This is a genomic window from Rothia sp. L_38 (genome assembly GCF_050689125.1).
Lineage (GTDB): Bacteria > Actinomycetota > Actinomycetes > Actinomycetales > Micrococcaceae > Rothia.
In genome coordinates this window covers 1-57,671 of sequence record NZ_JBOEQD010000004.1, presented here as the reverse complement: position 1 = coordinate 57,671, position 57,671 = coordinate 1, and the positions used below count along the sequence as shown (strand labels likewise).

Annotated in this window: 48 protein-coding genes and 1 tRNA gene (1 of these 49 running past the window's edge); 17 read left to right on the top strand and 32 right to left on the bottom strand. The window is 60.7% G+C overall.

From position 1 onward, the window contains the following. The 6 genes from rho to ACRCJM_RS03900 all read right to left on the bottom strand — a co-directional run. Positions 1-1,269 carry the 5' portion of a transcription termination factor Rho gene (gene rho, locus ACRCJM_RS03925; RefSeq protein ID WP_431463884.1) on the bottom strand. It extends 828 nt beyond the left edge of the window, so 1,269 of the gene's 2,097 nt are visible here — the first part of the coding sequence; the start codon lies at positions 1,267-1,269; the stop codon falls past the left edge of the window. A 319-nt stretch (positions 1,270-1,588) separates the two neighbouring features. After that, positions 1,589-2,605: a homoserine kinase gene (thrB, locus tag ACRCJM_RS03920; RefSeq protein ID WP_431463883.1), complete on the bottom strand. Its 1,017-nt coding sequence runs from the start codon at positions 2,603-2,605 to the stop codon at positions 1,589-1,591. Positions 2,606-2,617: 12 nt separating this feature from the next. Further along, a complete protein-coding gene (locus ACRCJM_RS03915; RefSeq protein WP_431463882.1) occupies positions 2,618-3,904 on the bottom strand; it encodes a homoserine dehydrogenase in 1,287 nt (428 codons plus the stop codon). A gap of 185 nt (positions 3,905-4,089) precedes the next feature. Then, positions 4,090-5,574: a diaminopimelate decarboxylase gene (gene lysA, locus ACRCJM_RS03910; protein ID WP_431463881.1), complete on the bottom strand. Its 1,485-nt coding sequence runs from the start codon at positions 5,572-5,574 to the stop codon at positions 4,090-4,092. After that, positions 5,575-7,236, bottom strand: coding sequence for an arginine--tRNA ligase (gene argS / locus ACRCJM_RS03905; RefSeq protein WP_431463880.1), 1,662 nt, complete (start codon positions 7,234-7,236; stop codon positions 5,575-5,577). Between the two features lie 10 nt (positions 7,237-7,246). After that, positions 7,247-8,161, bottom strand: a complete 915-nt coding sequence (locus ACRCJM_RS03900) for an alpha/beta hydrolase fold domain-containing protein (protein WP_431463879.1) — start codon at positions 8,159-8,161, stop codon at positions 7,247-7,249. A gap of 121 nt (positions 8,162-8,282) precedes the next feature. On the opposite strand from ACRCJM_RS03900, the gene ACRCJM_RS03895 reads away from it, so the two are divergent. After that, positions 8,283-8,355 (top strand) — tRNA-Arg (locus ACRCJM_RS03895). A gap of 229 nt (positions 8,356-8,584) precedes the next feature. On the opposite strand, the gene ACRCJM_RS03890 is transcribed toward ACRCJM_RS03895, so the two are convergent. Both ACRCJM_RS03890 and ACRCJM_RS03885 read right to left on the bottom strand, forming a co-directional pair. After that, on the bottom strand, positions 8,585-9,574 hold the full coding sequence (locus ACRCJM_RS03890; RefSeq protein WP_431463878.1) for a GNAT family N-acetyltransferase: 990 nt from the start codon (positions 9,572-9,574) through the stop codon (positions 8,585-8,587). 4 nt (positions 9,575-9,578) lie between these two features. Further along, positions 9,579-9,974: a hypothetical protein gene (locus ACRCJM_RS03885; RefSeq protein WP_431463877.1), complete on the bottom strand. Its 396-nt coding sequence runs from the start codon at positions 9,972-9,974 to the stop codon at positions 9,579-9,581. A 119-nt stretch (positions 9,975-10,093) separates the two neighbouring features. Between ACRCJM_RS03885 and deoD the strand changes: the two genes are divergently transcribed. Together deoD and hrpA are read left to right on the top strand one after the other, a co-directional pair. After that, the gene (deoD, locus tag ACRCJM_RS03880) at positions 10,094-10,816 is read left to right on the top strand and encodes a purine-nucleoside phosphorylase (RefSeq protein ID WP_431463876.1); all 723 of its coding nucleotides are present in this window, start codon (positions 10,094-10,096) and stop codon (positions 10,814-10,816) included. 208 nt (positions 10,817-11,024) lie between these two features. Then, on the top strand, positions 11,025-15,458 hold the full coding sequence (gene hrpA / locus ACRCJM_RS03875; RefSeq protein WP_431463875.1) for an ATP-dependent RNA helicase HrpA: 4,434 nt from the start codon (positions 11,025-11,027) through the stop codon (positions 15,456-15,458). 90 nt (positions 15,459-15,548) lie between these two features. Here the strand turns inward: hrpA and ACRCJM_RS03870 are convergent, their stop codons facing one another. From ACRCJM_RS03870 to ACRCJM_RS03855, 4 genes are all read right to left on the bottom strand, one after another. Further along, complete coding sequence (locus ACRCJM_RS03870; RefSeq protein WP_237206337.1) at positions 15,549-15,755, bottom strand: helix-turn-helix transcriptional regulator; 207 nt, start codon at positions 15,753-15,755, stop codon at positions 15,549-15,551. 3 nt (positions 15,756-15,758) lie between these two features. After that, complete coding sequence (locus ACRCJM_RS03865) at positions 15,759-16,220, bottom strand: hypothetical protein (protein WP_431463874.1); 462 nt, start codon at positions 16,218-16,220, stop codon at positions 15,759-15,761. 215 nt (positions 16,221-16,435) lie between these two features. Beyond that, positions 16,436-16,861 carry an HIT family protein gene (locus ACRCJM_RS03860; protein WP_431463873.1) on the bottom strand — a complete coding sequence of 142 codons (426 nt, stop codon included), beginning with the start codon at positions 16,859-16,861 and terminating at the stop codon, positions 16,436-16,438. An 11-nt stretch (positions 16,862-16,872) separates the two neighbouring features. Further along, complete coding sequence (locus tag ACRCJM_RS03855) at positions 16,873-17,523, bottom strand: MBL fold metallo-hydrolase (protein WP_237194361.1); 651 nt, start codon at positions 17,521-17,523, stop codon at positions 16,873-16,875. Positions 17,524-17,708: 185 nt separating this feature from the next. Between ACRCJM_RS03855 and ACRCJM_RS03850 the strand changes: the two genes are divergently transcribed. After that, positions 17,709-18,143 (top strand): Fur family transcriptional regulator, encoded by a 435-nt coding sequence (locus tag ACRCJM_RS03850; RefSeq protein ID WP_237194362.1) that lies wholly within the window; start codon positions 17,709-17,711, stop codon positions 18,141-18,143. Here the strand turns inward: ACRCJM_RS03850 and ACRCJM_RS03845 are convergent. The 5 genes from ACRCJM_RS03845 to ACRCJM_RS03825 all read right to left on the bottom strand — a co-directional run bounded on the left by ACRCJM_RS03845 (position 18,115) and on the right by ACRCJM_RS03825 (position 23,484). Continuing rightward, positions 18,115-19,029: a metal ABC transporter permease gene (locus ACRCJM_RS03845; protein ID WP_431463872.1), complete on the bottom strand. Its 915-nt coding sequence runs from the start codon at positions 19,027-19,029 to the stop codon at positions 18,115-18,117. The two genes, ACRCJM_RS03850 and ACRCJM_RS03845, sit on opposite strands and share 29 nt — an antisense overlap. Then, on the bottom strand, positions 19,026-19,883 hold the full coding sequence (locus ACRCJM_RS03840) for a metal ABC transporter ATP-binding protein (protein WP_237204543.1): 858 nt from the start codon (positions 19,881-19,883) through the stop codon (positions 19,026-19,028). The genes ACRCJM_RS03845 and ACRCJM_RS03840 overlap by 4 nt, the downstream gene beginning before the upstream one ends. A 5-nt stretch (positions 19,884-19,888) precedes the next feature. Beyond that, positions 19,889-20,848, bottom strand: coding sequence for a metal ABC transporter solute-binding protein, Zn/Mn family (locus tag ACRCJM_RS03835; protein WP_431463871.1), 960 nt, complete (start codon positions 20,846-20,848; stop codon positions 19,889-19,891). Positions 20,849-21,058: 210 nt separating this feature from the next. After that, positions 21,059-22,144 (bottom strand): hemolysin family protein, encoded by a 1,086-nt coding sequence (locus tag ACRCJM_RS03830; RefSeq protein ID WP_431463870.1) that lies wholly within the window; start codon positions 22,142-22,144, stop codon positions 21,059-21,061. Next, entirely contained in the window at positions 22,141-23,484 is a 1,344-nt protein-coding gene (locus tag ACRCJM_RS03825) for a hemolysin family protein (RefSeq protein WP_431463869.1), read from the bottom strand. The genes ACRCJM_RS03830 and ACRCJM_RS03825 overlap by 4 nt, the downstream gene beginning before the upstream one ends. A gap of 404 nt (positions 23,485-23,888) precedes the next feature. Here ACRCJM_RS03825 and ACRCJM_RS03820 point away from each other — a divergent pair, with 404 nt between their 5' ends. The 3 genes from ACRCJM_RS03820 to ACRCJM_RS03810 all read left to right on the top strand — a co-directional run bounded on the left by ACRCJM_RS03820 (position 23,889) and on the right by ACRCJM_RS03810 (position 28,642). Then, the gene (locus tag ACRCJM_RS03820; RefSeq protein ID WP_431463868.1) at positions 23,889-27,635 is read left to right on the top strand and encodes a multifunctional oxoglutarate decarboxylase/oxoglutarate dehydrogenase thiamine pyrophosphate-binding subunit/dihydrolipoyllysine-residue succinyltransferase subunit; all 3,747 of its coding nucleotides are present in this window, start codon (positions 23,889-23,891) and stop codon (positions 27,633-27,635) included. 174 nt (positions 27,636-27,809) lie between these two features. After that, positions 27,810-28,409, top strand: coding sequence for a GDSL-type esterase/lipase family protein (locus ACRCJM_RS03815; RefSeq protein WP_135011505.1), 600 nt, complete (start codon positions 27,810-27,812; stop codon positions 28,407-28,409). A gap of 158 nt (positions 28,410-28,567) precedes the next feature. Then, the gene (locus tag ACRCJM_RS03810) at positions 28,568-28,642 is read left to right on the top strand and encodes a 50S ribosomal protein bL37 (RefSeq protein ID WP_377129465.1); all 75 of its coding nucleotides are present in this window, start codon (positions 28,568-28,570) and stop codon (positions 28,640-28,642) included. Between the two features lie 55 nt (positions 28,643-28,697). Here ACRCJM_RS03810 and rsrA read toward each other — a convergent pair whose 3' ends face one another. Further along, complete coding sequence (gene rsrA, locus ACRCJM_RS03805; protein ID WP_431463867.1) at positions 28,698-28,976, bottom strand: mycothiol system anti-sigma-R factor; 279 nt, start codon at positions 28,974-28,976, stop codon at positions 28,698-28,700. Positions 28,977-28,990: 14 nt separating this feature from the next. Then, a complete protein-coding gene (locus ACRCJM_RS03800; RefSeq protein WP_431463866.1) occupies positions 28,991-29,689 on the bottom strand; it encodes a sigma-70 family RNA polymerase sigma factor in 699 nt (232 codons plus the stop codon). Between the two features lie 372 nt (positions 29,690-30,061). On the opposite strand from ACRCJM_RS03800, the gene ACRCJM_RS03795 reads away from it, so the two are divergent. From ACRCJM_RS03795 to hisN, 4 genes are all read left to right on the top strand, one after another. Continuing rightward, a complete protein-coding gene (locus ACRCJM_RS03795) occupies positions 30,062-30,592 on the top strand; it encodes a DoxX family protein (RefSeq protein ID WP_431463865.1) in 531 nt (176 codons plus the stop codon). Between the two features lie 145 nt (positions 30,593-30,737). Further along, positions 30,738-32,105 (top strand): 3-phosphoshikimate 1-carboxyvinyltransferase, encoded by a 1,368-nt coding sequence (gene aroA, locus ACRCJM_RS03790; RefSeq protein ID WP_431463864.1) that lies wholly within the window; start codon positions 30,738-30,740, stop codon positions 32,103-32,105. Further along, positions 32,105-33,193, top strand: a complete 1,089-nt coding sequence (rsgA, locus tag ACRCJM_RS03785; RefSeq protein ID WP_431463863.1) for a ribosome small subunit-dependent GTPase A — start codon at positions 32,105-32,107, stop codon at positions 33,191-33,193. The genes aroA and rsgA overlap by 1 nt, the downstream gene beginning before the upstream one ends. A gap of 22 nt (positions 33,194-33,215) precedes the next feature. Next, on the top strand, positions 33,216-34,010 hold the full coding sequence (gene hisN / locus ACRCJM_RS03780; protein WP_431463862.1) for a histidinol-phosphatase: 795 nt from the start codon (positions 33,216-33,218) through the stop codon (positions 34,008-34,010). A 107-nt stretch (positions 34,011-34,117) separates the two neighbouring features. Here hisN and secA read toward each other — a convergent pair whose 3' ends face one another. The 10 genes from secA to ACRCJM_RS03730 form a co-directional block, all read right to left on the bottom strand. Further along, a complete protein-coding gene (secA, locus tag ACRCJM_RS03775) occupies positions 34,118-36,769 on the bottom strand; it encodes a preprotein translocase subunit SecA (protein ID WP_431463861.1) in 2,652 nt (883 codons plus the stop codon). 246 nt (positions 36,770-37,015) lie between these two features. Next, positions 37,016-37,663, bottom strand: a complete 648-nt coding sequence (gene hpf, locus ACRCJM_RS03770) for a ribosome hibernation-promoting factor, HPF/YfiA family (RefSeq protein WP_431463860.1) — start codon at positions 37,661-37,663, stop codon at positions 37,016-37,018. 172 nt (positions 37,664-37,835) lie between these two features. Continuing rightward, on the bottom strand, positions 37,836-38,651 hold the full coding sequence (locus ACRCJM_RS03765; protein ID WP_431463859.1) for a ComF family protein: 816 nt from the start codon (positions 38,649-38,651) through the stop codon (positions 37,836-37,838). A gap of 67 nt (positions 38,652-38,718) precedes the next feature. Then, positions 38,719-40,413 (bottom strand): GerMN domain-containing protein, encoded by a 1,695-nt coding sequence (locus ACRCJM_RS03760; protein ID WP_431463858.1) that lies wholly within the window; start codon positions 40,411-40,413, stop codon positions 38,719-38,721. After that, positions 40,403-42,106 carry an MtrAB system histidine kinase MtrB gene (gene mtrB / locus ACRCJM_RS03755; RefSeq protein WP_431463857.1) on the bottom strand — a complete coding sequence of 568 codons (1,704 nt, stop codon included), beginning with the start codon at positions 42,104-42,106 and terminating at the stop codon, positions 40,403-40,405. Before mtrB ends, ACRCJM_RS03760 begins: the two co-directional genes overlap by 11 nt. Positions 42,107-42,109: 3 nt before the next feature. Continuing rightward, positions 42,110-42,793 (bottom strand): MtrAB system response regulator MtrA, encoded by a 684-nt coding sequence (mtrA, locus tag ACRCJM_RS03750; RefSeq protein WP_237209843.1) that lies wholly within the window; start codon positions 42,791-42,793, stop codon positions 42,110-42,112. A 68-nt stretch (positions 42,794-42,861) separates the two neighbouring features. Further along, a complete protein-coding gene (locus ACRCJM_RS03745) occupies positions 42,862-43,968 on the bottom strand; it encodes a hypothetical protein (protein WP_431463856.1) in 1,107 nt (368 codons plus the stop codon). Between the two features lie 58 nt (positions 43,969-44,026). Further along, positions 44,027-44,407, bottom strand: coding sequence for a chorismate mutase (locus ACRCJM_RS03740; protein ID WP_135011492.1), 381 nt, complete (start codon positions 44,405-44,407; stop codon positions 44,027-44,029). A gap of 125 nt (positions 44,408-44,532) precedes the next feature. Further along, positions 44,533-45,726 (bottom strand): tRNA 2-thiouridine(34) synthase MnmA, encoded by a 1,194-nt coding sequence (mnmA, locus tag ACRCJM_RS03735; protein WP_377128605.1) that lies wholly within the window; start codon positions 45,724-45,726, stop codon positions 44,533-44,535. A 260-nt stretch (positions 45,727-45,986) separates the two neighbouring features. Next, entirely contained in the window at positions 45,987-47,219 is a 1,233-nt protein-coding gene (locus tag ACRCJM_RS03730) for a cysteine desulfurase family protein (RefSeq protein WP_431463855.1), read from the bottom strand. A gap of 146 nt (positions 47,220-47,365) precedes the next feature. Here ACRCJM_RS03730 and ACRCJM_RS03725 point away from each other — a divergent pair, with 146 nt between their 5' ends. After that, positions 47,366-47,833: a tRNA (cytidine(34)-2'-O)-methyltransferase gene (locus ACRCJM_RS03725; RefSeq protein ID WP_431463854.1), complete on the top strand. Its 468-nt coding sequence runs from the start codon at positions 47,366-47,368 to the stop codon at positions 47,831-47,833. Between the two features lie 141 nt (positions 47,834-47,974). Here the strand turns inward: ACRCJM_RS03725 and ACRCJM_RS03720 are convergent, their stop codons facing one another. After that, entirely contained in the window at positions 47,975-49,429 is a 1,455-nt protein-coding gene (locus ACRCJM_RS03720; RefSeq protein WP_431463853.1) for a S1C family serine protease, read from the bottom strand. Between the two features lie 251 nt (positions 49,430-49,680). Here ACRCJM_RS03720 and ACRCJM_RS03715 point away from each other — a divergent pair, with 251 nt between their 5' ends. Together ACRCJM_RS03715 and ACRCJM_RS03710 are read left to right on the top strand one after the other, a co-directional pair. Then, positions 49,681-51,702, top strand: a complete 2,022-nt coding sequence (locus tag ACRCJM_RS03715) for a TPM domain-containing protein (protein ID WP_431463852.1) — start codon at positions 49,681-49,683, stop codon at positions 51,700-51,702. Positions 51,703-51,892: 190 nt separating this feature from the next. Then, a complete protein-coding gene (locus ACRCJM_RS03710; protein WP_237185818.1) occupies positions 51,893-52,609 on the top strand; it encodes a PspA/IM30 family protein in 717 nt (238 codons plus the stop codon). A gap of 151 nt (positions 52,610-52,760) precedes the next feature. Here ACRCJM_RS03710 and udk read toward each other — a convergent pair whose 3' ends face one another. Continuing rightward, entirely contained in the window at positions 52,761-53,387 is a 627-nt protein-coding gene (gene udk, locus ACRCJM_RS03705; protein WP_431463851.1) for a uridine kinase, read from the bottom strand. Positions 53,388-53,715: 328 nt separating this feature from the next. Between udk and ACRCJM_RS03700 the strand changes: the two genes are divergently transcribed. After that, entirely contained in the window at positions 53,716-54,138 is a 423-nt protein-coding gene (locus tag ACRCJM_RS03700; RefSeq protein WP_431463850.1) for a hypothetical protein, read from the top strand. A gap of 459 nt (positions 54,139-54,597) precedes the next feature. Continuing rightward, the gene (locus tag ACRCJM_RS03695) at positions 54,598-55,371 is read left to right on the top strand and encodes a hypothetical protein (RefSeq protein WP_431463849.1); all 774 of its coding nucleotides are present in this window, start codon (positions 54,598-54,600) and stop codon (positions 55,369-55,371) included. 160 nt (positions 55,372-55,531) lie between these two features. Here the strand turns inward: ACRCJM_RS03695 and ACRCJM_RS03690 are convergent, their stop codons facing one another. Beyond that, entirely contained in the window at positions 55,532-56,911 is a 1,380-nt protein-coding gene (locus ACRCJM_RS03690; RefSeq protein WP_431463848.1) for a lipase family protein, read from the bottom strand. Positions 56,912-57,359: 448 nt separating this feature from the next. On the opposite strand from ACRCJM_RS03690, the gene ACRCJM_RS03685 reads away from it, so the two are divergent. Beyond that, positions 57,360-57,509, top strand: a complete 150-nt coding sequence (locus ACRCJM_RS03685) for a hypothetical protein (RefSeq protein ID WP_237223138.1) — start codon at positions 57,360-57,362, stop codon at positions 57,507-57,509. Positions 57,510-57,671 lie beyond the last annotated feature (162 nt).

Genomic DNA, 57,671 nt, shown 5'->3' with positions numbered 1-57,671 from the left:
CAGACGCAGGCGCTCCTTGGGGTAGAGCGGGGTGAGCTTGTTGAACTCGCGGCGGCCCTTGGACTCTTCGGGGGTCAGGCCGTTGATGGAGGTCAGCTGTACCAGGGCGTTGAACTTCTGGCGGTTGTTGTTATCGCCTTCGCGGGGGGCACGGATGGTACCGACCACAGCGTCGCCCTTGCGCAGGCCGTAACGCTTGACCTGGGCCAGGGAAACGTAAACGTCGTTGGTGCCGGGCAGGTAGCCGGAGGTACGCACGAAAGCGTAGTTATCGAGGACGTCGAGCACACCGGCGACGGGAATCAGCACGTCGTCTTCGCTAATCTCGGGCTCGTAGTCGTCGCGGCGGTTGTTACGGCGTTCGCGGCGCTCTGCCTGACGGTCGCGGCGGTTCTTGCGGTTGTTACGGCGGTCTTCGTCGGGGCCGTTGTTGTTCTGGCGGTCGTTCTTGCCGCCGCGGTCGCGGTTCTCGCGATCCTGCTTATCGCCGCGGTCCTGACGGTTATCGCGGTCGTTGCGGTCACGACGGTTCTTGCGCTCAAAACGCTCGTTCTTCTCGCCGTTCTCAGCGGTAGTGTCGTTCTGCTCGGCAGAATCGACGTTCTCGCCCTCGTTCTTGCGACGATGGTCGGTACGGGTGCGGGTACGGGTGCGCTTGGCACCCTCTTCGCCCTCGTTCTGCTCATTGCGGGCAGCCTTCTGAGACTCCAGACCGTCAAGGGCAGCTTCAACCGCCTCAAGGGCAGAGGTATCGGGCTTGGTTTCCTTCTGGGATTCAGCAGCTACGGTTGAGCTGGTGGCGCGGCGGTTACCGCGACGCTTAGTAGCGGGCTTCTCAGAAGTAGCTTCAGCAGGTGCGTCAGCGGCTTCGGCGGCGTCCTGCCCCTTGGGCTGCTCTGCTTCGGCAGCCTTTTCAGCTGCGGTCTTGCGGGTGCGGGTGCGCTTGGGCTTCTCTGCCTCAGGCTGAGCCTCGGCGGGAGCTTCTGCTTCGGCAGCCTTCTCGGCTGCGGTCTTGCGGGTACGGGTGCGCTTAGGCTTCTCTGCCTGATCTGCGGTTTCAGCAGGACGGTCGGCTACAGCTGAGCCACGCTGGTGGGCTGAAATAGCCTCAACCAGGTCTGATTTACGCATGCGGCGGGCGCCGGTAATACCTAGCTGGGAAGCCAGGGACTGGAGCTGAGCGAGTTTGAGGGTGCTCAGACTGGGGGACTTCTGCTCAGCCGCTGCTGCGGCCTCCGTACCTGCGGTCAGGTCGGTGTTTTCTGCCACGAAGATTCCTTCTCTCGAAATGTCGTTGATTTCGCGGGTTGTTCTGGCGCAACAGATGCGCCATGCCCAGAGCGGGCGAGTGATAGTTTCAGGGGTCAGGTGACGCTGTCGCTGGGAAAGCGAGAGTATCAGGTGACCCGGGTTCGGGCGCCCGGCTGCACCAAACGGTAGCTGACGGGATACCGGCAAGGGAACGCCCCCACTAGTTCAGTGAAAGACGTAAATGAACGGTTGAACCTGCTGAGGCTTCTACAGACCTGCCAAACCGTGGGATGAGGCCAACACAGGCGAGCCCGGGCACAAATAGTGCTGGAGCGCGCTAGGCGGTTTCCTCATAAGTAAGCATAACACCTTTAGTGTCGATATCGATATCGAGCACCCGCCAGCTTACAGCCCGACTCTCGTGCTGATTAGGCTCGCTTTCGGTGGCGAAGGCCTCAATGGCTTCGCGAACTCGGGCGCGTTCGTCCGCCCCGTTGGCCAGGGCCATGACGGTGGGGCCTGCCCCCGAGATCACCGCGGCAAAACCCTTGCCGCGCAGGTACTTGACCAAGGCTGCCGAGGGCTTCATGGCAACGGCGCGGTAGGACTGGTGCAGCAGGTCGCTGGTTGCGGGCAGCAGGTAGTCGGGGTAGGACGCCAGTGCCTGGGTCAGCAGGGCCGCACGACCGGAGTTGGCGGCGGCTTCCCGGTGGGGAACGGTCTCGGGGATGAGGCCGCGGGCTACCTTGGTCGGCACCTCGTAGTCAGGAATTGCGATGACCGGCAGTACGTTCTCGTGGGCCGGTACGGGCAGGGAGTGCCAGCCCGAGTCGTCCCCGTAGGAGATCACAACGTGGCCATAGAGGGAGGGGGCCACGTTATCGGGGTGGCCTTCCATGCCCGAACAAATCTGTAGTACGGCCTCGTCATCAAGCTGGAGCTCGGCGGGGAGCAGGCCGTTCGCTGCGGTCACGCCGGCCACGATGGCTGAAGCGGATGACCCCATACCGCGAGAATGCGGGATGCGGTTATGGGCCTGAACGTGCAGGGAGGGTAGCTCAAAAAGCCCCACCGCCTTCCAGGCAGTCACCATGGCCTTGATAACCAGGTGGCTGGCGTCCTGCGGAACCTCGCTCGCCCCCTCACCGGTGAGATCGAAGGTCAACTCCCCCACCCCGGGCACGCGGGTGACCGTCAGGTCATCATAGTGGGCCAGGGCCAGACCGAGAGAGTCATAGCCGGGGCCGAGATTGGCTGAAGAGGCCGGGACCTTGACGGTCACGCGCGCGCCAACGGGGATTACATCGGGCTGGACGAAGGGCTCGTCTGAGCCGTCGATCATGGGAAGTGACATAAGAATCGGTATTTAGCCTTCTACACGGATAACGGAGGTGATGTCGCGGACGGTATCGAGGGCGTCCACCACGGCCATGGTCTTGCGCAGGTTAGCGTCGGTGGCGCGGTGGGTGACGATACGGATGGAGGCGCTGGTGCCGTCGCCGGTGCCCTTAGCCTGGCGCATGGTCTCGATAGAGACTCCGTGCTCGGCAAAGATACGGGCGATGTTGGCCAGAACACCCAGCTTGTCTTCCACAACGATACCCACAGAGTAGCGGGAGACAACGTCGTTCATGGGGGTTGCCACCAGGTTAGCGTGGGAGGACTCGGGGATGCCGGGGCCACCGAGCACCAGGCGGCGAGAGAGGGAAACGAAGTCACCCAGTACCGCGGAGGCAGTGGGAGCGCCACCTGCGCCGGGGCCGTAGAACATAAGCTCACCGGCGTTTTCAGCCTGCACGAAGACAGCGTTGAAAGCACCGTGGACGGACGCCAGCGGGTGGGTGCGGGGCACCAGGGTGGGGTTCACGCGGATGTTGACGCCCTCGCCGTCCTTTTCGCAGACCGCCAGGAGCTTGATGACGTAGCCGTCGGCAGCGGCTGCCGCCACGTCGTCGGCGGTGATGGAGGTAATGCCCTCGCAGTGAACGTCGTCGATGGTGAAGTCAGAGTGGAAGGCCAGGGAGGCAACGATTGCGGCCTTCGAGGCGGCGTCGTGACCCTCGATATCGGCAGTGGGGTCAGCTTCGGCGTAGCCCAGGCGCTGGGCCTCGGCCAGGGCGTCGGTGAACTGGGCGCCGGTGGTGTCCATCTGGTCCAGGATGTAGTTGGTGGTGCCGTTCATGATACCCAGCACGCGGGTGATCTGGTCACCGGCCAGAGAGTCGCGCAGGGGGCGCAGGATGGGGATAGCACCGGCAACCGCAGCCTCGTAGGAGAGCTGGGCCCCGCTCTTAGCTGCGGCAGCAGCCAGTTCTACACCGTGCTTAGCCAGCAGGGCCTTGTTACCCGATACCACCGACTTGCCGGCGGTCAGGGCGCGCAGGATGCGGGTTCGGGCAGGCTCGATACCGCCGGTCAGTTCAATCACCACATCGGCGGCGTCAATCAGTGCCTCAGCATCGGTGGTGTAGAGCTCGGGTGCAGCCTCATAGTGGCGCTTGGCTGAGGTATCGCGCACGGCAATACCAATCAGCTCAACCGGTGCACCAATGCGGTCTTGCAATGACTCAGCGTCTTCGGTCAGCATGCGGGCTACCTGTGAGCCGACGTTACCGGCGCCCAGTAGCGCTACTTTGATGGTGGTGTTGCCCAAGAGCGTCTCCTGACGTAGATGGGAAATGTAGGTTCAGGGGTACGCTCACCATGCTAGCGGTTGAGAGAGCACAACTCAGACTATGAACCTACATTTCTCACGGAGTGGTTTATGACAGGACGCCACCGCCCCACTCCCCTGCCCTTTAACAGCCAAGGTGCGGGGCGGCGTCCTGATGACAAAGCCTAGACCAGGCCCAGGTCCCGGGCTAGCATGTCTTCTTCGGTTTCGCGGCGGATGATGGCGCGGGGTTCCTTATCTGCTGCCGTTGCGATCACCGGCGGGCGGGTCAGGTAGTTGTAGTTGGAAGCCATGACGTGGTTGTAGGCGCCGGTGGCCGGAACAGCCAGGATATCGCCCGCTGCCAGGTCAGCTGGCAGGTAGCAGTAACGAATCACGATATCGCCAGATTCGCAGTGCTTACCCACCACACGAGACAGAATCTGTTCCCCTTCCGGGGCCCGGTTGGCCAAGGTCACGGCGTAATCGGACTCGTAGAGTACCGGGCGGGGATTATCGCTCATGCCGCCATCGACCGAGACGTAGCGGCGCACGCGGGTGTCCCCGTTCTCGTCCTCAATCGCCACGTCCTTGATGGTACCGACCGTGTAGAGGGTAATACCCGAAGGGCCCGAGATGGAACGCCCCGGCTCAAAGGAGAGGTGAGGTATAGCCATACCCACGTTGGAGCAGGTCTTAGAGACCATGTCAGCCAGCTCGGTAGCAATATCGGCAGAACCGCGCGGGGTGTCCTGCTCGGTGTAGCCGATACCGTAGCCGCCACCCAGGTCAATCTCGGGCAGCACCACGCCAAAGCGCTCGTTGAGTTGCTGCATGTAGGTCAGCACCTTCTCAGCGGCCTTACCGAAGCCCTCGGCCTCAAAAATCTGGGAGCCGATATGGCAGTGCAAACCGCGCAGGTCAATGTGCTCGCTGGCCAGGGCCAGAGCGGTAGCCACGGTAGCGTAGGCATCATCTGCGGTAATTCCCAGCTCGGCCAGCTCTTCAAGCGACAGACCTGCCAGCGGCGCGGTACCGGCTGCCAGAGACTGACCAAACTTCTGATCCTCGTGGGCGGTAGCAATGTAGTCGTGGGTCGAGGCGTGGACGCCGGGGGTCACGCGGAGCATGACCGGGGCGGTGACGCCCAACTCGGCTGCTACCTTCGCAATCAGCTGCACCTCGGGCACCGAGTCGGCCACCAGGCGTCCTACCCCGTAGCGCAGTGCGCGGGCAATCTCGCCCGCCGACTTGTTGTTACCGTGCAGGGCGATTTTCGCACCGGGTACCCCGGCCCGCATGGCAATCGCCAGCTCACCGCCACTCGCGGTATCAAGGCACAGGCCCTCTTCCTCAGCCCACTTGGCCACGGCAGTCGCCAGGAAGGACTTCCCGGCGTAGTAGACCGAGACCTCAGCCCCGTGCTTCTCAAAAGCCGTCTCAAAGGCGGAACGGAACTCAGCGGCGCGGGCGCGGAAGGTGGTCTCAGAAAAAACGTACTCGGGGGTGCCGAAGTCGGCTACCAGGCGGCTGACGGGGGTGCCGTCCACCTCAAGCTCGCCACTCTCGGAGCGGGTGAAGGAGGGCATCCAAATCACCGGGTCGAGGTCGGCCGGGGCGGACGGGTAGGTCAGCCAGCCGGGCTTGAACAGTGCGGCTTCTAAGCCCATTTACATCTTCTCCGGTGCGCTCACACCCAGCAGGCCCAGGCCGTTGGCCAATACCTGGCGGGTAGCGTTGTTCAGCAGCAGGCGGGTGCGGTGCAGGTCGGTGACCTCTTCATCGCCCTTGGGGGCAACGTGGGAGACACCGTACCAGCGGTGGTAGGCACCGGCCAGGGTTTCCAGGTAGCGGGCCACGCGGTGGGGCTCACGGAAGTCAGCGGCTTCTTTGACGGCACCGGCGAACTGGCCCAGGGCAGCCAGCAGGGCTGAATCTGCCTCTGAGTTCAGCAGGGAGGTATCGACGGAGTCAGTGGTGACGCCGGCTGCCTCAGCATTGCGGGCAATAGCGCAGGTGCGGGCGTGGGCGTACTGCACGTAGAAGACCGGGTTCTCGTTGGACTGTTTGGTCAGCAGATCCAGGTCGATATCGATGTTGGAGTCAACCGAGTAGCGGGTCAGGGAGTAACGGGCTGCATCCACACCCACGATTTCAACCAGGTCTTCCAGGGTCACGACGGTACCGGCACGCTTAGACATACGCACGGGCGTACCGTCCTTGACCAGGTTAACCATCTGGCCGATCATGACCTCAACCATGTTGGGGTCATCGCCCAGGGCAGCGGCAGCGGCCTTGAGGCGGGCTACATAGCCGTGGTGGTCAGCACCCAGCATGTAGATCGCCAAGTCAGCGGGGTTCTCTTCGCGCTTGGTCTTGTCCTGGAAGTAGGCGATGTCACCGGCGATGTAGGCGGCATTGCCGTCAGACTTGATAACCACGCGGTCCTTGTCGTCGCCGAAGTCGGTGGACTTGAGCCACCAGGCGCCGTCCTTGAAGTAGAGGTTCTCGGACTCCTTGAGCTTCTCAAGCAGCTCGTCTACCTTGCCATTTTCAAAGAGGGAATTCTCGTGGAAGTAGACATCAAAATCGACGTGGAAGTCGTGCAGGGACGCCTTGATGTCCTCAAACATGAATTCAACACCGGTAGCGCGGAAAACTTCCTGGGGGTCTTCGGCCTCAAGGGCGTCGGGGCGAACCTCAAGCACCCGGTTGGCGATATCGGTGATGTACTCGCCACCGTAGCCGTCCTCGGGAGCCTCCTCACCCTTGGCACGGGCCAGCAGGGAGCGAGCAAAGCGGTCAATCTGGTTGCCGTGGTCGTTGAAGTAGTACTCACGCACGACCTTGGCGCCCTGGGAGATGAAGATACGGGCCAGGGAGTCACCCACAGCGGCCCAACGGGTACCGCCCAGGTGGATGGGGCCGGTGGGGTTAGCGGAAACGAACTCCAGGTTGATGGTCTGGCCGGCCAGGGTGTCGTTGGTGCCAAAGGCTGAGCCCTGCTCGACGATAGTCTTGGCCAGCTCACCCGCCGCAGCGGCGTCCAGGGTGATGTTGAGGAAGCCGGGGCCAGCGATATCGACGCTTGCCACACCGGCAATCTCGGTGATTCGGGCAGCCAGGATCTGGGCTACCTCGCGGGGGTTCTTCCCCACCTTTTTAGAAATCTGCAGGGCGATGTTGGTGGCCCAGTCGCCGTGGTCGCGGTTCTTGGGGCGCTCTACGCGCACAGAGGGGGCGGTTTCGCCGTCGGTCAGGGTCAGTTCGCCGGCTTCGAACGCTGCGGTCAGCGCGCCGTCAATTGCACTTGAGAGTTCTTCGGGAGTCATAGGGTCAAGTCTACAGGGTGAGCTGTTCACCTACCCAGCGAATGATATGTTCCCAGGTGCTCTCACTGGCGTAGATGGCCGGGTCGGAGTGCTCTGCTCCCCCGATGAGGGTGAGTTCGGTGGCGATTCCGGCGGCTGAGAGGGCACGGTGGGCCTCGACGGACTGATTGGGCGGTACGCAGGTGTCTGCGGTGCCGTGGATGTAGTAGACCGGGGCGTGGGTTCGGTCGCCGGTTCTCTGGGCTTCTTGTACGTAGTCGATGGGGTGGGCTTTGGCCCAGTTGATCTCTGCTGGGGTGCCTGTCGGGGCGGGGTAGGTGGAGCCGAGTAGCCGCCATTCGGCGCCGTCGTCCTCGGGGTGGTCGTAGGGGAAGCCCCAGGCCACGCGGTCATCGAAGATGGTGCGCAGGTCGCTGACCCCGTAGATTGAGACGGCACAGCGGACGGACGAATCCGACTCACCTGCGATGGTGCGGGCAGCGAGCGCACTGGCTGAGAGGCCTTCGAGGTAGGGCTCGTTCAGGTGGCCGGTGGCGGCGGCTAGCTGGACCAGGTGCCCGCCCGCTGACCCACCTGCGAGGACGATACGGTTGGGGTCGATTCCGAAGTCTTCGGCCCTGGTTTTGAAGTAGCGGATGGCTGTTTTGAGGTCGTTGATTTGGGCGGGGAAGAGGGCCTCGTGGCTGAGCCGGTAGTTGATGGAGGCTGTGGCGTAGCCCGCGTGGGCGAAGCGTTCGCGGACGCGGTGTAGACCGTTATCAGCTAGCAGGAAGGAGGATTTATCGCCGAATCGCCAGGCTCCGCCGTGGACGTAGATGAGTAGGGGCACGGGGTGGTGTTCACCGGTGGGTGCACTGGGCGGGTAGAAGTCAAAGGTCTGGGATGGGTGGCTTGTTCCCGCGTAGTTGCCGGTGAATGTGGTCATTGATTCAGCCCTTCGGTGCGCTGGTCTTTGTTCCTACTGTAATCGGTTTGTGTTGTGGGGCGGGGTTTCTGATAGAGTAATCAGGTCTGAGTTTCACTATCTATTGTGAAGGTTCAGTGTTGCCCTCGTAGCTCAGTGGATAGAGCACCAGTTTCCGGAGCTGGGTGTCGAAGGTTCGAATCCTTTCGAGGGCACAAAAAGAGAAGGTATGCCAGAATGCGCGAAGCGCTGGCATACCTTCTCTTTTTGTGCCCGGCGTGAAGAAAGGCCCCAGTGGGGCCTTTTAGCCGGCTAAAACAAGCGGAGCCAGAATGCGCGAAGCGCTGGCAGGTCTTTTCTATTTGTGCCCGGCGTCCGCCTTCTTCCCCGCATTTATTCTGTTTTACCCGCAACTAGTTGCGGGGTTTTCAGACTAAGTGCGGGTTAGTTTGGGGCGACGAGTTCCACTTCAAACCCCTGCTTGTTTTCAAGGTAGAGGGCGTAGTGGTCGGGGCCGCCTGCATGCGGGTATCGGTCTGCGAAGAGTTCACTCCAGCCGTGGCTGGTAGCCTCACTACGGAGCTTATCGAGCAAGGCCGTGGACGGCACTGTGAAGGCCAGGTGGTTGAGACCGGCGTGGGTGCGGTTATGGGGGCCGGTGGTATCGGGTGATTCTTCGAGGACGAGGTAAGAGCCGTCGGGAGCCTGCCAGGAGATTCCACTGGACCACTCCTGGTAGGGCGTCCACCCTAGTTGCTGGGTGAGCCAGGCCCAGGAGGGCAGGGTTGTTTCCAAAGATTCGGTCCAGAGTTCTACATGGTGGAAGCCGGGGCGGCAATTGCCCTGGTGACCGCGCAGACTGGCCGGGGCGTGTCCGTCCTTACGAAGCCTAGCGGCGAGAACCGCGTCGTAGGTCTGCCCGGCGTAGAGGAATTTTTCTCGCTCGATTCCTTCAATCTGGAAGCCCGCCGCAGCGGCAACGGCTCCGCTGGCGGGGTTGTTGGCGCGGTAGCCCAGCTCTAGGCGGCGGAGACGCGGTGAAGGCAAGGACGCCAGCAGACCGGTATCGAGGGCAGGCGAGGTAGGTGCCGGGCTGGTTTCATCTAAGGCCCAGTTGCAGACGGCGGTAAGGGCAGCTTTGGTGTAGCCCTGCCCGCGGTAGGGGTCGGATATCCAGTAGTAGACCCAGGCCCTGTCCCAGGCTCCGGTATCGCTGCGGGTCGTGAAGTTCAGCCCGATGAGCCCTGCGGGCAGCCCCTCGTCGCTGAGGCAGAATATAGCCCGGTTTTCAGCCGGTAGGTAGCTGGTTTCGATGAGGTTGCGGGCGTCCTCTTCGCTGATGAGGGCTGGCATCTGCCGTTCGAGGCCTGATGATGTGCGGTGAATCGAGTAAAGGTCAGGGGCGTCGGTGAGCGCCCAGTAGCGTAGCTCCATGTGCCTAGTTTAGATCAGGAGCAGGCCGACGGAAGGCAACCCAGACTGCTGCTATTGCGCCCATGGCCAGGGCGAACCAGAGGGAGAAGATAGCATCGAAGATAAAGTCCTGCGGGTCGATGCGGGGCAGACCAATCCCTAGCCCGAACACCGCGCCCAGCAGGAAGGCCCCGGAGGGGTGAGCCGTAAACTGTCGACGATAAATCAGGTGAAGATTGGGGCCAGGGAAGCGCAGGGCAGCTAGGCTGATGAAAGTCAGGGCGACTGCCCCAATCGTCATACCAATGAGATAGGGCGTCATTTCTTGCTCTGGGAGCACGAAGGCCCGCAACAGGCCGATGACGCCGCTGATTGAGGCACCAAAAGCCGCGACCAGGGTGAGATAGAGTGCTTTCGTCATTGACTACTCCTTTCAGCGCTCCCTCCCAGCCTACCAAACTACTAAGTAGGGTTGCTTATATTAAGCCGGGTAGACTAGGGGCGAAAACCCCACCCTTTCGCACCAGAAAAGAGAGTGACATGGCAGAAGCCGTCAACACCCCGCACATTGCCCCGAACGGCGCTGAAATTGCCGAAACTATCCTGCTCCCCGGCGACCCGCTGCGCGCCAAGTTCATTGCCGATACCTACCTTGAGAACGTCGTACAGTTCAACACCGTGCGCAACATGTTCGGCTTCACCGGCGATTACAAGGGCCAGCGTATTTCGGTCATGGGTACCGGCATGGGCATCCCTTCGGCCAGCCTCTACGCCCACGAGCTGATTCACACCTTTGGCGTGAAGAACCTGATCCGTATCGGCACCTGCGGCGGCATGGCTGAGGGTCTTGACCTTTTCGACCTGGTCGTGGCCTCAGCAGCTTCGACCGATTCCAACTTCATGCACCACTACAAGCTCCCCGGCACCTTTGCCCCCACCGCGTCCTGGCCCCTGCTATCTGCTGTGGCCAAGGAGGCCGAGGCCCAGGGCAAGACCCTCAACGTAGGTAATGTGCTGTCTTCCGATGTCTTCTACCGCTCTGACTTCTCCGACGCCTCTAAATGGGCCGAGATGGGTGTGCTGGCCGTTGAGATGGAAACCGCCGGCATTTACGCTGTTGCGACTGCCGCCGGCGTGCAGGCTCTGTCGGTCTTCACCGTCTCTGACCACCTTTTCAAGGGGGTTGAGACCACCGCCGAGCAACGCCAGACCGCTTTCACCGACATGATGGAACTCGTCCTCCCCGTCGCTGCCAGCCTCTAAATTTTCTGTCAGGACGCCTGCGCCCCGCTCCCCTGCCCCAGGGCAGGAGGGCGGGGCGTCCTTATACAGAAATAGCTTCCAGAAGTTTATCGACTATAGTCGATAAACTTCTCTTTTTCGATATTTTTGTCGACTATAGTCGATAGGCTTCACGCGCCCAGTGAAACCTGACCGTTCGTGCCGGCTCTGCCCTAAAATAGAGGGCAGTATGTCTAGTTCAGATTCTTCCCGCACTCCCGCCCAGCCCCTTTCCGCTATCGCCGCTGCTATGCACGGCGCGGGCGTCCGCGCATCCGAGCCCACCGAACCCCAGGCCGCCGGAAAGCGCGGTGGTAGGGGCAAGCAGGCGTCCGGCCCTCGTGAGGGGGCGGACGCACCCGCCCGCTCCCAGCGTCGCGTCCGCAGCTCAGCACCCCGGGGCAAGCAGGGCGGGAAGAAACCGAACCAGCGCCGCCCCTACACCCCACTGATACCCGAAAAAATCACCTACCCAGAAGCCCTGCCCGTCTCAGCCCGCAGGGACGACATCATGGCAGCGATCCGCGATAACCAGGTCACCATCGTCGCAGGTGAAACCGGCTCCGGTAAGACCACCCAGCTGCCTAAGATGCTCCTGGAACTGGGTCTGGCGGAGAAGGGCATGATTGGCCATACCCAGCCCCGCCGTCTGGCCGCCCGATCGGTAGCTGAACGCATCGCCGAAGAACTGGGGCAGACAATCGGCGAAACGGTGGGCTACCAGGTGCGCTTCACCTCAGAGGTGGGCGAAGACTCCGCTATCAAGCTCATGACTGACGGTATTCTGCTGGCCGAAATTCAAAACGACCGGCTGCTGCGCCAGTACTCGGCCATCATCATTGATGAGGCCCACGAGCGTTCCCTCAACATTGACTTCATTCTGGGCTATCTCAAGCGCATTATGCCGCAGCGCCCCGACCTGAAAATCGTCATTACCTCAGCCACCATTGACCCCGAGCGTTTCGCCCGCCACTTCTCCCCCAGCTTTGTACCCGGTGTCGGCATCGTCGACGAGACCCTCAGCCCCGAGGAAAAAGAAATCGCCGAGGCAACCCTACCCGATGATGCCCCGCCCATCATTGAGGTCTCCGGCCGCACCTACCCGGTCGAGATCCGCTACCGCCCGCTGAGCGAGCCGCGCACCGGCGACGGCGGGGAGGACGAGGCGGACGCCGGTGACGGCCTCGAGGACGACGACCGCGACCCGATTGAGGGCGTGCTTGACGCCATCCGGGAGCTTTCTGAAGAAGCCCCCGGCGACATTCTGATTTTCTTCTCGGGCGAGCGCGAAATCCGCGACGCGGCCGACGCTATCGAGGATATGGTGCGATCCACCCGCCGCCTGGCCGACTACGAGGTGCTGCCCCTCTACGCCCGCCTGTCGATGGCTGAGCAGCACAGGGTTTTCAAACCCGGTGGCCGGCCCCGCATCGTGCTGGCAACCAACGTGGCGGAAACCTCCCTGACCGTGCCCGGCATCAAGTACGTGATCGACACCGGCACCGCCCGTATCTCGCGCTACTCCGCGCGGACCAAGGTGCAGCGCCTACCCATCGAGCGCATTTCGCAGGCCTCCGCCAATCAGCGTTCGGGCCGTTGTGGCCGTGTCTCTGACGGTATCGCTATCCGCCTCTACTCCGAAGAGGACTTCCAGGCCCGGGCCGAGTTCACCGACCCCGAGATTCTGCGCACCAACCTGGCCGCGGTCATTCTGCAGATGACCGCGATCGGCGTGGTCAAGTCCCCCGCCGATATTGAGAAGTTCCCCTTCGTTCAGCCGCCCGAAACCCGCGCTATCAACGACGGCGTTAACCTGCTACGCGAGCTAGGAGCTCTTGCTACCCCCGGCCGTGATGGGGCGGACGCCCTCCCCCGCGATACGCGCGGGGCACGCGGTAGAGGGGGGCGGCGTCCGTCCTCACCGCTCACTGCCGCCGGGCGCGCCATGGCGGCCCTTCCCGTTGACCCCCGCCTAGCCCGCATGATTGTGGAGGGTTCCAAGCGAGGTGTTGCCAAGGAAATCATGGTGCTGGCTGCTGCCCTGACCATCCAGGACCCCCGCGAACGCCCGGCCGAGCACCGGGGTGAGGCAGACTCCCTGCACGCCCGCTACAAGGATGAGAAGTCAGATTTCACCTCCTACCTGCTGCTGTGGCAGTACATCAATGAGAAGCAGGCAGAGCTGTCGTCGAGCCAGTTCCGCAAGATGTGCCACCGGGAGTACCTGAACTTCCTGCGAATCCGAGAGTGGCAGGATCTCTTTGCCCAGCTGCGGGAGATTGGCCGGTCGGCCGGTATTACGGTTGAGGGCGGGCGCGATATTGACCCGGCTGCCAGTGAGACCGAGGTGCACAAGTCACTGCTCTCAGGTCTGCTGTCCCATATCGGCATGCAGGATGAGCAGAACCGCCACGAGTATCGGGGGGCGCGCGGTACCCGCTTCGCGATTTTCCCGGGCTCTGCCCTCTTTAAGAAAAACCCGGTCTGGCTGGTATCTGCTGAGCTGGTAGAGACATCCCGCCTGTGGGCGCGCGTGAACGCGCAGATTGAGCCCGAGTGGGTGGAAGAGTTGGCTGGGCCCCTGCTCAAGCACTCTTATTCTGACCCTCACTGGTCTGCCCGTCAGGGGTCGGTGCTGGCCCATGAGAAGGTCACTCTCTTTGGGCTGCCCATCATTGCCGACCGGCGTATCCAGTACTGGCGGGTTGACCCGGTAGCTGCCCGCGAGATTTTCATTCAGTCTGCCCTGGTAGAGGGCGATTGGCAGACCCGCCACCGCTTCTTTGCCCGTAACCAGAAGGCTCTGGCTGAGGTTGAGGAGCTTGAGGCTCGTCTGCGCCGCCGTGACCTGCGGGTCGATGACGCTGTCCTCTTCGACTTCTATAACGCCCGCATACCCGAGCACGTTGTCTCTGAGCGCCATTTTGACCGCTGGTGGAAGGAGGAACGCCGGGTCAATGAGCACCTGCTGGATTTCACCCCCGAAAACCTGATTGACGAAGAGGCCGCCGATTATGATGAGTCCCTCTTCCCCCGCACCTGGACTGCCCGCACTTCCGGAGGGGAGCTGGCCCTTGATCTGCGCTACGAGTACGCCCCCAGCGTGCAGATTGGTGGGGTGCGCTCCTCCCAGACACAGACGGACGGCATCGCGGTGCAGGTTCCGGTACTCTTCTTAGGGCAGCTTGAACCGGCTCCTTTTGAGTGGCTGATTCCGGGTCTGCGGGAGGAGCTGGTGACGGCCCTGATTAAGTCCCTGCCCAAGCAGATTCGCAAGAATTTTGTTCCTGCACCGGACGTTGCCCGCCAGGCCGTTGAGAAACTCAACGCCGACTACTCCCCCGCTACTGACTCTCTCACTGAGGCCCTGGCTCTGGTGCTGCGCCGCCTGCGCGGGCACGTGGTCGACCCGGCCGAGTTCAACTGGGATGCGGTACCCGAGCACCTGCGCTTCACCTTCCAGGTGCGCAACCACCAGAATAAGATTCTGGGCGAGGGCAAGGATTTAGTGGAACTCCAGGGTCTTTTGCACGCCGAGATTCGCTCTGCCCTGGCAGCTTCTCTGGGCGCAAGCCCCGAGACCATGGGGAAGATGGCGGCCATGGCCGCTGGTGGTAAGAAGGGTCAGGACGCCCGCGGCGGCTCTGCACCCTCTGCAGCTGCCAGCGCGGCTGGGAGCCGGGGTGCAGGTGCCAAGGGGGTACAGGCGTCCGCCCCGGAACAGGCGCCGGGCAGTAAAGCCGTGCGGGAGGTCTCGGGTCTAACCGACTGGCCGGAGCAGGATCTACCCCGGAAGGTCGAGCGCGTCATTGCTACCCAGACGGTGGCAGGCTACCCGGCCCTGGTGGATGAGGGGGCGTCCGTTGCTGTGCGGATCTTCCCCACCGAGGCTGAAGCTACCCGAGCCCAGCGCGGGGGCGTGATTCGCCTACTCAAGCTCAATACTCCATCGCCCGAGCGCTACGTCTCGGAGCACCTGAACAACCGTGAAAAGCTGGTCTTTACGCAGAACCCCCACGGGTCAATTGACGCGCTCATTAGTGACTGCACGGTAGCCGCTATTGACCAGCTGGTACCCGCTACCCCGCCTTTTACCAGGGCGGAGTACACTGCCCTGTTCAATAGCGTTCGGGCTGAGCTCATTGACACGGTCTTCGTGATGACCAAGCTGGTTGCCGATATTCTGTCGGAAACAGCTAAGGTGCAGAAGCTCATTAAGAAGTCCACCTCGCTTGCGGTCATTCATGCCATGAGCGACATGAAGAGCCAGCTGGAGAACCTGGTCTACCCGGGGTTTGTGACCGAGACCGGTGCGGTTCAGCTGCACCATCTGCCCCGCTACCTCAAGGCGATCTCCAAGCGTATTGAGAAGCTGGGGCCCAACGTCAACCGGGATAACCAGCTCATGCTGATCGTGCAGGAACTTGAGGATGCCTACGATAAGGCCGTGCAGTCCCTGCCAGGGGGTACGGTGCCGACTCCCGAGCTGGAGCAGGTCGGCTGGATGATTGAGGAACTGCGCGTGAGCTTCTTCGCCCAGGAACTCGGCACCGCCTACACCGTCAGCGAGAAGCGGGTGGCTAAGGCCCTGCGTGAGGCTATGGAGGCCATCAAGAACGCCTAGGCCCGCCCGTCCTTGCCCTAGGTACCATCTAAATCAGAAAAACCCACCTAGTTGGTGGGTTTTTCCGATTTTCCTGGTCATTTCTCTCTTCTAGTTGTTCTCGGGAGCATCGGGGAAGAAAATATCCTCGATCCGGCAACCGAAAACTTCAGCAAGCTGGAAGGCCAGGGGCAGGGACGGGTCAAAACGTCCTTTCTCAATTGAGATGACGGTCTGGCGTGACACTCCGAGCACGTCGGCGAGCTGCTGCTGAGAGTAGCCCCGCTCAGCACGTAGTTCTTTGAGCTGGTTCTGCACAGGCTATGCATCCTTACGCTTGTAGACCTGGTAGCTCACAAGGAAGACCAGCATGGCAAGTACGGTGACGGAGGTCAGCAGAAGGGCCGGCGATACCTGCCAGTCGAAGATAGCGAAGGCCCCGGCACCCAGCCCCATCGCTGCAATCATGAGGTGAAAGGTAGTTTCCGCTGCCTTCCCGTACCAGTGGTTTTCGATGCTGGATTCTGGGTTGCGGGTGGCTCCTTTAATGGTGTTTCGGTCGACCAAAACTACCCAAAAGGTGGCGGCTAACACCGGAATAAAAGCTAACGAGGCAACCGGCACCCACCACCAGGTGACTTGCTCAGGCTGAAGGGCGATAATACCCCAGGCCAGCAGCTGGGCCAGTGCAGTTGCACCCAGAATACTGACAAGTATCAGGGTTGCTTGGCTACCACCGAAGCGAGAACGGCCCCAGGTGCTTTGGGTCTTATCGATGCTCATGCCATCTCCTTATGTAAAGGTTGCTTTACAGTTGATGTGAAATAAACTTTACATACAGGTACGAGGCTATGTCAAACACACTTTACTTATTTTTAGGCCGTCGGCCCCTACGCCCCAGACACTCAGCCACTACACCAGAAAAGACCATCTAAATCAGAAAAACCCACCTAGTTGGTGGGTTTTTCTGATGTAGATGGTACCTACCTGGCGGAGGGCTAGGAAGCTACCGAGTCGCCGTAGCCCAGCTCGGTCAGGGCTGCCCGCAGCTTTTCAGCAGCCTCGTCCATGGCAGCTGCATCGGGGTTACGGTTAGCCTGCTCGAAAGTGAACTCGCTCTGGTCAACAGCGGGCCACACATGAATATGGGTATGGGGCACATCAAAACCGGCAATAATCATGCCCACACGGGTGGGCTCAAAAGCCTTCATCAGGCCCTTCGATACCTTCTGAGCCACGTCAAAGAGATGGGCAGAGAGCTCCTCGGGCAGGTCAACCCAGTGGTCAATCTCAGCCTTGGGAACCACCAGAGTATGGCCATACTGGAAGGGCTCAATAGTCAAGAAGGCAACTACCTGCTCGTCCTCCCAGATAAAACGGCCGGGCAGCTCGCGGTTAATAATCTTGGTAAAAACAGTGCTCATGGGGCTTACTCCTAAATCTCTACAGACTGGCCGGGGGCCAGGTACTCAAAGGTGGTGCCGTACTTCTGACCAAAGTTGGTTGCATGGCCAACAATCATGTTTCGACCGTTTTCAGCAAGCAGTGAATCATGAATCTGGAAGGCCCGCGGGGCACGCACGGCGATAATGAAGTCAATGACCTCCTGGATCTTGTTCCAGGGAGCATGAATCGGCACCAGCAGAGTGCCCACCTCAATGCCGTGGGGCACCACAAAAGAATCCCCGGGGTGGAAGAGGTTATCGTCAATCAGGTAGCCCACGTTATCGATGACCGGCAGCAGGGGGTGGATGACAGCGTGGTTGCCACCGAAGGTTTTGATAGAGAAGGACGAGAGAGTCAGCTCCCCATCAGCTTCCACTGACTTTGCAAGAGCCTCGGGCAGGGCCGCCAACACAGCATCGACCACTGCGGCGGGAGCGTGAATGGTGACCTGCGGGTTCTCTCGCAGAAAAGCGACCACCTTGCCCTCATCGAAGTGATCGGGGTGCACGTGGGTGACCAGAATATGGTGGGCCCCGTCCAGTGCCTGCTCGACCTCGGAGAAGTTTCCGGGGTCGAGCACCAGCACGGCGCCGTCCTTTTCGAGCCTGACGCAGGAGTGGGTGTATTTCGTAAGTTTCATACCTACCACCCTAGTAGCTCCCACCACAGTCAGACTAGTTGGAGCTGACGGTTTCTTTCTGCTGAACACATACGCTGTTACCTGAAAACGTTGTTTTTCGCCCCGCGCGAGGGCCGTTTCTGCCCCGAGAAACCTGGTGTACAGTAGGCACAGAAAGAGACCGATTTTAGACGAGGGAATGACCCGTGAACACCAACTCAGCGTCGTCAGCCAGCAAGCCCACCGAAATCCGCAACACTAAACAGCGCCGGGCAGTCACCGCAACCCTCGAAACCCTCGAAGACTTTATTTCTGCTCAAGACCTGCACCAGCTCATGCTCTCGCGCGGCGATAAGGTGTCGCTGGCAACCACCTACCGTCTCTTGCAGTCCATGGTGGGCACCGGTGAGGTAGAGGCCCTCAAGACCGAGGACGGCGAAGCTATCTACCGCCGCTGCGACTCAGAGCACCACCACCATCACCTGCTCTGCCGTATCTGTGGGGCTGCCCGGGAATTTGAGATTCCTGAGCTTGAAGAGCTAGCCCTGGCGATTGCGGCAAAGAACGGCTACACCGAGGTCAAGCACGTCATTGAGATTACCGGGGTCTGCGCTAACTGCTCTGCCCACCAGCGGGGCTAGGCGCTGCTGCGGCTTCAGATGAGCGGACGCGCCCCGAGGCTGAGTAGCGCTGGCGGACGGATCGCACCAGGCGGCAGACCACGAAGATGAGGAAGGACAGGGTGGTCACGTAGGGGCTGATCGGCAGGGAGCCTGCCAGGGCCAGAAGAATACCGCCCACCATGGCTGTTTCTGCAAAGAGCACTGAAAGAATCAGGGCGCGCAGGGGTGAGGCTGTGATTTGCAGGGCTGCCGCTGCCGGGGTAATCAGCAGGGCAAGAACCAGCAGGGAGCCCACCACCTGCACCGACAGGGCGGTGGCAATACCCAGCACAATCATGAAAGCAATGGAAAGAGCCTTCAGCGGCACCCCCTTGGCTGAGGCAACCACCGGGTCAAGCGAGGCGAACATGAGCGGTCGCCACATGATGGCCAGAGCCGCAATGATGACCACCCCGCCGATGATCATAGAGGTCAGTTGGGCAGAGTCAACTGAAACGATTTGGCCGGTCAGCAGCGAGAATTTGTTAGCTGCTCTGCCCGAGTAGAGGGAGAGAAAGAGGATTCCCAGCCCCAGCCCAAAGGGCATCAGTGCACCGATAATAGAATCGTTTTCGTGGGCCCGGGCGCCCATCAGGGCAATCAAGAGGGCAGAGATAATGGAGCCCACCAGGGAACCGGTGACCACGTTATAGCCCAGGAGTAGGAAGAGGGCAGCTCCGGCAAAAGACATCTCGGCGATGGCGTGCACCGCAAAAGCGTGACGGCGGAGCATCACAAAGAGGCCTACAAAGCCACCGATCACACCCAAGATAGCCCCGGCGATAATGGACTGGCTCAGCAGGGCCACCAGCTCACCGTAGCGGTCAAAGACAAAGACCTTGCCCATAAAGTCCGCAAAAGTCATCGGTTATCTACCCCTTTCGCGGGTGCAAGTAGCTGGGGGTGGTCGGTTTCTAGGGCGCAGTGGTGCTCCCCGTGCTCGCCGCCCACCACCACGTAGCGGCCGTTGGTCTGTATCACCGATACCGGAGTCTGGTAGAGGTCGGTGAGCACCTCGCTCCGCATAACCTGCTCCACCGACCCCACGGTGAAGCGTCCTCCCGCGAGGTAGAGCAGGCGGTCTACATGGTCGATGATGGGGTTGATTTCGTGGGTCACGAAAACGACCGTAGCTCCGTGATCCCGGTTGTAGCGGTGAATCAGGTCTGAGACAGCGTACTGGTGGTTGAGGTCCAAAGAAAGCAGGGCCTCATCTGCCAGGATAATCTTGGGGTCATTGGCAAGGGCCTGGGCGATACGCAGGCGCTGCTGCTCGCCGCCCGATAGAAGCCCCACCGGCACATTGGCGTAGTCGCTGGCACCAACCGCATCGAGCAGGGAGTCAACCTTCTCCCGGTAGGCCCGGTTCTTCACGCGGAAGCCCCAGCGGTGGCCGTCCACTCCCAGCCCCACAAAATCGCGGGCCCGCAGGGGCATCTCGGTACCAATTGCCTTCTGCTGGGGAATGTAGCCGACGCCGGGGTTCCCCAGGCGGGCAGGGGCACCCAGAACCGAAATTTTGCCGGCGCTCAGCTGGGTCAGACCCAAAATGACCTTGATAAAGGTCGATTTGCCCGAGCCATTGGGCCCCAGGACGGCAAAATATTCGCCCTGTTCGACGGTGAGGTTGAGATCCTGCCACAGGGTACGGTGGCCAAAGGAAAGCCCGCCCCCGGTCACCGTAAGGGCGGGGGCGAGCTGGGTAGAAGAGTGAGCCATAGGCTTTATGCTACTGCCTTTTCTAGGTTGTCGATGTTCTGGGTCATCCAGTCCATGTAGCCGATGTTCTCGGGCAGGGTCTCGGTGAAGGAGACGCTGGCAACTCCGGCTTCCTGGGCGAAGGTATAGATTTCGGTGGTCTGGGCGGTCTGGGTTTGCTCGTTGAAGGCCAGCAGGTCGATGCTACCGCCGGTGAGGGCGTCCTTGGCTTCCTGCAGGGTCAGGGGGGCGATGTCACTTTCGCTATCGACCGCTGCGGTCAAATCTGCCGGGGTGGAGTCGGTGAAACCGGCGTCCTCCAGCATGTAGCCCGAGACCGGCTCGGTTGCCAGGTAGGTACGTTCTTCGGTGTCGATAGCCTTGAGACGGTCAAGGAGCTGGTCAGCGTCGGTAGAGAAGGTTGCAGCTGCACTGGTGTAGGCGTCCGCGTTGGCGGGGTCGAGCTCAGCCAGGTCGGCTGCTACCTGATCAGCTACCTTCTTCATGGTGTCCAGGTCGTACCAGACGTGCTCGTTGTAGGAGTGCACGTGGTCAGAGTGGTCTTCACCGGTGGTGCTGTGCTCTTCTGCCATGTGGGCCAGGTCGTCGGCGCTAAAGAGGCCCGAGAGTTCTACCGCGTTCACCACAATCTGGTCGGGGTTATCGGTGCCGGCCATTTCGGTGAGGAAGGTGTCGTAGCCGCCGCCGTTGACGACAACCAGGTCAGCGTCTTTTACGGTCAGGCGGTCCTGGCTGGTGGCTTCGTAGGAGTGGGGGTCCACAGCGGTTGAGGCGATGAGCGGGGTGACCTCCACCTTATCGCCGCCGACTGCTACCACCACATCGGCATAGACGTCGGTGGTGGTGACGACCTGCAGGGTTCCGTCGTTTGAGGACGAGGACGCGCTCGTCCCGCTTGACCCGCAGGCAGAGAGGGTCAGCGCCGATACGGCAAGCAATGAGACGGTGGGGAAAATCTTTCGCATGGCGCTGTCCTTTGGTACGGAGTAAGGGATAGGGCTTCTGCCAGCCTACTCCTTTCTGCGAACGGTTCGCAAATAAAAAGTGCGTACACCGCATCACACCCGCGCCCCGCTAGGAATATAAGGACGCCCACCCCTCCTCCCTGCCACGGGGCAGGAAAGGCGAGGCGGGCGTCCGCGCACCGGCAGAAACCGGTAGCTAGCTAGAGGAAACTAGTCGGCGCTGTGCTTTGAAGCGGCCTCTTCGCGGCGGCGCACATGCTCCTGGGTAGTGTCCTTAATTTCCCCCACCAGCTCTTCGAGGATGTCTTCCAAGAAGAGCACGCCAACGCTCTGCCCCTGGGCGTCGACCACGTGGGAGAGGTGGGCCCGGTTTCGCTGCATGGTGGCAAGAGCCTCATCGATTTCGGTTTCGGGCTTGACGATCGACATCTGACGTAGCTTAGACCAGGCAATAGGCTGGTCCATACGGTCAGCTTCGTAGACCAGGGCGTCCTTGATGTGCAGGTAACCCATGTAGGTGCCGTCTCGCTCGTCCTTCATCACGAAGCGGGAGTAGCCGGTGTGGGCAACAGCCTTTTCCAGCTCAGCGGGCGTACAGGGGAAGTTCATGGTAACCAGCTGGTCACCGGGCACCATAATCTCAGCAACGGTCTTCGAGCTGAATTCCAGGGCGCCAGACAGCACGCCGGAGCCGTCGTCCACGGTTCCCTCTGCGGTTGATTGAGCCACAATGCTTTGAAGCTCATCAAGGGTGAAGGTTGAGGCAACCTCGGCCTTAGGTTCCACCTTCATCAGGCGCAGGGTGTGGTCAGCAATCCAGTTGAGGAAGCCCACCAGGGGCTTGAGCACCCGCGAGACCGTGACCAGGGGCGGGGCAATCCACAGGGCAACGCCCTGGGCAGCCAGCGATACCGCCATATTCTTGGGCACCATCTCGCCGAAGATAACGTGCAGGTAGGTCACCAGAATCAGCGCGAAGGCAAAGCCTACAGCGCTAGCCACCTCGTAAGGAATGCCCCAGCTTTCCAGGGGTGCAGACACCAGGTGGTGCAGGGCCGGCTCTGAAACATTCAAAATCAGCAGGGAGCAGACGGTAATACCCAGCTGGCAGGTAGCCAGCATGAGCGAGACGTTCTCCAACGCATAAAGTACGGTGACCGCGCGCTTATTACCGGTCTCAGCCAGCGGCTCAATCTGGGAGCGGCGGGTCGACATAATGGCGAACTCACCGGCCACGAAAAAGGCGTTACCGGCAAGGAGCACAAAGAGCAGGGCGATAGCTACCCAGTCGTTCATCGGGCCCCCTCCTTTCGAGCGGCGAGGTCATCTGTGGTGAGGGCTTCGGGAATAAAGCGGATGCGGTCAACCCGGCGCTGTTCCATCTTTTCTACGCGCAGGCGTCCGCCCTCAACGGGCACCACGTCGCCGGTTTCGGGAACTCGGCCCAGGTGGTCCATCATGAAGCCGCCCATGGTTTCGTAGGCGGGGTCATCATCCACGTCGAGGGTTCCGATGTAGTCCTTGACCTCGTCGGGGCGGAGCAGGCCCGAGAAAATGTAGTCGCCATTGCCCACGCGCAGGGGGCGTTCGTCGAAGGAGTTGGTGTCGTGTTCGTCGGAGACTTCACCGACGATTTCTTCAACCAGGTCTTCAAGGGTGGTGATGCCGGCGGTGCCACCGTATTCGTCGAGCACTACGGCAAGCTGTAGGGCGCCCTCTCGTAGCTGCATGAGCAGGGAGTCCAGGTGCACGGTTTCGGGCACCTGCAGCACGTCCTCCATGAGCGTTCCGGCTTCCAGCGTGTCGCGCTTATCGAGGGGAAGGCCCACAGCTTTCTTCACGTGCACGACGCCCACGATGTTGTCCTGGTCTTCCCGGTAGAGGGGGAAGCGGGAGTGGCCGGTGGTACGGGCCAGCTCGATGACATCGCTAACAGGAGCGGTATCTTCGAGCATGATGACCTTGCGGCGCGGGGTCATAACGTCTGCTGCAGTAAGCTCGGCGAAGGAAAGGGTCTTATCGACGAAGCGGGCAGTGTCGGAGTCCAAGGTGCCCAGGTCAGCTGAGCGGCGCACCATTGAAGAAAGCTCTTCGGGTGAACGGGCTGCCGAGAGTTCTTCCTTAGCTTCCATGCCGAAGCGGTGGAGTACCCAGTTTGCTGACCCGTTAGCGGTGCGGACGATGGGGCCCATCACCTTAGTGAAAAGCAGCTGGGCCGGGGCCAGGGTTCGGGCCACGCGGTAGGGCTCGGCAATCGCCAGGTTCTTGGGCACCAGCTCGCCGATAATCATGGAGAGCAAGGTGGCGATACCCATAGAGAAAATCAGGGTGAGCGCCGAGGCCACAGAGGGGGCCAACCCCCAGGACGCGATGGTGTCGCCGGCTAGGGCGTTGATACCGCTGTCGAGTGTGTAACCGGTAAGCAGGGTGGTGATGGTGATACCCAGCTGGCAGCTTGATAGCTGGGTTGAGAGGGATTTGAGGCAGGCGAGCACTCGTTCACCTGCGGCGTCTCCCCTATCAATTTCTTGCTGGACCTTGGACTGATCAAGGGCTACCAGCGAAAATTCTACGGCCACGAAGAAGCCGGTACCCAGAATCAGGGCAAAGCCCATGAGAAGTAGGAGCCATTCCATGGTTTAGGCTCTCACCGCCTGCTGGGCGGGGTGCTGGCCGCAGCAGGTGCGGACGCCCGTGGTCGGGTTAAAGGATGATGCGCACCAAAGCGCTCGTGAGGGCTGCGAAGGTGCGCAGTAACTAGAAGGGTCTTCCATAGTGGTCAATTCTAGCGAATAACTTTTGCTTTACTCAGTGGGCTCCCTTTCACCCCCTGCGAAATGCCAGCCTATTTCTGCCAGACAGTCTCACAGTGAGATGTCATAGAAAGTAGTGCGTTGGACGAACCCCCAAAACACTTCTAAACTAGACAAAGATATGCGGTACATCACGCGCCCAACGTAGTGTGCGATGCCCGCCCACCTCGTGCCAAAAGCGGTTTTGGCACTCAGCAATCACAAGAGATGGAAGAGGCGTAAGAGAAGTGCCAAACCAGCCAGAACATACGGTTCCCGAAGAGTTCGCGGGTAACGAGTGGCTCGTCGAAGAGCTCTTTGAGAAATACGAGCAAGACCGCAACTCAGTCGACGAAACGTGGTGGCCCCTGTTTGATCAGTGGGCAGGCACAACCGGCAGCGCACCCAGCTCGCAGCAGGCACCGGCGCCCGCTGCTGCGTCCGCACCGGCCAAGGAAGAGCCCGCCAAGGCCCCCGCTCCCTCCACTCCCAAGACCCCTGCCCCTGAGGCTGACCCCAAGTCAGCCCCACAGGCAGCCCCCAAGGCAAGCAACCCCTCAGCGACCAAGCCCGCCACCCCGAAGGAAGAACCCGTGAGCGACGCTCCCCAAGAAGACCAGATCGTTACCCTGCGCGGCCCCGCCAAGGCGGTAGCCGCCAACATGGACGAGTCACTGAGCGTACCCACCGCAACCACCGTCCGCGCTATCCCCGCCAAGCTGCTGATCGATAACCGCACCGAAATCAACAGCTACCTGGCCCGCACCCGCGGCGGTAAGGTTTCCTTCACCCATATCATCGGCTACGCCATCATCCGCGCTCTCGCAGCTTTCCCCTCCATGAACGTCAGCTACGGTGAGGACGCCAAGGGCAAGCCCGCCGCTATCCAGCACGCCCACGTTAACTTCGGCCTGGCCATCGACCTACCCCGCCCCGACGGCTCCCGCAACCTGGTTGTACCCAACATCAAGGGTGCAGAGAAGCTCTCCTTCTCAGAGTTCTGGGAAGCCTACAACGACATCGTCAAGCGCGGCCGTGAAGGCAAGCTCGGCGTTGAGGACTTCGCAGGCACTACCGTCTCACTGACCAACCCCGGCGGTATCGGCACCGTCCACTCCGTGCCCCGCCTCTCTAAGGGCCAGGCAGCCATCATCGGTGCAGGTGCCCTCGACTACCCCGCCGAGTACCGCGGTACCTCAGAAAAGGTCATCGCCCGCAACGGCGTCTCCAAGATTCTGACTCTCACCTCCACCTACGACCACCGTGTCATCCAGGGTGCTGGGTCTGGCGAGTTCCTCAAGATTGTGGAGCACTACCTGCTCGGTGGCGACGGCTTCTACGACCAGATTTTTGAGGATCTGCGCATCCCCTTCGAGCCCGTCCGTTGGGCTCGCGACAACCAGGTCAACCCCGAAGCAGAAGTCTCTAAGGTTGCCCGCATCCAGCAGCTCATTCACGCCTTCCGCGTACGCGGCCACCTGATTGCCCAGACCAACCCCATCGGCTACCAGATGCTCTCCCACCCCGACCTGCGTCTGGAGAACTACGGCCTGACCCTCTGGGATCTTGACCGCTACTGGCCCACCGGTGGCTTCGGCGAAAAGGAATCCCTGCCCCTGCGCACCATTCTTGAGCTGCTGCGCGAAGCCTACACCCGCACCCTGGGTGTGGAATACATGCACATCGAGAACCCCGAAGAGCGCCAGTGGTTCCAGGACCGCCTAGAGCACGGCTACACCAAGCCCTCGCGCGACGAGCAGTTCCGCGTGTTGGGCACCCTGAACGCTGCCGAGGCCTTCGAGACCTTCCTGCAGACCAAGTACCTGGGCCAGAAGCGCTTCTCCCTGGAAGGCGGCGAATCCCTGATTCCGCTGCTGGACTCCGTCATCTCTGAGGCAGCGGACGCCGGCCTCTCGGGCGTCGGCATCGGCATGGCCCACCGCGGCCGCCTCAACGTACTGACCAACATTGCGGGTAAGTCCTACGCCCAGATTTTCCGCGAGTTTGAGGGCCAGATGGACCCCCGCCTGACCGGCGGCTCCGGTGACGTCAAGTACCACTTGGGCACCGAGGGTATCTTCACCTCCCACAACGGCAACCAGACCCAGGTCTACCTGGCCGCTAACCCCTCCCACCTTGAAGCCGTCAACACCGTGCTCGAAGGTATCGTCCGCGCTAAGCAGGACACCCTGGCAGAACAGGGCATCGGCAACTACCCCGTACTGCCGATCCTGGTTCACGGTGACGCAGCCTTCGCTGGCCAGGGTATCGTGCTAGAAACCCTGCAGATGTCCAAGCTTGAGGGCTACACCACCGGCGGTACCGTACACATCGTGGTCAACAACCAGGTGGGCTTCACCACCACCCCGCGCGATGGTCGCACCGCAACCTACTCCACCGACATCGCCCGCATGATTCAGGCCCCCGTGCTGCATGTGAATGCCGATGACCCCGAGGCCGTCGTCCGCGCAGGCTCCATCGCCTTCGCCTACCGCCAGGCCTTCAACAAGGACGTCGTCATCGACCTGGTCTGCTACCGCCGCCGCGGTCACAACGAGGCAGACGATCCCTCGATGACCCAGCCTAAGATGTACCAGCAGATTGAGGAGCTGCCCTCAACCCGCAAGATTTACACTGAGTCCCTAGTTGGTCGCGGTGACATCTCCCAGGACGAGGCCGAGCGCGCTCTCAAGGACTACCAGTCCCGCCTGGAGCAGATCTTCACTGAGACCCACGAAGCCCAGTCATCGTCCGCTCCCCTGGTCACCGCAGACGCCGCCGCTGTTTCTAACATCGAGCGCCCTGCTGCCCAGCAGAACGAGGACTCTGTGCAGGTTGCCGGCGAAACCGCAATTTCAGCTGAGACGCTGGCGCAGATTGGTCAGGCCTTTGGCAAGATTCCCGAGGGCTTTACCGTGCACAAGAAGCTCAAGAAGCTGCTTGAACAGCGCGTCAAGATGTCGACCGAGGGCGACATCAACTGGGGCTTCGGCGAGCTTGCTGCCTTCGCCTCCCTGCTGCTGGAAGGCCGCGATGTGCGCCTGACCGGTCAGGACGTCCAGCGCGGCACCTTCGTCCAGCGCCACTCCGTGCTCCACGACTCTCTGACCGACGAAGAGTGGAACCCCCTGGCCAACCTCTCAGAAACCCAGGGCAAGTACTCCATCTACAACTCCCTGCTCTCCGAGTACGGCGTCATGGGCTTCGAGTACGGCTACTCCGTAGAACGCCCGGACTCCCTGGTGCTCTGGGAGGCCCAGTTCGGTGACTTCGCCAACGGCGCCCAGACCATCGTTGATGAGTTCATCTCGTCAGCAGAGCAGAAGTGGGCCCAGCGTTCCTCACTGGTTCTGCTGCTCCCCCACGGTTTTGAGGGCCAGGGCCCTGACCACTCATCGGCCCGTATGGAGCGCTACCTGCAGCTGTGCGCCGAGAACAACATGACCGTTGCTGTTCCCTCGACCCCGGCAAACCACTTCCACCTGCTGCGCCGTCAGGCCCACTCCCGTCCGCACAAGCCGCTGATTGTTATCACCCCCAAGCAGCTGCTGCGCCTCAAGGCTGCTGCCTCGTCGGTTGAAGACTTCACCAGCTGTAGCTTCAAGCCCGTCATCGAGGACCAGGGTAACCTGAACCCCGCTGATGTAACCCGCCTGGTCTTCGTCTCGGGCCGTCTCTACTACGATCTGGAAGCAGAGCGCGCTAAGCGCGGCGATAAGAGCACCGCAATTGTGCGAGTCGAGCAGCTCTACCCCCTGCCGTCCGCAGAGATCAAGGAGCAGATTGCTACCTACCCCAATGCGGAACTGGTCTGGGCTCAGGATGAACCTGCCAACCAGGGCCAGTGGCCCTTCATGGCTGTCAACCTGCTCCCCCAGATTGACTACCGTATGAAGCTGATTTCCCGCCCTGCCGCTGCTTCCCCCGCAGCCGGTACCGGTAAGCGTCACCAGCGCGAGCTCGATAACCTCATCTCCGAGGTATTCGACCGATAAAGCAGGGCGCTCGCTCAGCTCCCAGTGCCCGAATCTTGCCCGTCAGGATTCGGGCACTGCCTGTTTGCGGTGCGCCCACCGTGCGCTGGCAGGCTCCAGGGTTTAGACTGGTACAGAACGAACGAGACCAACGTTGCGGGGCGACCTAGCCCTCAACCTTGTAGAAAGAAACACGTGGATCAGCGAAAAATTCGACTTGTAGCCGTTGGCGATGATCTGCTCGCAGGCGTCGGGGACCCCCGCACCCTCGGGTGGTTCGGGCGCGTTATGGCACGTACCCCTCAGACCTCTGCCTCTATCTCTGCCTATAATCTGGCAGCTCCCGGTGAGGGCAGTGAACAGCTCAACGCTCGCTGGTTTGAAGAAGCCAGCCGTCGCTTTGCCCAGGGCCACGAAAATCGCCTGGTCATTGCCCCCTCGACCTTCGACATCGACCTGGGCCTCACCAGTGCCCGCTCCCGCCTGAACCTGGCGAACATGGTCGATATGGCCTCCCAGAACAATGTGAAGGTTCTAGTTGTTGGTCCCCCGCCCACTCTCGATGCTGAGCGCAACCGCAAGATTGCCGACCTGTCGGCAGCCTACGCCGATGTGGTGACCCGCCGTAACCACGTCTACGTTGATACCTTCAACCCCCTGCTGCACCATGAGCAGTGGCGCAATGACCTGGCAGCAAATGACGGCCGCCCCGGCCAGTCCGGCTACGGCCTGATCGCCTGGCTGGTTCTGCACCGCGGCTGGTACAACTGGCTTCAGATTTCAGAGCCCGTTTAAGGAAGCCCCTGGCTTGTGCCTGCCCCTGTGACCAACCCGGGGTGTGCAAAGCTAGCCAAGGTATGCGAAAATAGTGAGAAGTGCCTGTTCCAAGGTGCTATCGACCATTTGTGTTCCGTTATCCTGACGGGCACTCCACCTTGATCAAGGAGGCTCTCATGAGCAAGCGCGGTCGCAAGCGTAAGGATCGCCGTAAGGGTGGCGCTAACCACGGTAAGCGCCCCAACTCATAAGGCAATCAACAAGGGCCCCTACTCGCAGAAGCGAGTAGGGGCCCTTTGTTATTGGCTAGTTAGCTGCCGGGTGCCCTCCGGTATGGATGTCGTCGATGCAGGCGCGGATACGGCTTTTGAGGTCGACGGGGGCGGTTTCCTTGCAGGTGCGGCGCACTGCTTGGCGGATGATGCACTCTAGGTCGTATTCCTTGGCGCAGGTTTCACATTCGGCCAGGTGGGCTTGGAGTTCTTCGAGGTCCTGGCAGCTGAGTGGGTCGTCAATGTAGGTGTAGATTTTGGCCAGGCGCTCTTCGCAGGGGGTAGAGGGGCTCGGGTTGTGTACGGTGGTCATTGGTGGCTCCTTTCTTAGGCCCTAGCGGTTTGGCGGGTGCCGACCTTGCCGGTGGTCGTGGTTTTGATGCCGCGTTCGGCGGCGTAGTCGGTGAGTTTGTCTCTGAGCAGTTTGCGGCCGCGGTGCAGTCGGGACATGACGGTGCCGATGGGGGTGTCCATGATCTCGGAGATTTCCTTGTAGGAGAACCCTTCAACATCGGAGTAGTAGACGGCCATGCGGAAGTCTTCAGGGATGGACTGCAGGGCCTCTTTGATATCACTGTCGGGCAGGTGCGCGAGGGCTTCGTTCTCCGCCGAAGGTAGGCCCTTGGAGTCGTGGGCTCCTGCCTGGGCTAGCTGCCAGTCTTCGACGGTGTCGGTGTTGGCCTGGTAGGGCTCGCGTTGGCGTTTGCGGTAGACGTTGATGTAGGTATTGGTGAGGATCCGGTAGAGCCAGGCTTTGAGGTTGGTTCCGGGCTTGTACTGGTGGAAGGCGGAGAAGGCTTTCATGTAGGCCTCTTGGACGAGGTCTTCGGCGTCCTGCGGGTTGCGAGCCATGCGCAGGGCGGCGGCGTAGAGCTGGTCTACGTATAGCAGGGCTTCTCGTTCGAAACGGGCTTTACGCTCGGCGTTGGTTTCGCGGGAGCGCACATCGGGTTCGTTGCCTTCGGGGGCGAGGACGTCGGTGGTCGGTGCAGGTTCAGTGCTGGGGGCCGGGGGCGTGGCTGTCATTTCCCTCCAGGTGTGCTGTGGTCTTTTGTCTTACTGTACCTGCCAATGGGCGCAGCTACGCGCCGAGTACAACGAAGCCTGTACTGGTTGAACAGGCTCACAGCGAAGCTGTTGGCTCGGGGCTGGCGTGAATCGCTTGTGAGCGCTAGCGAACCAGCGAGAGGGTCGACAGCGAGTGTGAGCCTGAGAAACCTTGAACAAATCTCGTCATGTGTAACGACAGAGAGGCGAGTTTATTCCCCAGCATCAAAGTAATTTTGCGCTAGTGGTGCTGTAAAGTGGCTGAACCCGCCGGTCTATATGTATGCTTAGTAGTGTTAGGTATCTGTGATACACCGCAAAGGGGCCTCGCACCCCGTGAAGGAGGAACTCATGTCATTGGTTCGCCGTTTTGCTCGCCCTCTGCTGGCTTCAAGCTTTATTATCTCGGGTGTTGACCGTCTGCGTGACCCCGAATCGTCTAAGCACCTGGCTAAGGTGGTTAATCTGGCTGCGACTTCTGCCCCTCAGCTTTCTGTGCTGCGTGGCCAGGAGAAGCTGGTGGGCCAGGCTTTGGCTGGCTCTCAGGTAGCTGCCGGTGCCCTCTTTGCCCTGGGTAAGCTGCCCCGTCTTTCTGCGAGCGTCCTGCTGGCTACCGGTGCTATTAACTCTTACGTTGAGTATCGCGCTACCGAGGCAAAGACTAAGGAAGAGAAGACTGCCCGCCGCAATGCTGCTGTGCTCAATGGCTCCCTGCTGGGCGCTATTGCTATCTCAGCTGTTGATACCGACGGTAACCCCTCACTGGCCTGGCGCGCTTCCAAGCTGGGTGATCAGGTAGCTAAGAAGTCCCATCAGCTGGCATCCGATGTTCAGGACGCTGCTTCTGACGCCCAGAAAAAGGTTGAGGACCTCTTCGCCTAAGCTGGCCCCTACCGGGTGTAAGCTCCCGCGAACTTTCGATAAACCCCGCACCAAACCGGTGCGGGGTTTTCTTGTTTGCCGCCCCGCCCACCTAAAATAGGGAGGGAGTACGCCGTAATAACTGATTCCGAAGTAGGTTTTATTTGTGGTTGATGCGACCAAGCAGCCCCTAGTTGCCGTTGGAGACTGGCTAGCGCCCACCGTTACGGTGCCCGGCGGTGCCCATGCCCGGGTGGAGATTCCCGGGTCTAAGTCGCTCACCAATCGCTACCTGCTGCTGGCGGCTTTAGCCGATAGCCCCTCGGTGATTCATGCTCCCCTGCATTCGCGCGATTCGCAGCTCATGGTAGCCGCGCTGACTGCTCTGGGTGCCCGTTTTGAAGAGATTGAAACCGGTAGTGCCTTTGGCCCTGATCTGCGGGTGACTCCCCTAGATTTTTCTGCGACCGATGCCCGTGAGGCCTCCATTGATGTGGGGTTGGCGGGTACTGTGATGCGTTTTGTGCCCCCGGTAGCTGCTCTGCTGCCCGGTACTTTCCATTTCGATGGCGATGAGCATGCGCGGGTGCGCCCCATACTGCCGGTGATTGAGGCCCTGCGGGGCCTGGGGGTTGAGGTTGAGGACGCCGGTCGCGGCTCCCTGCCCTTCACCGTCGTTTCTGCCGGTTCGGTGCAGGTGCCCGAACTGACCATTGATGCTTCGGGTTCTTCCCAGTTTGTCTCTGCCCTGCTGCTGGCTGCCTGCCGTTTTGAACGGGGTCTGGTGCTGCGGCACGAGGGTGGCCCGGTGCCCTCGATGCCCCACATTGAGATGACCGTTGAGACCATGCGTGAGCTCGGTATTAGCGTTGACTTCAACGGCACCGATACCTGGACGGTTGCCCCCGGTGGCTTCCCCGGCTTTGAGGTTACCGTTGAGCCCGATCTTTCTAACGCTGGGCCCTTCCTGGTTGCTGCAGTAGCCACCGGGGCCTCGGTGACGGTTCCGCGCTGGCCCGAGTCCACTACCCAGGGTGGGGACCATTGGCGGAAGATTCTGCCCCTCTTTGGGGCCCGGGTAGAGCTGGCCGACGGGAACCTGACCGTCACCGGCCCTGCCGGCGGCGCGGCGTCCGGACTGCCCGGTGTTGAACTCGACCTGGCCGAGGCCGGTGAGCTAGCCCCCACCGTCGCTGCCCTCATCGCTCTCTCGCCGGCAACCAGCGTCCTTTCCGGCATTGCCCACCTGCGCGGCCATGAAACCGACCGGCTTGCCGCCCTGACCGCCGAGATTAACCGCCTGGGCGGTTCAGCCGAAGAAACTGCGGACGGTATCTGCGTCACCGCCCCCGTAGCTCACGGGGCCCTCATGCGCACCTACGCTGACCACCGCATGGCAACCGCTGCTGCCGTGATGGGTCTGGTGGTACCGGGCATCGTGGTTGAGAACGTCGAGACCACCTCCAAGACCCTGCCCAACTTCACCGGGCTGTGGCAGAACATGCTGGATCAGTGGCAGGCAGGTGCCGCCTAATGCGCCGCTCCTGGGATGAAAGCGATGTGCGCGTCCGCCCCAACAAAAAGGGCTCCCGCCCCCGCACCAAGGACCGCCCGGCCCACAAGGACGCCGAAATCGGCCGTATCATCACCGTAGACCGGGGCCGCTACACCGCCATCCTCGATGAGGGCAAGAGCAGCGAACGGGTCGTCACCGCCGTACGCGCCCGCGAGCTGCGCCGCTCCCCCATCGTGGTGGGCGACAAGGTTGCCCTCGTGGGAGATACCAGCGGCAAGCCCGATACTCTAGCCCGCCTCGTCCGGATCGAAGAGCGCACCAACCTGCTACGCCGCAGCGCCGACGATACCGACCCCGTCGAGCGCGTCGTCGTTGCCAACGCTGACAACCTGGTTATCGTGGTCGCCGCAGAAAACCCCGAGCCCCGCACCGGCTTTATCGACCGGTCCCTAGCAGCCGCCTTCGATGCCGGGCTCACCCCCATTCTCTGCATCACCAAGACCGACCTCAAACACCCTACATGGCTGCTGGACTACTACCGGGACGTCGAGCTCACCATCTTGCTGTCTAAGTCCAAGGACGGCCGCGCCCCCAGCGAGGAAGGCTCCGAGGGGCTCGACACCACCCTAGTTGAGCAGCTCTCTGAGTATCTCGACGGCTCGGTCTCTGTGCTTCTGGGCCACTCCGGTGTGGGCAAATCAACCCTGGTCAACGCCCTGACCGGGGCAGAACGCGCCACCGGCCACGTGAATGCCGTGACCGGGCGCGGCCGCCACACCTCGTCCTCAGCCCTGGCCCTCCAGCCCCAGAAGCCAGCCCCCGGCACCTGGATTATCGATACCCCCGGTATCCGTTCCTTCGGCCTAGCCCACGTCGAACCCGACACCCTGGTCGCCTCCTTCACCGACCTTGCCCCGGGCTCAGCCAACTGCCCCAAGGGCTGTACCCACTCGGCGTCCGCCCCCGACTGCGGCCTGACCGCCTACGTTGAAGCGGGCCAGGCCGGCCCCGCAGGCCCAGAGCGCCTCGACTCCCTGCGCAAACTCCTGCGCGTCGACGAAGAAACCGGCGACACCGAGAAAGAACTCGGCGTCGTAGACCTCTAAACACACCAAGGCACACGAGACCATGACTAACTACACCGACGACCTGCGCCTGGCCCACATCATGGCTGATGCGGTAGACCGCCTCACCCTGGCCAAGTTCACCTCCCACGATTTCGCCGTCGACACCAAACCCGACCTCACCCCCGTCACCGACGCCGACCGCGAAGCCGAACAGCTCATCCGTTCCCAGCTGTCCCGTGTCCGCACCCGTGACTCGGTGCTGGGTGAAGAATTCGGGGAAACCGGGTCTTCCCCCCGCCAGTGGGTCATCGACCCCATCGACGGCACCAAGAACTTCGTGCGCGGCGTGCCCGTCTGGGCTACCCTCATCGCCCTGCTCGACCACGGCAAGCCCGTCGTCGGAGTCGTCTCCGCACCGGCCATCCAGCGCCGCTGGTGGGCAGCCGAAGGCACCGGCGCCTACACCGGTCGCTCCCTGGCAAAGGCTACCCGTATCTCGGTCTCCTCTGTCGCCCAGCTCGAGGACGCGTCCCTCTCCTACTCCTCCCTCACCGGCTGGCGCGATTTGGGCCTGCGCGATAACTTCATCGACCTGACCGACACCGTCTGGCGCACCCGAGCCTACGGCGATTTCTGGTCCTACATGATGGTGGCAGAGGGCGTCGTCGACGCCGCTGCCGAGCCCGAACTCGGCCTTTACGATATGGCCGCTCTGGTCCCCATCGTGACCGAAGCAGGCGGACGCTTCACCTCCCTGGCAGGGGCGGACGGCCCCCACGGCGGCAACGCCCTAGCCACCAACGGCCACCTGCACGAGGCCGTCCTTTCTTACCTAGGTACAGACAAGACCCTCTAAAGCCGGGTTCTCACGATACCGGGCTAAACGCTTCAACTCAGACCAAAGGCCCCGAATCCTACATCAAGGATTCGGGGCCTTTAGTCTGTGCGATTTCTTATGCTGAACTACTTCTTGCGCTGGTTCAGAATCGAAATCTGCTCATTGCTGCGGTCGTTCACTGCCTCGGTATGCACCTCGGTCTTACCGGACTCAGAGGGAGCTGAGTACTGCAGGAACTTGGGCTGGGCAGGAATCTTCAGCTGAATCTTCGACTGCTGGGTGCGCTGCTTCGACAGGTCCACGCTGTAGAGCATCGACACGGTCTCCTCACGAATACCGCCCATCATGCTCTGGTAGAGGGCATACCCCTCACGCTGGTACTCCACCAGGGGGTCACGCTGGGCCATGGCGCGCAGGCCAATGCCTTCCTTAAGGTAGTCCATCTCGTAGAGGTGCTCAGGCCAGCGCTTCCCGATGGCCGAGAGCACCACGCGGCGCTCAATCTCGCGCATGGCGTCCTCACCCACGGACTCTTCGCGCTCGGTGTACTGCATCTCAGCGTCAGCCAGCACTTCCTTGACGATCTGGTCGCGGGTGACCTTGGTCTTGTCGCCCGCTTCTTCAGCCAGGTCTTCGGGGGTAATGGTAACCGGGAAGATGGTGCGCAGGTTCTCCCAGAGCTTCTCAAAGTCCCAGTCTTCGGCGTGGCCCTCGCCCACCTGGGCATCGATAGCGGACGTAATAACCTCGGTGCGGAACTTCTCAATCTGTTCCTTGAGATCATCGCCTGCCAGAATCTGAGCGCGGTCCTTGTACATGGCCTCGCGCTGGCGGTTGAGCACATCGTCATACTTGAGCACGTTTTTGCGCTGCTCAGCGTTGCGGGCCTCAACCTGGCCCTGGGCGTTGGCGATGACGCGGGAAACAATCTTAGCTTCCAGAGCGGTATCATCGGGGGCACCTGCCATCAGACGGGCAGCAGCCTGGCCATTGAAGAGACGCATCAGGTCATCAGACAGGGACAGATAGAAACGGGACTCGCCGGGATCACCCTGACGGCCGGAACGTCCGCGCAGCTGGTTATCGATGCGGCGGGACTCGTGGCGCTCGGTACCCAGGACGTAGAGACCGCCGAGTTCTTTGACCTCTTCGTGTTCGGCAGCAGAAGCCTTCTCGGCTGCCTCCAGCACCTCGGGCCACTTTGCCTCGTACTCTTCGGGCTTCTCGTTGGGGTCAAGACCCAGGGTCTTCATGGTCTCGACGGCCTCGAACTCGGGGTTACCACCGAGCATAATGTCGGTACCGCGGCCTGCCATATTGGTTGCTACGGTGACGGCACCCTTGCGGCCAGCCTGGGCGACGATGGCAGCTTCACGGGCGTTATTCTTAGCGTTCAGAACTTCGTGGCGGACGCCCGCCTTCGATAGGAGCTTAGAGAGGTACTCAGACTTCTCAACGCTGGTGGTACCGACCAGCACGGGCTGGCCGGTAGCGTGGCGCTCTTCGATATCTTTGACCACCGCGTTGAACTTGGCAATCTCGTTCTTGTAGACCTTATCGGGCTGGTCGATGCGCTGCTTTTCCTTGTTGGTCGGAATCGGCACGACACCCAGCTCGTAGGTGTTCATGAACTCAGCGGCCTCGGTCTCAGCGGTACCGGTCATGCCCGAGAGCTTGTCGTACATGCGGAAGTAGTTCTGCAGGGTCACGGTCGCCATGGTCTGGTTTTCAGGCTTGACCTCGACCTCTTCCTTGGCCTCAATAGCCTGGTGGATGCCGTCATTGTAGCGGCGACCCGCCAGAATACGGCCGGTGTGCTCATCGACAATCATGACTTCGCCGTTCATTACGACGTAGTCCTTGTTGCCCTTGAAGAGTTCCTTGGCCTTAATAGCGTTGTTGAGGAAGCCGATCAGGGGGGTGTTCTGTGACTCGTAGAGGTTGTCGATGCCCAGGTGGTCTTCGACCTTATCGATACCCGATTCGAGCACGCCCACGGTGCGCTTCTTTTCATCGACTTCGTAGTCTTCACCGGCTACCAGGGTGCGGGCGATACGGGCAAATTCGCCGTACCAGCGGTTGGCTTCGCCCATGGCGGGGCCAGAAATAATCAGCGGGGTACGGGCCTCGTCAATCAGAATAGAGTCAACCTCATCGACGATGGCAAAGTTGTGCCCGCGCTGTACCTGTTCCTCTTTGGTCCAGGCCATGTTGTCACGCAGGTAGTCGAAACCGAACTCATTGTTGGTACCGTAGGTGATGTCGGCTTCGTACTGTTTACGGCGCACATCGGGGGTCTGGTTAGCCAGGATAACGCCCGACTCCATGCCCAGGAAACGGAAGACTCGGCCCATCAGGTTAGCCTGGTACTCAGCCAGGTAGTCATTGACGGTGACCACGTGCACGCCCTTACCGGAGAGGGCGTTGAGGTAGGCAGGGGCGGTGGCGACCAGGGTCTTACCCTCACCGGTTTTCATTTCGGCGATATTGCCCAGGTGCAGGGCGGCGCCGCCCATGAGCTGCACATCGTAGTGGCGCTTGCCCAGGGTTCGTTTTGAGGCTTCGCGGACCACAGCAAAAGCTTCGGGGAGCAGAAGGTCCAGTGACTCGCCGTCCTCAACGCGCTTGCGGAAGGCGTCGGTCTCAGCGCGTAGCTCGGCGTCGCTCATAGCGACAAAGCTGTCTTCGAGTGAGTTCACTGCTTCGGTGTAAGCACGCAGCTGCTTGAGGACTTTTTGGTCTCCGCTGCGGAGTAGCTTTTCCAAGAGAGATGCCACTGAAGTTTGCTCCTTGATTGGTTTGATAGGGGGCGGGCAGGGTGAGCCCACCGTGCTCACTCTATTCTAGTTTAGTCCCCCGGTGCGCTGGGAACGTTCACCTCTGGGCTTGAAACTGCAGAGCGTTTGGTGGAAAAACTCAATAGAGGACGCTCCCCACCACCGGGTGAGCACAAAGAAGACCCCCAGTTCTTCTCCACCGAATGCCGGTAGAAAGAGCAGGGGGTCTAATAGTTTGCGGTTATTTTATGAGGCGGATTCCTCACCCAGGGTAATCACACCGTAGGACCAGCCCTTGCGGCGGTAGACCGCTGCGGGGGATCCGGTTGCCTTATCGACGTAGAGGAAGAAGTCGTGGCCAACCAGCTCCATACGGTCAACTGCCTCTTCAGGGGTCAGGTAATCAGCGGGGAATGTCTTCTGGCGGATTTCGATGGGTGAATCTGCCTCTTCGTGCAGGTCGTATTCTCCAGCGAAAGCCGCCTCTTCAACGGGCAAGTCTTCGGTCTGAATTTCGGTGAGGGAGACCTGGTCGCTGATAACGGGCAGTGAGCCGGTTGCTTCTGAGACCGAAACGGGGTGCTTGCCCCCTGCACGACGGGTCTTGCGGCGGTCACGAGCGCGACGGAGGCGTTCTAGGAGCTTGCCATAGGTTTCGTCGAAAACTGCGAACTTATCTTGACCGGTTGCTTCTGCTCGGAGCACAGGGCCACGGCCGATAACGGTGATTTCCACTCGGATAGCCGCGGGGCCGTTTTGGCCTTCCTTGGTGAACTTGACTTCGATGTCAGTTACGTTGTCACCTAGAGCTTCGAACTTGGTGATCTTACTTTCAACGTATTCCTGCAGACGTTCACTTACTTTGACGTTGCGGCCGGTGATGTTGAGTTCCACAATTCCCTCCATTCTCAGGGGGTGAATACCCGACCCTGTGACTGCCGGGTATTGGGGAATCTGTCTTGTGGATTCCTTAACGCAACTCTACGCCGTTTTGTGGCCTAAGTCATTTTTTTAAGGCTTTTACGGTTCATTTCGCAGGAAAGAGTAAGATTTTTGGTGCGCCACCTCACTCTGTGTTATACCGCTGCCGCTTGGGAACATAGGCAATCGTTGCCCCGCCTAGCACTCTGGCTCCCCGGTGTGACAGCACTCGATACCCCTCGCGCAGAGAAGCCCCCGTGGTGAAGACATCATCAACCAGCAGGCAGGTAGCGTCTTCTAGGCTGTAGTAGCGTCCCAGCTGATGCAGGGCTGGTTTGCCAACCCTCAGCTTCCCCTGCATCTGCCGGTAGCGTTCTTCGATGCCCAGGGTTTTTTGGGCTTTGCTTCTGTGCTGCCCCGGCGATGCTCTCGCCCAGGCAGGAACCTGGGCGAGCACGTCCGCCACCTTGACCGACACCGGGGAGCACAGTAAGGGCAGCACTGCACGGGCCAGGAGTGGCGCGGGGGCGTAGCCTCTCCGTCGGACAGAAGCTCTGCTCGATGGCAGGGGAACCAGATAGATGGGTTCCGCGGGTTCCAGCTCACCCTCGCTCAGCTCTAACAGGCAGGTGAGGGCCCGGGCCAGAGCCGAAGCGAGGTAGGGGCTCAGGTCGGTGCGGCCGGCGTCCTTATAGGCAAGGACGCAGCGCCCCAGCTCGTGCTCGTAGCGGCCGGCAGACACCACCGGTAGCCGGGTACCCGGCAGGGTTGTGGTCTGCAGGTTAAGGGTAGCCAGACGCACCAGCTGATCGCAGAGAGGGCAGAGGGCGCCAGCGCCCAGCATGCTGGGCCCGAAGGTCTGACAGCTGGCACAGACCCTGGGAAAGATGAGCTCGGTGGTCTGTTTCCAGCTGGTGAGAATATCGGGTAGTGATACTCGGTTCGGGTGGGTAGACGTCATCACCCCAGCATGGCCCTCTCATCGGTGGGGCCTCTACCTATAGGGATAACTTATCCGGACCAATCTTCTAACCAGAGTAGTTGATCTGGCTGAGACTACTTTCAATACGGGTCCAGCTCAGGCCCGCAACGATATAGAGCCCACCGTCGCGGGTCATAGCTACTGCCTGGTCGATACCGTTACCCGTAACAATGCGGGTAATGCCCTGCTGGGAATCGTACTGGGCATTTTCACCGGTCAACGAAACTAGCTCGGTCTGGGTGGTATCGCTATTCCAGAGAAAGACCTCAACGTCGCTGACCCATTCTGCACCCCGCGGGCTCATGTCTGTCCCCAGTCGTACGGGGTCAAGGAGCTCAGTGGGGGTGCCGTCTGCCGATCTGCGGATAGCAGATACCCAGGCCCCGTAGTTACTTCCGTCAACAGATGACGTCACCAGCACAGCTCGGCTGCCGTCACGGGCGATAGAAATACTGTGCAGGAGTTCCCCGTCCGTCCAGCTGGTGACGCCCTGGGCGCTACTATCTTCCTGGCCTGCAGCGATAACCCGCACGGAGCCGTCCTGCTCCCCCACCCACAACCAGTTCTGGTGGTCAAAACAGGGGGCCAACACGTGGGTGCCCCGATAGACCGAGCGAGCGCCGTTGGAATTAGCCAGCCACACCTCGTTCTGCCCCGTATTGGTGTAGGCGTAGTAGTTACGGGTGTAGTTCATAGCGGGCAGGGTAATGAGAGCCTGGGCAGAGGTCTCAACGATGGTCTGCTGGCTGGCTGTATCATCAAGGGCTGCCCGTGCGATGAGGCGGTTATCTTCAATACCCACGATGTTGCTGGCAACCTCAGGGTTGACTGCGGGTTCCCGGTAGTTTTCGAGGGTGGGGGCTGCCACGATCTGATCGTTGATGGTGAGCTGAACCGTGGTAACCGAGGCAAGAGTAGTGAGGGTTTGGGTGAGCTGGGTGCGCAGGCGCTCAGTTTCCAGGGCGCTAGCTGCGGTGAGGGCGGATCCCCCGGAGAGCTGGATATCAGCCACCCCGTTATCGATGGGTACGGAGTTCCGGGTCAGGCTGGTATCGGCAGGTACTGCGGTGGCAACGGCTCCGGTGAGGTAGGGGGCAGGCCCCTCAAGGAGTACCCTCACCAGGGAGGTAGCTACCGTGGTGCGTTCGGCGAACCAGCGCACATCGGGCACCGCGTAGGTGTAGGTGGGGTCGTAGAAGTAGAGGGTGAAGGGGTTGAATACGTCCGCGAATTCGGCCCTGCTGAGCACCGTTCCGTCGGGTACGGACGAGATGCGCCACTCCCCGTCGACCTGGCGCAGGGTGAATTCCACTTCGGTATCAACCACCGTGGTGTACGAGGTAGCCAGTCCCCGGTTGTCGACCAGAGTGCTAGCTGGCACGGTCACACGGTAGGTTGAGTCGCTGACGGACGCCGTGGTGAAGGATGAATCGTACACCAGGGTGCGTCCGTCCGGCTTCCATGACTGGGCGAGGTCTTCAGTCAGGTACAGTCTGGCTACGCTGTAGTCGTCGGTTACTCCAGCTCCCGCGTGTAAGAAGCCCTCGATGATGTCGGTAGGGCGGGCTCCGGGGGCGGGTCCTTCCGGTGTGCTGCCGGTGGTAGAGGTGTTCCCCGTAGCTTGTGGGTCGGCGTAGTGGTTGACTTCGCCGTCGGTGGGAATGGCGGCGCAGGCGGTGAGGGTCGCAAGAGAGCTGAGGGCGAGGCCGAGAGCTGACCGGCGGGAAAGGTTAGGGTTCAACGGTGGGCTCCGAGGGGGTTGAGGCGTCGGGGTTCACGGTCGGGGTGGCACCGGTATCCGGAGCGGACGGCGGGGGTAGGGGTTCGCCGCTCAGCAAGACCGGGGAGGGGCCCATGGGCACGTCCTGGTCGATGGGGATGGTCATGCGGAAGCTGGCTCCCTGCCCCTTGATTCCCCAGGCTTCGAGGGTGCCCTGGTGCAGGCGGACGTCCTCGGCAGCGATGGAGAGCCCCAGGCCGGTGCCGCCCAGGGTGCGTTTGCGGGAGGTGTCGGCCCGCCAGAAGCGGTTGAAGACCTGCTCGGTTTCTTCGGGGCTCAGGCCAATGCCGTGGTCGCGTACTGCCACGCCCAGGGTGGTTTCGGTAGCGTCAACGTACACGTCGATCGGTTGCCCCTCGGAGTGCTCTACGGCGTTGAACAGCAGGTTGCGCAGCACCCGCTCAATGCGGCGGTGGTCCATATCGACCATAATCTCGGTGTAGTCGGTGTGCACGGTCAAACTGGTGTTGGTGCGCATCAGGTGGGGTTCTACAGCCTTGAGCACCTCATCGAGCACAGCCATAAAATCAACCGACACCGTATCGAGGGTCTGGGAGCCGGCATCGAAGCGGGATATTTCGAGCAGGTCGGCTAGTAGGGAGTCGAAGCGGTCCACCTGGTTATAGAGCAGCTCGGTGGAGCGTTTGTAGAGGGGCTCCATATTATCGCGGTTATCGTGCAGCATATCGGCTGCCATGCGCACCGTTGTGAGCGGGGTGCGCAGCTCGTGCGACACGTCAGAGACAAAGCGCTGCTGCATGGTTGACAGCTTCTCAAGGCGAGAAATCTGGTCTTGCAGGGAGTCAGCCATACGGTTAAAAGACATACCCAGGCGCGCCGTCTCGTTCTGGCCGCGTACCAGCACACGCTGATCCAGGTCACCGGCTGCCAGTTTCTCAGCGGTGATAGCGGTAGAACTGATCGGACGGATCACAAAACGGGCAATCATCCACACGATAGTTAGCACCACGACCAGAAGCACGCCGAAGCCCACCCAGACCACCAGGTTGATGTACTGCACGGTCGCCTGCGAGGTCGACAGGTCATAAATCAGGTAGAGGGAGTAGTCGGGGTTCTGGGGTATCGAGATACTGGTGCCGACCACCAGAACCGGGGTGCGGCGTCCGTCTGCTGAGGTAATACTCGAAGACTGCCAGTAAATCCCCGTGCCCTCACTCACGCTCTGGGCGAGCGCCTGGGGCACGTCGCTGACCGTGACCTCGCTACTCTGGGCCTGCTCCACGATAAAGCCATCGGTGGTGGCGTTCGCGTCCTTGAGAAGCACCCAGTTGCGGTTGCTATCGGCGCTACTGCTCTCGAGTACGGTCAAGAAACGCGAGACATCGCGCTGGATCTCGGTGCGGCCGGTGGTATCAGAGCCGTTGATCAGGGTCTGCACATTACTAAAACCGGCCGACGACTCTTCGAGGGCCTGCTCTAAGTTGCCCCGGAAGAGGGAGTTAGCAATCTGGTGGGAGATAAAAGACCCCACAAAGATGAAGGCCACCAGCAGAAGGCCGGCCGCGGCCACCACAGCGCGAAACTGGAGGGACTGCTGCCAGATCCTGCGGGCGCTGGCCAGCGGCCCGTAGGCCCGGGAGGGGCCAGCGGGAGCAGTAGTCCGAGCGGACGCGCGAGGTGAAGTACCAGCCACTGTTTAGCGCTGACCTGCCGCGGCCTTGTAGCCCACACCGCGCACGGTCAGCACGATTTCGGGGTTTTCGGGGTCACGTTCGATTTTGGCGCGCAGACGCTGAATATGCACGTTGACCAGGCGGGAATCTACGGTCTTTTCGTAGCCCCACACATTGCCTAGCAGGGCCTCGCGGGTCATGACCTGGCCCGGCTGGCGGGCCAGGTTCGCCAAAAGTTCAAACTCAAGAGGGGTGAGCTGGATGTTCTCACCCTCGCGGCTGACCGTGTGCCCCGCCAGGTCAATGGTGAGGTTACCGATGCGCAAAGGTTCGTTATGGCGGTCTTCACGCGGGCGCAGGCGGGCGCGGACGCGGGCCAGCAGCTCAGCGGGCTTGAAGGGCTTGGTCATGTAGTCATCAGCACCTGCCTCTAGCCCCTTGACCACGTCCTCTGTATCGCCCTTGGCGGTCAACATGATGATAGGCACGTCAGATTCCCTGCGGATCTGGGTGCAGACCTCAATGCCGTCCATACCCGGCAGCATGAAGTCCAGCAGAATCAGGTCGGGGTGGTGGGTGGCAAAAGCCTCAAAGGCACGGTCACCGGCGTCGCAGAAGACCGTCTCGTAGCCCTCTTGCGCCAGCACGATACCCACCATCTCTGACAGGGCATCGTCGTCATCAACTACAAGAATGGTTTCTTTCACGGTGGGTCTCCTGGTGAGGTTCACAATGGGCCTTCCCCTAGTGTACCGGGGTTAGGTGGCAAGCCGGTTTAGGCATCTTGCGCGATTTCAGACAGGGCACGGGCTATCTCAGTCAGGTGCCCCAGCACCGTGGTAGCCCGCTGCGGATCAGTGTCGGCCAGGCTACCGGTTTCGGTCAGCACCAGCTGGTTGAGAAGCTTCTTCCCCAACCCAAGGTCCGACCAGGTGCGCCACAGCCCCCGAGCCAGATCGCCAGCAGGCACCCGGACCAACGGATCAACAACCTCTAGGTAAAGCCCCTTCTCAGCTTCTAGATGGGGTGCCAGTGCCTCCCACGCTGAGGTGGGCTGGCCCGCCATCGACAGCAGGGGGCTAGCAAGCGTAGCCCTCACCTCGGGGTGTAACTTCACATAATCAGTACGGGTGACTACCTGAGCGCCCAAACCCTCTAGTTCCTCGTGTAGGGCCCCCAACAGGGCCACTAGCTCATGCCGGGGCACAGCCCGCAGGGTACGGTAGCCACTAGAGGTCGGCAGCTGGCCTGCCGCCACCTCAACCAGCAGGGGCTCTTCTACCTGCACCAGCACCTGCGCGCCGGGCACAGCCTGCCGCAGCAGCTTCACCACACCGTGAAAACCAGCCCGCTGAGCCTCGGCAACATCACGCCGAGCACCATAATCTGAGAGGACGCGCTCGCCACTGCTCAAGTAGGTACTGGCAGCTAGGCTCAACGGCCCCAGCAGACGCAGCTTGATGGTTCCGGGGGCAGCCCCGCTTTCCTTCCCCACGACATCCGCCAGGATATTGATATCAGACTCCAAGAGCGACCTGGCAGCCTCCCCCTCAGCAGCGTAGCCGCCCGTGAGCCGCCAACCTGCGGCGGTGCCGTCCGCGCTCAACCCATCAAGGGCCGCAATCGACCGTGCCAGCAGGGTTGCCCGGTAGCCCCGGTCAGCCAGCTCCGGCAGGTAACTAATATGGGGCTCCCCCAGCTCACCGCGGACACGGGTCACCGCATCGAACACATCATCCCCTGCCCAGGCGCCCAGGCCGGTAGCCCGAACCGTCAGGTGCTCATCAAAGGTCAGCGGGCTCTCTAGGTCCTTACGAGCAGCCAGCATTTCGGCATCGGTCGGCAAATACAGGGCAGGGCGAGCAGGCCTCGATACAGGCATAGGGAACTCTTTCTACCACCTACCGGTGGCCGTAGGTTGCGGGCTGAAAATTGAGCGGCTAGGACTTCTGTTCGGCCTCAGCCGCAATTTTCTCGTGATGCCTTATGACCTCAGAAATAATGAAGTTCAGGAATTTCTCGGCAAACTCCGGGTCAAGATGGGCAGCTTCAGCCAGCGAGCGCAGGCGCTTAATCTGGGCTTCTTCCCGCCCCGGGTCCCCCGCCGGCAGAGAATGCTCAGCCTTGAGGTGGCCGACGCGCTGGGTCGCGCGGAAACGCTCAGCAAGAATATGCACCAGGGCTGCATCCATGTTGTCGATGGTCTGACGCATAGTGAAAAGTTCTTCCAGGACGGCCGGGTCGACCCCAGCCATCGAAGTGGCACGGGTATCGAAGTCAGCGTGGGCCTGCACGTCGTGGGCCTTCGGAGTTGTGTTCATGTGTTTAGTCTAAAAACCTCAGGTGCTGTTTGCAGGGGCAAGCCCACAGATTTCACCCTGTGGACTTGTCCGGGTGTAGAAGCTTCAAAAGGTTCAGCAGCGAGCGCGAGCCTGCACAACCTTACCTAGTTAGCGGTGATGTCAGCTCGGTCGAGGCTGTAGGCGCGGGCGATGGTGGACTGGCCCAGCACGCGGGTGCCCTGGTAAATCACCATGGTCTGGCCAGGAGCCACACCGCGCAGTTTCTCGTGCAGGCGCACCACGGTTTCCAGGCGCAGGGCACCGGGCTCAGCGGCTTCATCGTCAATTACCCATTCCAGGTGGGCGGTCGAGGGAACGGGGTCTGCGTGGGCTCGTACCTGGGCGGTGACGTCAAAGGACGCCGAACGGGCACCTTCTACAGGCTCTTCGGCCAGGAAGGCTGCGGCTTCTTCTACGGGTAGACCGGCCCAGGTTTCGCGGATACCGCGAATCTCGTCAATTTCGAGCAGGTCCTTACCGCCCACGATGACCTCGTTGGTCTTGGGGCGGATTTCTAGCACGAAACGAGGCTTACCGTCAGGGGCAGGGTGCCCAATGGCCAGCCCCTTGCGCTGGCCCACAGTAAAGGCCTGGGAGCCGCGGTGCTTGCCGAGCACGCGTCCGTCCGTGTCCTTGATATCGCCCTCAGTCATGTCGATGTGCTCTTCGAGCCACTCGCGGGTATCGCCCTCAGGAATGAAGCAGATGTCGTAAGAGTCGGGCTTCTTCGCCACCGAGAAGCCGCGTTCGGCGGCCTCGGCGCGCACCTCGTCCTTGGAGGGGGTATCGGCCAGGGGGAACCAGGCATGTTTGAGCTGCTCGTGGGTCAATACACCCAGAACATAGGACTGGTCCTTGGCCCAGGTCGCTGCGCGGTGCAGCTCTCGATTGCCGTTTTCGTCCGTGATGACCTTGGCGTAGTGGCCGGTGACCACCGCGTCAAAGCCCAGGGCAACGGCCTTCTCTAGTAGGGCGGCGAACTTGATTTTCTCGTTGCAGCGCATGCAGGGGTTGGGGGTGCGGCCGTGTTCGTACTCGGAGATGAAGTCATCAACCACGTCCTCCTTGAACCGCTCGGAGAAGTCCCAGACGTAGAAGGGGATCCCCAGCTGGTCGCAGACCCGGCGGGCGTCCATGGAGTCCTCGATGGTGCAGCAGCCGCGGGAGCCGGTGCGCAGGGTGCCGGGCATGCGAGAGAGCGCCAGGTGCACGCCGACCACCTCGTGGCCGGCCTCAACGGCGCGGGCGGCGGCAACGGCCGAGTCCACGCCACCGCTCATAGCAGCAAGAATTTTCATTAGTCTGTCCTCAATATCAATAAAAGTTTTGGTTGTGGGCTCGGCAGGACGCGGCCCCGACCGCGACCCTCTCACTCCTCGCCCTGGGGGCTCGTCGCGATTCACGCCAGCCCCGAGCCAGCGGTCGGTCAGCCGCATCCTGCCCCTCGCCCAGCCGGATTTAGTTCCAGCGGGTCGCGGCCAGGTGCCTGCCCGGCCCACCGTCCTACCCGATATTCCCAGGGGTCGGTCAGCCGCGTCCTGCCCTCGCCCAGCCGGGTTTAGTTCCAGCGAGCGGCGTCCGGGGCGTGGCCCGCCATGCCCGCCTTTTTAGCCTGGGCCCAGGCGCCGGGGAGGGCGGTGAGGAGGGCGGTGACGTCATCCTCGGTGCTGGTGTGCCCCAGGGTGAAGCGCTGGGCGCCGCGGGCCTCGTCCTCGCTCAGACCCATAGCCAGCAGGACGTGAGAGGGGCGGGGCACCCCGGCGTTGCAGGCTGAGCCGGTGGACGACTCCACCCCGGCCATATCAAGTAGGAAGAGCAGGGAGTCCCCCTCACAGCCGGGGAAGGTGAAATGAGCGTTGCCGGGCAGGCGGTTGAAGGTGCCAGTTGCTCGGTCCTGGGCGCTTTCGGGGAGCGCCCCCCGTAGCTGTGCTTCGGGAACAGCTGCTAGGACGCCCTCGATGAGGCGGTCCCGCAGCTCGGCTTGGCGGCTTGCTTCGCTCAAAAGGTTTTGCCCTGCTTCAGCAGCTGCTGCCCCAAAGCCCGCGATGGAGGCAGCGTCAATGGTTCCTGAACGTACGGAGCGCTCCTGCCCACCGCCGTGGAGTACGGGCATGAGCTGGGCGCTGCGGGTGGCGATGAGGGCGCCGATTCCCATGGGCCCGCCAATTTTGTGGGCTGAGATAGCCATGGTGGTGGCGCCGGATTCCTTGAAGTTCACCGGTAGGGTGCCAAAGGCCTGCACAGCATCGGTGTGGAAGGGAATGCCGAGTTCAGCAGCTACCGCAGCGATTTCTGCGACGGGCTGCACGGTGCCCACCTCGTTGTTGGCCCACATGACAGTTATCAGGGCGACCGTCTCTGGGCTCTCGCCCACAGCCTGCCGGACTGCTTCTGCGCTCACCCGACCGCTGGCGTCCGGAGCTACCCAGCTCACCTCGGCCCCCTCGTGGGCCTGCAACCACTCCACGGCATCGCCCACGGCATGATGCTCGATGCCCGAGACAACAATGCGGGTCGCAGCAGGGTTGGCTTCACGACGTTTCCAGTAGAGCCCCTTGATGGCCAGGTTATCCGCCTCGGTACCACCGGAGGTAAAGATAATCTCGGCGGCATCGCAGCCGGCCACCCGGGCAATGCGCTCGCGGGCGTACTCAACGGTAGCGCGGGCAGAACGGCCCGCTGAATGCAGGGACGAGGGGTTGCCGCCCACTTTCATCTGCTCCACCACGGCATTAATAGCCTGAGGGAGCATGGGGGTGGTGGCGGCGTGGTCCAGGTAGACCCGGGGCATGGGCGCTGGCCTTTCCGTGGCGGGCGGTCAAAACAATTCAGCCTTCCATCATACTCCCCCGCTCTTAGGGCAGGCTATGGACTGCTTCACCCTCTCAACAGCTCACAGCGCGCTTTTATTTCGTGCAGCCCGCGTAAACTGGTGGGGTGTTCAAGATTCTTTTTTATACCCCTGAAATTCCCGGCAACACGGGTAATGCAATTCGCCTGGCCGCGATTACCGGTGCCGAGCTGCACCTGGTCAAGCCCCTGGGCTTTAACTTTGAGGACGCCAACCTGCGCCGGGCAGGCCTGGACTACCATGACCTGGCGGTCATGACCGTCCATGAAACCCTGGAGGACGCCTGGGCAGCTCTAGCTCCGGCCCGCGTCTTTGCCTTCACCACAACCGCCAGCACTAACTTTGCCGATATTGAGTATCAAGAGGGCGATGTGCTCATGTTTGGCCCCGAATCGGTCGGGCTGCCTGAGCACGTACAGAATGACCCGCACGTTACCCAGCGGGTGAAGATTCCCATGGTTTCGGGGCGTCGTTCCCTCAACTTGGCTAACAGCGCCTCAATTGCGGTGTTTGAAGCCTGGCGCCAGCACGGCTTTGCAGGTGGAGCAATTTAGTCACAAAAGTAGGCTCTGCAGGTTCACAGCGAAGCTGTTGGCCCGGGGCTGGCGTGAATTGCCTCGTGAGCGAAGCGAACCAGGCAAGAGGGTCGACAGCGAGCGTGAGCCTGCAGAGCCTTTTATGAAAGAGATGTATCGCTAGCTGTTAGCGGCGTCCCCCAGGGTCACGGTGACCTGCTGGGTTGAGCCGTTGCGCTCAACGGTAAGGGTAACGGTGTCACCTGCTGCTGCCTGGCGGACGGCGGCGGTCAGCTCGGTTGCTTCGCTGATGCTGCGCCCGTCAACGGCGGTAATAACATCGCCTGACTTCAGGCCGGCTGCTTGGGCTGCACCGCCGCTGGTAACCTCCTGAATCAGGGCGCCGTCGCCGAAGGCTTCGGAAGCGTCGTTATTAGCAGGTGAGGTGGAGACTGTGGCGCCGAGCATGCCGTGGGTAGCTGAACCGTTAGCAATGATTTCTTCGGCCACTCGCTTGGCATAGTTGATGGGGATAGCGAAGCCAACGCCAATGTTGCCGCTGGTGGAGGTGCTCGATGAGTCGGTAGAGGCAATCGCCACGTTAATGCCGATTACCTCGCCATTCGAGTTGATGAGGGCGCCGCCGGAGTTACCGGGATTCACTGCGGCATCAGTCTGAATCACGTTGATGGCAATAGTTGAGCTTGATGTGGCGCTTTGACTCTGTTGGCCAGGAATCTCAAACTGAAAGGGAGAGCTGCCGAAGGGGTCAGTGGTGCCGCTACCGGAGTCGGTGGTAGATTCATCGGCTGCCGATGAGGCTACCTCGATGGTTCGTACTAGGTTCGAGACGATACCGGTGGTTACGGTGTTAGACAGCCCCAGGGGTGCACCGATGGCTACGGTGGTGTCGCCGACGTTGAGAGCTGCAGAATCTCCCAGAGTGGCAGGGGTAAGGCTCAGGCCGCTGGTATCATCCAGCTTGATGACGGCCAGGTCGCTGGTGGGGTCGGTGCCGACCACGGTGGCGGTGCGGACGCTACCATCGGCCAGCTGCACCTCGATAGAAGCGCTGACGGTTGCCCCATCGAGGGTCACCACGTGGGTGTTGGTGAGGATATGCCCCTCGGCATCGAGAATAACACCGGAACCCGAGCCGGATGCACTTGAGGAGGTTGCTGCAATCGTCACGGTGGAGGGAGTTGCCTTGGCAGCAGCAGCGGTAACAGCGTTGACGGAGTCGGTGTTGTTGACGATGGTGGTGCCCGAGCTGGTGGTTGTGATGCTTGAGGCTGCACCGGTTGAGGTTGCGGCTACTACCCCGCCGCCGATACCGCCACCGACCAGGGCGGCGATAGCAGCTGCTGCTAGGACGGTGCGGGTTGCGTGCTTGCCCTTGTTCTGTTCGGGCTGGCCGGTAGGAACAGCGTAGTCACCGGTGTAGGCAGCACCGGCGGCAGCGCCTGCGTAGGCGTAGGCCCCGGCGGCAGGAGCCTGCTGGGCAGCAAAAGCGGTGGTGGGGTCGTCCTGGCTGGAGGCGCCCGCGGCAGAAGCCGCTACCTGCTGCTGATTCATAGGAACGGTGCGATCAGCGGACGACGAATCGGGAGTGGGTTCCCATGAGTTCTGTGACATCTCAAGCAGCTTTCTTTATAAGGTCTGAGGGTATGCACCGGATTCAGGTGCATACAGTGTTTTCTTAGCTCCCACTATGCGCTAACGGTCTGTGTTGAAGATGAACCGTCCCTGTGTGTTTGCTGTGGGCGCAGAAAGTAGCAGTCTCACCGTGAGCTGAGGGTGAACGTCATCACCGGAGCTGACTTGAACAAGGGTGAGCGGGGCTACAATAGAGCTCAAATACAGCTGACCGCTAGAAGAGAGACCCCATGTCACGCAAACCTGTTGCTTCTACCCTTCTTGCCGCTGCTCTGGCACTCGGGGTTGCACCCGCCGCTCTTGCGGCAGCCCCTTATGATTTGGACGCCGGGGTCCGGGTGAGCGATACAACCTCGGCCCTGGGGAATACAAGCTCGCTAGAAGACGCCATCAGCCAGCTTGCCAGTGACAAACAGGTCAACCTCTTTGTTGTAACTATTGATCAGTTTGAAAGCCCGAGCTCCTCTTCAGAGTGGACCAGTGACTTTGCCACGCTCAACAACATGGGCACCAACGACGTGGTGCTGGTCATTGCCACTGAAGCCCGCCAGGCCTACTTTATGGCCGGTTCTACCTCGGTGCTTTCTAACAGCCAGCAGGAAAAGATTTATCAGAATTACATCTATCCTGAGCTAGCGAACTCCGATTATGCGGCAGCCGCTCGGGCAGCTGCCACCGGCATTGAGTCTGAGCTGGGATCGGGCTCTGTCGTCTCTGGTGCCTCCGGCGCCCTGGCTGGCGGCGCTACTCTTCTGGGCGTAGCCGCTCTGGCAGGCGGTGGAGCCTGGGCTTTGAGCCGCTCACGAGCGTCCGCCCGCAAGAGCACCGGCGGTAGCCGCTCCGGGCATCCCTCCCCCTCCCAGCCCTTGCCCTCTATCGAAGAGCTACGTAACCGGGCAGGTGCCCAGCTGGTCGCCACCGATGACGCCATCGCCCACTCCCAGCAGGAAGTTGAGTTCGCCCGGTTGCAGTACGGTGATGACGAGGTCAAACCCTTCCTGGCGGCCATCGATGCGGCCAAGAACCACATGCAGCGCTCCTTCCAGCTGCAAAAACAGCTGGACGATGAAATCCCCGATACCGAAGCTGACCAGCGGGCCTGGTTGAACGAAATTCTTGCCCGTACCGAAGACGCCCAGAAAGCTCTCAACGAGCAGGTTGTCAACTTCACCAACCTGCGCAAGCTCGAAGAAACCGCGCCCCAGGCTCTCGCCACCCTCAACCAGGGCATAGCCTCAGCATCCCCGCTCTTTCCTGCCGCCCAGGCGTCCCTCGATCGCCTCGGTACCCTCTACTCCCCCAGCGCCTTCGGGGCGGTGGCAGACAACATCAGCGAAGCCCAGGCCCGCCTCGACTTTGCCCGCCAAGAAGCTACTGAGGCCGAAGAGTTACTGACCAGCCAGCGAAGCCAGGCCATTCTCGCCCTACGCGCCGGTGAAGAAGCCCTGGGCCAGGCCAAGGGCCTCCTGGAATCGATTCACCACGCCGAAACCGACCTGGGCAGGATGGCAGCCTCACTCGATAACGCCTTGATTTTGGCTGACCGCGACGTTGCCCAGGCCCAGGAGCTAGCCCGCACAGGGGCAGGCAGTAGCAGCCAGCTTTCAGGCGCAGCCGCCGGTGTTCAGGCGGTACTTGGCCAGATCCGCGCCGAGCGTGCTGCGGGCCTGATTGACCCCTACCTGCTCAATCAGCGCCTCCATGAGGTGCGCTCAGACCTAGATACCGCCCTCGACGCCGTGTGCCAGACCCACGAACAAGAACGTAGCGCCCGCGAAGCCCTGGGGCACACCCTGGTGTCCGCCCAGGCCCAGGTATCGTCGGCCAGCGAATACGTCTGGGCACGACGGGGCGGCGTCAAGGCCGAAGCCCGCACCCGCCTCCGCGAGGCAGAACGCCACCTCGGTGAGGCCCAGCAGCTCCAGCACAGCGACCCCATCGCAGCCCTGTCCCACGCCAATGACGCTATCCGCCTCGCAGGGGAAGCCCAGCGCATCGCCCGCTCCGACGTGGACCGCTTCAACCACCGCAACGGCTACTCCGGCGGCGGTAACTACAACTCAGCCATGCTGGGCGGCATCCTGCTCGGTACCCTACTCGGGGGCAGCAACCACAGCTCCGGCGGCGGCTTCGGGTCAGGTGGATTTGGCTCAGGCGGCTTTGGCGGCGGTATGGGCGGTGGCACCTTTGGCGGAGGCTTCGGTGGAGGTGGAAGCTGGGGCGACGGCGGAGGTGCCGGGGGCAACTTCTAGCCCACCGGCGTCCGTCCATCTCCCCCTCTTGTTCACACACGGCCCCGTGCCTGTGCACAGGCTTAGTTTTCGCTGACAACGTAGTAACCACAAGGTGTGGCAGACCACCATCTGCCCCCAAGTCTTGACAGAATAAAAGAAGGCACAGCAAGCCCGCTCATGCTTTCCCCACCCACCGAAAGGTACCCTCATGGCTAAGCAGACCATTTTCAGCCGCATCGCCCAGCTCACCAAGGCCAACATCAACGCCCTGATTGACGCCGCTGAAGACCCCCAGAAGATGCTCGATCAGATGGTGCGCGACTACACCAACAACATCGCCGAAGCAGAACAGGCTGTCGCCCAGACCATCGGCAACCTGCGCATGCTCGAAGAAGACCACGCCGAAGACCTGCGCGAAGCAGGCGAATGGGGTGCTAAGGCCCTGGCAGCCTCCAACAAGGCCGACGAGTTCCGCGCCGCCGGCGACACCGCTAACGCCGACAAGTTCGATAACCTGGCCAAAATCGCCCTGGGCCGCCAGATGCAGGCAGAGAACGAAGCCTCCGCCATCAAGCCCCAGATTGAGTCTCAGACCGCTGTCGTTGAACAGCTCAAGACCGGCCTGACCCAGATGAAGGAGAAGCTGAACGAAATCAAGCGCAAGCGCGATGAACTCGTTGCCCGCCAGAAGTCAGCTGCTGCCCAGTCCCAGGTCAACGACGCTCTCAAGGCCTTTGACGTCATGGACCCAACCAGCGAAATCTCCCGCTTCGAAGACAAGGTACGCCGCGAAGAAGCCCGCGTACGCGGCCAGCAGGAACTCGCCGCCTCCTCCCTTGATGCCCAGTTCAACGACCTTGAAGAACTTGGCCGCCAGTCAGAACTCGAGGCCCGCCTCGCAGCCCTCAAGGCCGGCAAACAGTAAAAGGATACTGTGGCGCTGGTGCGACAGAGCCCTATACAGAAATAAGGGGCCCACTTCTTTGGAAGTGGGCCCCTTATGTACGGCAGGTAGGCGAATAAATGTAGTACAGGCAAGGAAGCTATCTGATAGCAACGACTACCTGTAGCGGCAGCTAGGGCTGGTTCGCCTGAGTGCCAATCTGGCCGGTAATACGGTGGAACAGCATATCGAGAGCAACCACGTTGACCCCCTCGGGGATAATCATGTCGACGTGGCGCTTTGAGGGCTCCACATGTAACTCATGCATGGGCTTGACGGTGGTGAGGTACTGAGCCTCAACAGACTCAATAGTACGACCCCGTTCGATGACATCGCGTCGCAGACGGCGCAGGATGCGCACGTCAGCATCTGTATCAACGAAGAGTTTGATGTCGCACAGGTCGCGGATTTCTGGCTCAGCAAAAATTAGGATGCCCTCAAGAATGATGATGGGCTGAGGTTCAACAATGAGAGTCTCATCCGACCGGTTGTGATCCGCGAAATCGTAGACAGGGGTCTCGATAGTCTGCCCCTCGATGAGAGCCTTGAGGTGGGTCACCAAGAGATCGTTATCGAAGGCTTCAGGCGCATCGTAATTCAGCAGACACCGCTGCTCGTAGGTGAGATGGTCGTTGCGCTTGTAATAGTTATCGTGATAAATCACGCCCACCTGACCGTCAAACTTTTCAAGCAGGGAGTTAGTCAGGGTAGTTTTGCCTGAGCCGGTTCCACCGGCGATACCGATAATGAGGGGTTTCATGTGCGTATAGCCCTTGAGATCGAAGTAGTACTGCTATCTATTGTGGCATGCCCCCTTGGGGACAGAACCCGCAGGGACTTGTCCCCCAAAAAACCTGGCATAAGCTCTCCCTCTAGCTAGTACAATGTTTCACGGGTAAATTTTTATTAAACACTATTCCCCAGCATTTTCCCAGAAAAAGGCCTCACTAGCCCAAACAGGGGTGATTTAAGGTGATTCAAGAAATAGGGGACAAATTTTTTTCGTACCACTGCCCTTTGGGGGACAAATATGTGTATAGTTGGGTACAGTTCACAAACGATCCACCAGTCACTAAAGGAAGGGCACCATGATTTTTGCAAACTGGGCCACTGATACCTACACCAGTGCCTCACTGAGCTCTGCGGTCAAGCGGCACTCTTCCCACGGTGGGCTCAAGAAGTTTCACAAGGCTCTCCATATGGCTGATTCCATGGTGCGCGGCGAGACAGTTGTCGATGTAGCGACCGGTAAGCTCGGCAGCTTTGGTGACTCCCTTCTGGTTATCACCAACGAGCGAGTTCTGATTCTCAAGAACTCCTTCCAGGCCGGAAACAGCCTTTCGCTTGACTTGCAATCACTTGAGCAGGCCAAGCTGACAAACCTTCCTTTCCTGGGTAACACCCTGATCATCGACGGCTATCGCTTCAGCCGAATCCCCACCGACTACACCAATACCTTGCGCACTCTTCTAGCAGCAGATCTTGCAGGCCACTGGGCTCACGCAGCCTAAGCTCCCCTAGTCTTCACACACAAAGGCTGGCCGCACCACCAGGTGCGGCCAGCCTTTTTGCTTTCCGCCACCTCGAGATGGAAACACAGGCGTCCTTTCATAGAGGCAAGTACAAAGTTAGCTAGATATCAAAAATAATTTTTTAGCCCAAAATTTCTAGACAAAAAAGGTATGACTAGGCTTTTTCTGCGTAGCGCCAGAAAAGCTTTTTTCAGCATTCGAACACGGACGTGTCAAATAAACGATTTGGTGATACGGTTGTTTCAACAGCTGTTACAGAATCATCCCTAACCTTGCACCAACACTAGAGGAAAACTACCGTAACTACACCTCAGATCCAGCGTCGCACCCTGGCACGCGGAGCAGCCTGGGCAACCCCCGTCATTCTTGCCAGCACATCTGTACCTGCTTTTGCGGCGTCCGCCCCCGTAGTTGAAGATGACTGCACCTACGGAAAAATTGTTTCTGCCCCCCTGGTCCAATGTCTGGCCTTCTCAGGGCAACTTCACCGGTTCTGCAGCTAAAGAACTTGAGTGGGCCGTCTACCCCACCAGTAACTGCGCTACCGGGCTGCAAGCATTTACTTTCGACAATTCATTACCCAGAGCTCAGGCAGGCAACCCCCTCGCTAACTCAAGCGCAACCGCCAACACCTGGCCTCCGACCTACCCGGCAGGCGGTAAGCCTGATGCTGACATCAACTCAGTGAACGGCATCGATGGTGTAGGCCAGGGAACCATCATTTCTGTAACTATCGAAAACGTTGCAGGTGATGTGGTCTATCGCCCCACCCCTACCGGTAGCGACCGCTTTATTTTTACAAACGGCGGTGCAAGTTATGGCTCCAACGGTACCCGCGGAGTTGGTGCAAACGTCCCCATGATTCGCCTCAACGACGACTTCAAGGGTGCAGACACCACCTATGCAAAGCTCTACAACTACCTGCGTTTTGCAGATGCTCCTATGGTCACGAAGAACACCATGCACACCTGGGGCTACGGCAACCACTACACCACCACAGACGGCCGCGACGGCTGGAGCTGGGATATTGAGGTCATGAGCAACATTGCCAACGGTCAGGCCGGTGCCAGCGTGGTGTCTTTCATGACCCGCATGCCGGCAGCTACTTTCGGCGATACCGCCACCACCAGCGGAGCAGTCATTAAGACTCAGTATCGAGTTACCGTAACCTCCCCCTGGGGCGTCGTCAGCTATCTGTCAGCAGGTATCTAATTCTTTTCCATCTCATCTAGTCAACACAGAGTAAGGAGCAGCCTATACCGTGAGTCAGCCTCTCAGTTGTGAGAGAGGCACCTGAAAAAGACGTGCAATAGGCCCGAGCAGGAGTAGTGCCCTGCCCGGGCCTATTGTTATATGCACGTTTTATAAAAAGCTAGAACTGCCAGCAGGAGTTGATGCTGGAGAGCCCCTTGAACTGACGATCCAGGAAAATCAGACCGCGGGGGATGCCTTCAAAAATACCGGCAACGTGGGTGACACCTGCCAGGGTATAGAAGGTGACCCGAGAACCCTGCTGGCAGTAGTTGGCAGCCAGCTGACGGTTGGTCTGGTAGGGGATCACGTCATCGCCCCAGGAGGATGCGATAAGGATCGGCACGTCGGGGTGCCGCCCCTGCTGGCCCAGGTTATTCTGCGCCATGATCTGGGAGACCTGGGGGTCGGTGGTCATTTCGCGGGCCAGGGTCTGGCCGCTGGCAGTGAGGGTGCGGGTGTTCTTGAAACCAAAGGTTCCGACGGCGTCTAGGGTGCATTGGTCACGCACTGTCTCAAGGGCAGCCTGCCCTTCGGCTGAGAGTTTGTGGCTCAGGTCGATGCCATAGCTATCGGCCAGACCAACAACACCCATCAGGGAGAAGCCTGTGTAAAGACCGCCGTCAATGAAGCTGGTGACAGCCTGCAGGTTAGCCGGGACGGCACCCGCATAGATGCCCTTGAGATTGAGTTCGGGAGCGTAGCTTGCTTGGAGTTCACCGGCAGATGCCACCGCACCACCGCCCTGGGAGTAGCCCCAGAGACCGATGGGTGAGGTTGCGCTGCCCAGGCCAAGCTCGGCGGCGGTAGCTGCGCGGGCGGCGTCCAGAACTGCGTTGCCCTGGTCTACGCGGTTGAGATAGCTGTGGGTTCCAGCGGTGCCCAGGCCGATGTAGTCGGTAATCACGACGTTGTAGCCAGCGTTCAGCAGGGAGGTGATAACAAGGCTTTCGTACTCACTACCAGCTGCGAACTGGTTGGAAGGTGCGCAGGAGTCCCCGATCCCCTGGGTTCCGGGGGCCATGGCGATGATAGGACGCTCGCCGGGGCCAGCCCACCGTTTAGTGGTAGTGAGTGCGGTACCGGTGACAGCCACAGGGTTGCCCCGGTGGTCGGTGGACTTATACATAATCCGCTGGGCCTGGGCTACGGGGTGGGCAATGACGTTGTTGGCGTCGACCTTGAAGGTAAAGTTTTCCTTCTTGATGAGGGCGCCGTTAGCGGCGGGTAGCTGGGCCGGAGCGTCGTAGAAGTTTACGCTAGTGAGCGCTTCGGGAGCATCGTTGTAGATGGCTGCGGGGCTGCTACCCTCACTGGTGAGTGCCTCTTGAGTGAGTGCTTCTGCTTCTTGTACTGCCTGGCTGTTTTCAGTCAGGGGCGCGGTGTCAGTTGCGTTGGCCGGGGCCATGCTCAGGGCTAGCAGAGCGGTGAGTGAAAGAGCCGTTGCCCGGCGTTTGCCAGTATTTTTGGGCGCGGCGTGGCGCGGTATGTATTTAGACATGAGTTTCCCTAGAGGTAAAATGCGAATGAGGGTGCCAAGAAGAATTCAGCACCCTCACAGTGTACAGCTAGATAGCTAGGAGCTGAAGACTTAGATGAATGATACACCTCGCGATAAAAAGCCTCTATGGAAACACCTTGCTCCTTTGAATCTCTTAGGACTAGCGCTGGGGCTTTTCATCTACTTCCTGCGACTCCAGTTCAACATAAATCTCTTAGTCAGAAATAGCACTGAAGACATAACTTTCTCCTGGACCGGTCTCTTGCTCTATGTAATACCCTGCGTACTAGCGCTCAATTTTTTGGGCTGGTTCGGCTACCTACAGGAAAATATTAGCGACGATAAAAACTAGCCCAACCCCCTTCCGCAAAACCCACTCCCCTATATCAACTACTAACTGAGTCTCAGCGAGTGTCGATAATTGGATAAACAAAAAGACCCAGTTCTAATGAACTGGGTCTTTGTCTTGGTTGCGGGGGCAGGATTTGAACCTGCGGCCTCCGGATTACAAGACCCAATCTACAGCCAAGTCTTGAAAACAACCTTTCTTCTCAAAAAATTGTACGCCATCGGTGCCCTCAAAGTCGAGGATCAATAAGGCTCATCAGCTGCCTACGTTCGAATCATTCAAAAGGACATAATCGATGGTCACTATCTACGGTTTCTCAAAAACCACCAAAATCCCAATCATCACCCTACAATCCTCCAACAAACAGCAGGAAATCAACGACAAAATTGAGCATCTTGAAATTTACTACCC

What these genes read in the sequence shown, in the direction of transcription:
- thrB (WP_431463883.1), bottom strand. Translation starts at nt 2,605, where the DNA reads ATGTCACTTCCCATGATCGACGGCTCAGACGAGCCCTTCGTCCAGCCC.
- lysA (WP_431463881.1), bottom strand. Translation starts at nt 5,574, where the DNA reads ATGGGCTTAGAAGCCGCACTGTTCAAGCCCGGCTGGCTGACCTACCCG.
- argS (WP_431463880.1), bottom strand. Translation starts at nt 7,236, where the DNA reads ATGACTCCCGAAGAACTCTCAAGTGCAATTGACGGCGCGCTGACCGCA.
- ACRCJM_RS03900 (WP_431463879.1), bottom strand. Translation starts at nt 8,161, where the DNA reads ATGACCACATTCACCGGCAACTACGCGGGAACAAGCCACCCATCCCAG.
- ACRCJM_RS03890 (WP_431463878.1), bottom strand. Translation starts at nt 9,574, where the DNA reads ATGGAGCTACGCTACTGGGCGCTCACCGACGCCCCTGACCTTTACTCG.
- ACRCJM_RS03885 (WP_431463877.1), bottom strand. Translation starts at nt 9,974, where the DNA reads ATGACGAAAGCACTCTATCTCACCCTGGTCGCGGCTTTTGGTGCCTCA.
- deoD (WP_431463876.1), top strand. Translation starts at nt 10,094, where the DNA reads ATGGCAGAAGCCGTCAACACCCCGCACATTGCCCCGAACGGCGCTGAA.
- hrpA (WP_431463875.1), top strand. Translation starts at nt 11,025, where the DNA reads ATGTCTAGTTCAGATTCTTCCCGCACTCCCGCCCAGCCCCTTTCCGCT.
- ACRCJM_RS03865 (WP_431463874.1), bottom strand. Translation starts at nt 16,220, where the DNA reads ATGAGCATCGATAAGACCCAAAGCACCTGGGGCCGTTCTCGCTTCGGT.
- ACRCJM_RS03860 (WP_431463873.1), bottom strand. Translation starts at nt 16,861, where the DNA reads ATGAGCACTGTTTTTACCAAGATTATTAACCGCGAGCTGCCCGGCCGT.
- ACRCJM_RS03855 (WP_237194361.1), bottom strand. Translation starts at nt 17,523, where the DNA reads ATGAAACTTACGAAATACACCCACTCCTGCGTCAGGCTCGAAAAGGAC.
- ACRCJM_RS03845 (WP_431463872.1), bottom strand. Translation starts at nt 19,029, where the DNA reads ATGACTTTTGCGGACTTTATGGGCAAGGTCTTTGTCTTTGACCGCTAC.
- ACRCJM_RS03840 (WP_237204543.1), bottom strand. Translation starts at nt 19,883, where the DNA reads ATGGCTCACTCTTCTACCCAGCTCGCCCCCGCCCTTACGGTGACCGGG.
- ACRCJM_RS03835 (WP_431463871.1), bottom strand. Translation starts at nt 20,848, where the DNA reads ATGCGAAAGATTTTCCCCACCGTCTCATTGCTTGCCGTATCGGCGCTG.
- ACRCJM_RS03830 (WP_431463870.1), bottom strand. Translation starts at nt 22,144, where the DNA reads ATGAACGACTGGGTAGCTATCGCCCTGCTCTTTGTGCTCCTTGCCGGT.
- ACRCJM_RS03825 (WP_431463869.1), bottom strand. Translation starts at nt 23,484, where the DNA reads ATGGAATGGCTCCTACTTCTCATGGGCTTTGCCCTGATTCTGGGTACC.
- rsrA (WP_431463867.1), bottom strand. Translation starts at nt 28,976, where the DNA reads ATGACCACCGTACACAACCCGAGCCCCTCTACCCCCTGCGAAGAGCGC.
- ACRCJM_RS03800 (WP_431463866.1), bottom strand. Translation starts at nt 29,689, where the DNA reads ATGACAGCCACGCCCCCGGCCCCCAGCACTGAACCTGCACCGACCACC.
- ACRCJM_RS03795 (WP_431463865.1), top strand. Translation starts at nt 30,062, where the DNA reads ATGTCATTGGTTCGCCGTTTTGCTCGCCCTCTGCTGGCTTCAAGCTTT.
- rsgA (WP_431463863.1), top strand. Translation starts at nt 32,105, where the DNA reads ATGCGCCGCTCCTGGGATGAAAGCGATGTGCGCGTCCGCCCCAACAAA.
- hisN (WP_431463862.1), top strand. Translation starts at nt 33,216, where the DNA reads ATGACTAACTACACCGACGACCTGCGCCTGGCCCACATCATGGCTGAT.
- ACRCJM_RS03765 (WP_431463859.1), bottom strand. Translation starts at nt 38,651, where the DNA reads ATGACGTCTACCCACCCGAACCGAGTATCACTACCCGATATTCTCACC.
- ACRCJM_RS03745 (WP_431463856.1), bottom strand. Translation starts at nt 43,968, where the DNA reads ATGCCTGTATCGAGGCCTGCTCGCCCTGCCCTGTATTTGCCGACCGAT.
- ACRCJM_RS03740 (WP_135011492.1), bottom strand. Translation starts at nt 44,407, where the DNA reads ATGAACACAACTCCGAAGGCCCACGACGTGCAGGCCCACGCTGACTTC.
- mnmA (WP_377128605.1), bottom strand. Translation starts at nt 45,726, where the DNA reads ATGAAAATTCTTGCTGCTATGAGCGGTGGCGTGGACTCGGCCGTTGCC.
- ACRCJM_RS03730 (WP_431463855.1), bottom strand. Translation starts at nt 47,219, where the DNA reads ATGCCCCGGGTCTACCTGGACCACGCCGCCACCACCCCCATGCTCCCT.
- ACRCJM_RS03720 (WP_431463853.1), bottom strand. Translation starts at nt 49,429, where the DNA reads ATGTCACAGAACTCATGGGAACCCACTCCCGATTCGTCGTCCGCTGAT.
- ACRCJM_RS03715 (WP_431463852.1), top strand. Translation starts at nt 49,681, where the DNA reads ATGTCACGCAAACCTGTTGCTTCTACCCTTCTTGCCGCTGCTCTGGCA.
- ACRCJM_RS03710 (WP_237185818.1), top strand. Translation starts at nt 51,893, where the DNA reads ATGGCTAAGCAGACCATTTTCAGCCGCATCGCCCAGCTCACCAAGGCC.
- udk (WP_431463851.1), bottom strand. Translation starts at nt 53,387, where the DNA reads ATGAAACCCCTCATTATCGGTATCGCCGGTGGAACCGGCTCAGGCAAA.
- ACRCJM_RS03700 (WP_431463850.1), top strand. Translation starts at nt 53,716, where the DNA reads ATGATTTTTGCAAACTGGGCCACTGATACCTACACCAGTGCCTCACTG.
- ACRCJM_RS03690 (WP_431463848.1), bottom strand. Translation starts at nt 56,911, where the DNA reads ATGTCTAAATACATACCGCGCCACGCCGCGCCCAAAAATACTGGCAAA.
- ACRCJM_RS03685 (WP_237223138.1), top strand. Translation starts at nt 57,360, where the DNA reads ATGAACTGGGTCTTTGTCTTGGTTGCGGGGGCAGGATTTGAACCTGCG.